This window comes from Microbacterium paludicola (genome assembly GCF_039529675.1).
Taxonomy (GTDB): Bacteria; Actinomycetota; Actinomycetes; order Actinomycetales; family Microbacteriaceae; genus Microbacterium; species Microbacterium paludicola.
This window is the reverse complement of sequence record NZ_BAAANG010000003.1, coordinates 112,163-164,580: the sequence shown is the minus strand read 5'-3', so window position 1 is coordinate 164,580 and position 52,418 is coordinate 112,163. Positions and strand designations below refer to the sequence as shown.

54 protein-coding genes and 3 riboswitches (1 of these 57 cut by a window edge) are annotated in these 52,418 nt (G+C 71.2%); of the genes, 17 read left to right on the top strand and 37 right to left on the bottom strand.

Annotation, left to right across the window (positions count from 1 at the left end; all coding sequences use genetic code 11):
• Window positions 1–71 precede the first annotated feature (71 nt).
• A complete protein-coding gene (locus ABD161_RS03565) occupies window positions 72–446 on the bottom strand; it encodes a twin-arginine translocase TatA/TatE family subunit (RefSeq protein ID WP_343999747.1) in 375 nt (124 codons plus the stop codon).
• Between the two features lie 79 nt (window positions 447–525).
• Between ABD161_RS03565 and ABD161_RS03560 the strand changes: the two genes are divergently transcribed.
• Window positions 526–1,155: an O-methyltransferase gene (locus tag ABD161_RS03560; RefSeq protein ID WP_135113331.1), complete on the top strand. Its 630-nt coding sequence runs from the start codon at window positions 526–528 to the stop codon at window positions 1,153–1,155.
• A gap of 66 nt (window positions 1,156–1,221) precedes the next feature.
• On the opposite strand, the gene ABD161_RS03555 is transcribed toward ABD161_RS03560, so the two are convergent.
• The 3 genes from ABD161_RS03555 to dapE form a co-directional block, all read right to left on the bottom strand.
• Complete coding sequence (locus ABD161_RS03555) at window positions 1,222–1,392, bottom strand: DUF3117 domain-containing protein (protein ID WP_135113329.1); 171 nt, start codon at window positions 1,390–1,392, stop codon at window positions 1,222–1,224.
• A 122-nt stretch (window positions 1,393–1,514) separates the two neighbouring features.
• The gene (locus ABD161_RS03550) at window positions 1,515–2,729 is read right to left on the bottom strand and encodes a hypothetical protein (protein WP_343999743.1); all 1,215 of its coding nucleotides are present in this window, start codon (window positions 2,727–2,729) and stop codon (window positions 1,515–1,517) included.
• Window positions 2,711–3,784, bottom strand: a complete 1,074-nt coding sequence (gene dapE / locus ABD161_RS03545) for a succinyl-diaminopimelate desuccinylase (RefSeq protein WP_343999741.1) — start codon at window positions 3,782–3,784, stop codon at window positions 2,711–2,713. Before dapE ends, ABD161_RS03550 begins: the two co-directional genes overlap by 19 nt.
• A 107-nt stretch (window positions 3,785–3,891) precedes the next feature.
• Here dapE and dapD point away from each other — a divergent pair, with 107 nt between their 5' ends.
• Window positions 3,892–4,836 carry a 2,3,4,5-tetrahydropyridine-2,6-dicarboxylate N-succinyltransferase gene (gene dapD / locus ABD161_RS03540; protein ID WP_343999739.1) on the top strand — a complete coding sequence of 315 codons (945 nt, stop codon included), beginning with the start codon at window positions 3,892–3,894 and terminating at the stop codon, window positions 4,834–4,836.
• 622 nt (window positions 4,837–5,458) lie between these two features.
• Here dapD and ABD161_RS03535 read toward each other — a convergent pair.
• The 6 genes from ABD161_RS03535 to ABD161_RS03510 all read right to left on the bottom strand — a co-directional run bounded on the left by ABD161_RS03535 (window position 5,459) and on the right by ABD161_RS03510 (window position 9,943).
• Window positions 5,459–6,757 carry a citrate synthase gene (locus ABD161_RS03535; protein ID WP_343999737.1) on the bottom strand — a complete coding sequence of 433 codons (1,299 nt, stop codon included), beginning with the start codon at window positions 6,755–6,757 and terminating at the stop codon, window positions 5,459–5,461.
• Between the two features lie 217 nt (window positions 6,758–6,974).
• Window positions 6,975–8,084: a succinyldiaminopimelate transaminase gene (gene dapC / locus ABD161_RS03530; protein WP_343999734.1), complete on the bottom strand. Its 1,110-nt coding sequence runs from the start codon at window positions 8,082–8,084 to the stop codon at window positions 6,975–6,977.
• Window positions 8,085–8,094: 10 nt separating this feature from the next.
• Window positions 8,095–8,421 carry a ferredoxin gene (gene fdxA, locus ABD161_RS03525; RefSeq protein WP_135113317.1) on the bottom strand — a complete coding sequence of 109 codons (327 nt, stop codon included), beginning with the start codon at window positions 8,419–8,421 and terminating at the stop codon, window positions 8,095–8,097.
• The gene (locus ABD161_RS03520) at window positions 8,418–8,864 is read right to left on the bottom strand and encodes a histidinol dehydrogenase (protein ID WP_343999731.1); all 447 of its coding nucleotides are present in this window, start codon (window positions 8,862–8,864) and stop codon (window positions 8,418–8,420) included. Before ABD161_RS03520 ends, fdxA begins: the two co-directional genes overlap by 4 nt.
• Window positions 8,865–8,873: 9 nt before the next feature.
• A complete protein-coding gene (locus tag ABD161_RS03515) occupies window positions 8,874–9,188 on the bottom strand; it encodes an AzlD domain-containing protein (protein ID WP_343999729.1) in 315 nt (104 codons plus the stop codon).
• Window positions 9,185–9,943, bottom strand: coding sequence for an AzlC family ABC transporter permease (locus ABD161_RS03510; RefSeq protein ID WP_344000100.1), 759 nt, complete (start codon window positions 9,941–9,943; stop codon window positions 9,185–9,187). The genes ABD161_RS03515 and ABD161_RS03510 overlap by 4 nt, the downstream gene beginning before the upstream one ends.
• A gap of 60 nt (window positions 9,944–10,003) precedes the next feature.
• Between ABD161_RS03510 and ABD161_RS03505 the strand changes: the two genes are divergently transcribed.
• Window positions 10,004–10,552 (top strand): helix-turn-helix domain-containing protein, encoded by a 549-nt coding sequence (locus tag ABD161_RS03505; RefSeq protein WP_343999727.1) that lies wholly within the window; start codon window positions 10,004–10,006, stop codon window positions 10,550–10,552.
• On the opposite strand, the gene ABD161_RS03500 is transcribed toward ABD161_RS03505, so the two are convergent.
• The 7 genes from ABD161_RS03500 to ABD161_RS03470 form a co-directional block, all read right to left on the bottom strand.
• On the bottom strand, window positions 10,549–11,016 hold the full coding sequence (locus ABD161_RS03500; RefSeq protein WP_343999726.1) for an NUDIX hydrolase: 468 nt from the start codon (window positions 11,014–11,016) through the stop codon (window positions 10,549–10,551). The genes ABD161_RS03505 and ABD161_RS03500 overlap by 4 nt on opposite strands.
• Before the next feature lie 80 nt (window positions 11,017–11,096).
• Complete coding sequence (gene typA / locus ABD161_RS03495; protein WP_343999723.1) at window positions 11,097–13,010, bottom strand: translational GTPase TypA; 1,914 nt, start codon at window positions 13,008–13,010, stop codon at window positions 11,097–11,099.
• Between the two features lie 133 nt (window positions 13,011–13,143).
• Window positions 13,144–13,695: a hypothetical protein gene (locus ABD161_RS03490; protein ID WP_343999721.1), complete on the bottom strand. Its 552-nt coding sequence runs from the start codon at window positions 13,693–13,695 to the stop codon at window positions 13,144–13,146.
• 2 nt (window positions 13,696–13,697) lie between these two features.
• Window positions 13,698–15,410 (bottom strand): ABC transporter ATP-binding protein, encoded by a 1,713-nt coding sequence (locus ABD161_RS03485; RefSeq protein ID WP_425560781.1) that lies wholly within the window; start codon window positions 15,408–15,410, stop codon window positions 13,698–13,700.
• Window positions 15,411–15,427: 17 nt separating this feature from the next.
• The gene (locus ABD161_RS03480) at window positions 15,428–16,363 is read right to left on the bottom strand and encodes an ABC transporter permease (protein WP_343999717.1); all 936 of its coding nucleotides are present in this window, start codon (window positions 16,361–16,363) and stop codon (window positions 15,428–15,430) included.
• Window positions 16,353–17,282 (bottom strand): ABC transporter permease, encoded by a 930-nt coding sequence (locus ABD161_RS03475; RefSeq protein ID WP_343999714.1) that lies wholly within the window; start codon window positions 17,280–17,282, stop codon window positions 16,353–16,355. The genes ABD161_RS03480 and ABD161_RS03475 overlap by 11 nt, the downstream gene beginning before the upstream one ends.
• Window positions 17,283–17,483: 201 nt before the next feature.
• Window positions 17,484–19,133, bottom strand: coding sequence for a peptide ABC transporter substrate-binding protein (locus ABD161_RS03470; protein ID WP_343999712.1), 1,650 nt, complete (start codon window positions 19,131–19,133; stop codon window positions 17,484–17,486).
• A 212-nt stretch (window positions 19,134–19,345) separates the two neighbouring features.
• Between ABD161_RS03470 and ABD161_RS03465 the strand changes: the two genes are divergently transcribed.
• Window positions 19,346–20,131, top strand: a complete 786-nt coding sequence (locus ABD161_RS03465) for a CPBP family intramembrane glutamic endopeptidase (RefSeq protein WP_343999710.1) — start codon at window positions 19,346–19,348, stop codon at window positions 20,129–20,131.
• A 91-nt stretch (window positions 20,132–20,222) separates the two neighbouring features.
• Window positions 20,223–20,843: a hypothetical protein gene (locus tag ABD161_RS03460; protein ID WP_343999708.1), complete on the top strand. Its 621-nt coding sequence runs from the start codon at window positions 20,223–20,225 to the stop codon at window positions 20,841–20,843.
• A gap of 15 nt (window positions 20,844–20,858) precedes the next feature.
• On the opposite strand, the gene ABD161_RS03455 is transcribed toward ABD161_RS03460, so the two are convergent.
• The 9 genes from ABD161_RS03455 to ABD161_RS03415 form a co-directional block, all read right to left on the bottom strand.
• The gene (locus ABD161_RS03455; protein ID WP_343999706.1) at window positions 20,859–21,443 is read right to left on the bottom strand and encodes a GNAT family N-acetyltransferase; all 585 of its coding nucleotides are present in this window, start codon (window positions 21,441–21,443) and stop codon (window positions 20,859–20,861) included.
• Window positions 21,444–21,736: 293 nt separating this feature from the next.
• Entirely contained in the window at window positions 21,737–24,544 is a 2,808-nt protein-coding gene (gene gcvP, locus ABD161_RS03450; protein ID WP_425560780.1) for an aminomethyl-transferring glycine dehydrogenase, read from the bottom strand.
• A gap of 53 nt (window positions 24,545–24,597) precedes the next feature.
• Window positions 24,598–24,975 (bottom strand): glycine cleavage system protein GcvH, encoded by a 378-nt coding sequence (gene gcvH, locus ABD161_RS03445; RefSeq protein WP_343999702.1) that lies wholly within the window; start codon window positions 24,973–24,975, stop codon window positions 24,598–24,600.
• Window positions 24,972–26,105, bottom strand: coding sequence for a glycine cleavage system aminomethyltransferase GcvT (gcvT, locus tag ABD161_RS03440; RefSeq protein ID WP_343999700.1), 1,134 nt, complete (start codon window positions 26,103–26,105; stop codon window positions 24,972–24,974). The genes gcvH and gcvT overlap by 4 nt, the downstream gene beginning before the upstream one ends.
• A 40-nt stretch (window positions 26,106–26,145) precedes the next feature.
• Window positions 26,146–26,245: riboswitch (glycine riboswitch) on the bottom strand.
• A riboswitch (glycine riboswitch) is annotated at window positions 26,246–26,361 on the bottom strand.
• A 98-nt stretch (window positions 26,362–26,459) separates the two neighbouring features.
• Window positions 26,460–27,917: a bifunctional hydroxymethylpyrimidine kinase/phosphomethylpyrimidine kinase gene (thiD, locus tag ABD161_RS03435; RefSeq protein WP_343999698.1), complete on the bottom strand. Its 1,458-nt coding sequence runs from the start codon at window positions 27,915–27,917 to the stop codon at window positions 26,460–26,462.
• Window positions 27,914–28,576 (bottom strand): thiamine phosphate synthase, encoded by a 663-nt coding sequence (gene thiE / locus ABD161_RS03430; protein ID WP_343999696.1) that lies wholly within the window; start codon window positions 28,574–28,576, stop codon window positions 27,914–27,916. Before thiE ends, thiD begins: the two co-directional genes overlap by 4 nt.
• A complete protein-coding gene (gene thiM / locus ABD161_RS03425) occupies window positions 28,573–29,451 on the bottom strand; it encodes a hydroxyethylthiazole kinase (protein WP_344000098.1) in 879 nt (292 codons plus the stop codon). Before thiM ends, thiE begins: the two co-directional genes overlap by 4 nt.
• Window positions 29,443–29,539: riboswitch (TPP riboswitch) on the bottom strand. It overlaps the preceding gene by 9 nt.
• Window positions 29,540–29,586: 47 nt before the next feature.
• Window positions 29,587–30,051 (bottom strand): MarR family winged helix-turn-helix transcriptional regulator, encoded by a 465-nt coding sequence (locus ABD161_RS03420; RefSeq protein ID WP_343999694.1) that lies wholly within the window; start codon window positions 30,049–30,051, stop codon window positions 29,587–29,589.
• A 1-nt stretch (window position 30,052) separates the two neighbouring features.
• A complete protein-coding gene (locus ABD161_RS03415; protein ID WP_343999692.1) occupies window positions 30,053–31,834 on the bottom strand; it encodes an MDR family MFS transporter in 1,782 nt (593 codons plus the stop codon).
• Window positions 31,835–31,939: 105 nt separating this feature from the next.
• Between ABD161_RS03415 and ABD161_RS03410 the strand changes: the two genes are divergently transcribed.
• The 6 genes from ABD161_RS03410 to ABD161_RS03385 all read left to right on the top strand — a co-directional run bounded on the left by ABD161_RS03410 (window position 31,940) and on the right by ABD161_RS03385 (window position 38,724).
• On the top strand, window positions 31,940–32,608 hold the full coding sequence (locus ABD161_RS03410) for an NUDIX hydrolase (protein WP_344000096.1): 669 nt from the start codon (window positions 31,940–31,942) through the stop codon (window positions 32,606–32,608).
• A gap of 338 nt (window positions 32,609–32,946) precedes the next feature.
• Window positions 32,947–34,281, top strand: coding sequence for a quinolinate synthase NadA (gene nadA, locus ABD161_RS03405; protein ID WP_343999690.1), 1,335 nt, complete (start codon window positions 32,947–32,949; stop codon window positions 34,279–34,281).
• Window position 34,282: 1 nt separating this feature from the next.
• Window positions 34,283–35,815: an L-aspartate oxidase gene (gene nadB, locus ABD161_RS03400; protein WP_343999688.1), complete on the top strand. Its 1,533-nt coding sequence runs from the start codon at window positions 34,283–34,285 to the stop codon at window positions 35,813–35,815.
• A complete protein-coding gene (gene nadC, locus ABD161_RS03395) occupies window positions 35,809–36,669 on the top strand; it encodes a carboxylating nicotinate-nucleotide diphosphorylase (protein ID WP_343999686.1) in 861 nt (286 codons plus the stop codon). The genes nadB and nadC overlap by 7 nt, the downstream gene beginning before the upstream one ends.
• Before the next feature lie 2 nt (window positions 36,670–36,671).
• On the top strand, window positions 36,672–37,802 hold the full coding sequence (locus ABD161_RS03390; protein WP_344000094.1) for a cysteine desulfurase family protein: 1,131 nt from the start codon (window positions 36,672–36,674) through the stop codon (window positions 37,800–37,802).
• 28 nt (window positions 37,803–37,830) lie between these two features.
• Window positions 37,831–38,724, top strand: coding sequence for a glycosyltransferase family 2 protein (locus ABD161_RS03385; protein WP_343999684.1), 894 nt, complete (start codon window positions 37,831–37,833; stop codon window positions 38,722–38,724).
• 21 nt (window positions 38,725–38,745) lie between these two features.
• Here the strand turns inward: ABD161_RS03385 and ABD161_RS03380 are convergent, their stop codons facing one another.
• Complete coding sequence (locus ABD161_RS03380) at window positions 38,746–39,153, bottom strand: barstar family protein (protein ID WP_343999682.1); 408 nt, start codon at window positions 39,151–39,153, stop codon at window positions 38,746–38,748.
• The gene (locus ABD161_RS03375) at window positions 39,150–41,165 is read right to left on the bottom strand and encodes an ABC transporter ATP-binding protein (RefSeq protein WP_344000092.1); all 2,016 of its coding nucleotides are present in this window, start codon (window positions 41,163–41,165) and stop codon (window positions 39,150–39,152) included. The genes ABD161_RS03380 and ABD161_RS03375 overlap by 4 nt, the downstream gene beginning before the upstream one ends.
• Window positions 41,166–41,423: 258 nt before the next feature.
• Here ABD161_RS03375 and ABD161_RS03370 point away from each other — a divergent pair, with 258 nt between their 5' ends.
• Complete coding sequence (locus ABD161_RS03370) at window positions 41,424–42,929, top strand: DHA2 family efflux MFS transporter permease subunit (RefSeq protein ID WP_343999680.1); 1,506 nt, start codon at window positions 41,424–41,426, stop codon at window positions 42,927–42,929.
• Window positions 42,930–43,009: 80 nt separating this feature from the next.
• Here the strand turns inward: ABD161_RS03370 and ABD161_RS03365 are convergent, their stop codons facing one another.
• Window positions 43,010–43,156, bottom strand: coding sequence for a hypothetical protein (locus ABD161_RS03365; protein WP_343999678.1), 147 nt, complete (start codon window positions 43,154–43,156; stop codon window positions 43,010–43,012).
• A gap of 88 nt (window positions 43,157–43,244) precedes the next feature.
• Between ABD161_RS03365 and ABD161_RS03360 the strand changes: the two genes are divergently transcribed.
• Entirely contained in the window at window positions 43,245–43,946 is a 702-nt protein-coding gene (locus ABD161_RS03360; protein ID WP_343999675.1) for an SGNH/GDSL hydrolase family protein, read from the top strand.
• Between the two features lie 4 nt (window positions 43,947–43,950).
• On the opposite strand, the gene ABD161_RS03355 is transcribed toward ABD161_RS03360, so the two are convergent.
• Window positions 43,951–44,949 (bottom strand): magnesium and cobalt transport protein CorA, encoded by a 999-nt coding sequence (locus ABD161_RS03355; RefSeq protein WP_135113690.1) that lies wholly within the window; start codon window positions 44,947–44,949, stop codon window positions 43,951–43,953.
• Window positions 44,950–45,115: 166 nt separating this feature from the next.
• On the opposite strand from ABD161_RS03355, the gene ABD161_RS03350 reads away from it, so the two are divergent.
• Window positions 45,116–45,664, top strand: coding sequence for a type 1 glutamine amidotransferase domain-containing protein (locus ABD161_RS03350; RefSeq protein ID WP_343999673.1), 549 nt, complete (start codon window positions 45,116–45,118; stop codon window positions 45,662–45,664).
• A gap of 24 nt (window positions 45,665–45,688) precedes the next feature.
• On the opposite strand, the gene ABD161_RS03345 is transcribed toward ABD161_RS03350, so the two are convergent.
• Window positions 45,689–46,207: a GNAT family N-acetyltransferase gene (locus ABD161_RS03345; RefSeq protein ID WP_343999671.1), complete on the bottom strand. Its 519-nt coding sequence runs from the start codon at window positions 46,205–46,207 to the stop codon at window positions 45,689–45,691.
• Between the two features lie 55 nt (window positions 46,208–46,262).
• On the opposite strand from ABD161_RS03345, the gene ABD161_RS03340 reads away from it, so the two are divergent.
• Window positions 46,263–46,622 (top strand): nuclear transport factor 2 family protein, encoded by a 360-nt coding sequence (locus ABD161_RS03340; protein ID WP_343999669.1) that lies wholly within the window; start codon window positions 46,263–46,265, stop codon window positions 46,620–46,622.
• Window positions 46,623–46,629: 7 nt separating this feature from the next.
• On the opposite strand, the gene ABD161_RS03335 is transcribed toward ABD161_RS03340, so the two are convergent.
• Genes ABD161_RS03335 through ABD161_RS03325 form a run of 3 tightly spaced genes read right to left on the bottom strand, consistent with a single transcriptional unit; the run spans window position 46,630 to window position 48,727 of the window.
• Entirely contained in the window at window positions 46,630–47,058 is a 429-nt protein-coding gene (locus ABD161_RS03335) for a cupin domain-containing protein (RefSeq protein ID WP_343999666.1), read from the bottom strand.
• A 28-nt stretch (window positions 47,059–47,086) separates the two neighbouring features.
• The gene (locus tag ABD161_RS03330) at window positions 47,087–48,460 is read right to left on the bottom strand and encodes an HNH endonuclease signature motif containing protein (protein WP_343999664.1); all 1,374 of its coding nucleotides are present in this window, start codon (window positions 48,458–48,460) and stop codon (window positions 47,087–47,089) included.
• A 60-nt stretch (window positions 48,461–48,520) separates the two neighbouring features.
• Complete coding sequence (locus tag ABD161_RS03325; RefSeq protein WP_343999662.1) at window positions 48,521–48,727, bottom strand: hypothetical protein; 207 nt, start codon at window positions 48,725–48,727, stop codon at window positions 48,521–48,523.
• A gap of 51 nt (window positions 48,728–48,778) precedes the next feature.
• Between ABD161_RS03325 and ABD161_RS03320 the strand changes: the two genes are divergently transcribed.
• Complete coding sequence (locus tag ABD161_RS03320) at window positions 48,779–50,695, top strand: penicillin-binding transpeptidase domain-containing protein (protein ID WP_343999660.1); 1,917 nt, start codon at window positions 48,779–48,781, stop codon at window positions 50,693–50,695.
• Between the two features lie 4 nt (window positions 50,696–50,699).
• A complete protein-coding gene (locus ABD161_RS03315) occupies window positions 50,700–50,993 on the top strand; it encodes a DUF1905 domain-containing protein (RefSeq protein WP_343999658.1) in 294 nt (97 codons plus the stop codon).
• Between the two features lie 15 nt (window positions 50,994–51,008).
• Here the strand turns inward: ABD161_RS03315 and ABD161_RS03310 are convergent, their stop codons facing one another.
• From ABD161_RS03310 to ABD161_RS03300, 3 genes are all read right to left on the bottom strand, one after another.
• A complete protein-coding gene (locus ABD161_RS03310; RefSeq protein WP_343999656.1) occupies window positions 51,009–51,341 on the bottom strand; it encodes a hypothetical protein in 333 nt (110 codons plus the stop codon).
• Between the two features lie 65 nt (window positions 51,342–51,406).
• Window positions 51,407–52,195 carry a GNAT family N-acetyltransferase gene (locus tag ABD161_RS03305; RefSeq protein ID WP_343999655.1) on the bottom strand — a complete coding sequence of 263 codons (789 nt, stop codon included), beginning with the start codon at window positions 52,193–52,195 and terminating at the stop codon, window positions 51,407–51,409.
• A gap of 22 nt (window positions 52,196–52,217) precedes the next feature.
• A protein-coding gene (locus tag ABD161_RS03300; RefSeq protein WP_343999653.1) for a LysR family transcriptional regulator crosses the window boundary here: on the bottom strand, window positions 52,218–52,418 show its 3' portion. Its footprint extends 660 nt past the window's final position; only the last 201 of its 861 coding nucleotides appear in the window; its start codon lies beyond the right edge, outside the window — the gene reads right to left on this strand; it ends in the stop codon at window positions 52,218–52,220.

The following is a 52,418-nucleotide window of genomic DNA, read 5'->3' as shown; positions in this document are numbered from 1 at the left end:
AGCGACAGCGCGAGAACGGCGAGCGGCGCCGCGAAGCGGTGCCGGAGCCGGTCGAGAGGCGTGAGAAAGAACTACGTGGCTTCAGCGTCGAAGGGCGGGGGCGTCTCGGCCGTGAACGTGTGCCGGATCATCGGGCCCGAGGGGCGCGGCGGCGCGATGACCGTCGGATTCGGGGCGGGCGCCGGGGTCTCGTCCTCGAGCAGCGCCTCGCGGATGATGCGCCGCGGGTCGTACTGCCGGGGGTCGAGCTTGCGCCAGTCGACCTCGTCGAACTCGGGACCCATCTCCTCGCGCACGCGGGACTGGGCACCCTGCGCGAAGTCCCGTGCGCGCCTCACGAGTCGCGCGAGCATCTCGGCGTAACGAGGCAGTCGCTCGGGCCCGATGAGGAAGGCGGCGACCGCGGCGATCACCAGAACCTTCTCGAAGGTGAGCCCGAGATTCATGGCTTACAGCCTACCGGCCGTGCCTGCGCGGTCCGTCCGGCCGGGAACCGTACGCTGGAGGGGAATCCATGGAGGTGTCATGAGCGAGCACGACGCGATCGCGCGTTTCGCGCGGGAGACGGTGGTGGAGCCGGAGCACATCTCGCGGGCCCGCCAGCATGCTCTCGAACTCGGCGCGGCGCCCATCAGCGCCGGTGTCGGCGCGCAGTGCGCCCTGATCGCCGCCGCCACCGGAGCGCGCTCGATCATCGAGATCGGCACGGGTGCGGGCGTCTCGGGCCTCTGGCTGCTGCACGGCGCACCGAAGGCTGTGCTCACCACGATCGACCACGAGCCCGAGCACCTCGCCGTCGCGCGTCAGGCGTTCACGCAGTCGCGCATCCCGGCGGCGCGCGTGCGCCTGATCACGGGCAGGGCCGCCGACGTGCTCCCTCGCATGAACGAGGCGTCATATGACATCGTCCTCGTCGATGCCGACCCCGAGAACGTCATCGACTACGTCGAGCACGGCCTGCGACTGGCGCGCGCGGGCGGCACGGTCCTCGTGCCGCGGGTGCTCAACGGCAGGGTCGCGGATCCGGTCGCCCGCGATGCCGTGACGACGGCGTACCGCACGCTCCTGCAGGAGACGCAGGCATCTCCGGCGGTCATCCCCGCGATCTCGACGATCGGCGAGGGCCTGCTGCAGCTCACCACCGTCGCGGAGTAGTTCTCCCCGACACAGAGAAGAGGTCCGGATCCCGTGGGATCCGGACCTCTTTCGAGTTCGTATGGCTCAGGCGCCGACGACCTCGCCGAGGACGCCGTGCAGCTCCTTGGCCTCGTCGTCGTTCACCGAGACGACCAGACGGCCGCCGCCCTCGAGCGGCACGCGCACGATGATGAGGCGCCCCTCCTTCACGGCCTCCATCGGTCCGTCACCGGTTCTGGGCTTCATGGCTGCCATCGTGGCTTCCTTTCGTCGAGGTCTCCCTCAGTGAGTTTACCGGTCGCGCCGACGCTGGCCCACTTCCGAGACATTCCGCGACGCGATATTCCAGCAGATCAGTCGGCAATCGGCGGTGGGGATCACGGCACCTGCCAGTAGGTATTCCCACTGCCGTACATGGTGGCGATCCACCACCACTGCCCGGCCAGGCACAGGACGAGCGCGAGCCCCCTGCCGACCCGCGAGCGCGGCGCGGCTCCCCACAGCGGGGACAGCGGCACCAGCAGCCGGAACGTGCTCGACTGCGGGAAGAACACCGCCAGCAGGTAGAGGATGTAGCTCGCCGACCACAGCCGCACCTCCGGGCCGAGCCGGCGCACGGGTGCCGAGAACAAGGCGGCCGCCGCACCGAGGACGAGCACGACGAGCGCCACGATGCCGAGCCATTCGGGCAGCCCCCACAGCGAGAACCAGAACGGCGCCGCCCTGATCCATCCCTCGAAGGGGACGAACGCCTCGATGCCCGGGATCCAGCCCCGGCGCCAGGCGAGCTCCGTCTCGAGGTAGGCATCGGGGACGCCGGTCGCGAGCGCCGCGAAGAGCTGCCACGAGAAGCCGACGGCCACTGCCAGGGCGCCGAGCACCACGATGTGGATCACCTCGCGGGCGGGAAGCGGATCGTCTCGTCGACGGAACCAGCGGAAGATGCCGTAGAGGCCCAGCAGCAGGGCGAACGCCAGCACGCCGGGGCGCGTGTACCCCATCAGCGGGATCAGCAGGTACAGCCACCACCACCGGCGCGCGCTCAGGGCGAGCAGCGCGCACATCAGGAACGCGAGGAAGAGCGCCTCGGCGTAGCCGACCTGGAACAGCGCCGCCAGCGGCGCGTTGGCGAACAGGACGACGGCCCAGGTCGCGGCGCCCTCGCCGATCCGGCGACGCAGCAGCGCGTGAAGCGCGAGGCACGCGACGTATCCACCGAGGAGCGAGACGATCAGCGCGCCGACGCCCCACGTGCCGAAGCCGAGGATGTTCGCGAGGTGCGCGTAGACGGGCATAAACGCCCAGGCGTTCTCCGTCGCGGTGCCGGCCTCATCCCGCGGCAGCTCGCTCGGGTACCCAGAGAACGCGACGGTCCAGTACCACTGCGCATCCCAGCCGAGCACGTAGTCGGCGAGGTCGGGGTCGGCGCCGAAGCGGGAGTCGACCGGGGAGTTCGCGGTGACGGCGAGCATGATCGCCGTGGTGGCGAGCCGGGCGACGACGTAGACGACAAGGATGCGCAGGGCGACGGGCCAGGAGCGCCACACGGTGCTGGCGCCCTCCGCCTGCTGTGTCAGAGCGTCGTGAGCCACGCCCGGAGCCCTCGCTCGACCTCCTCGATCTGCGAGACGGCAACCCGCTCCTCGTCGTGATGGGCGAGAAGAGGGTCGCCGGGTCCGTAGTTCACCGCCGGCACGCCGAGCTTCGAGAACCGCGCGACATCCGTCCAGCCGTACTTGGGCTTCGGGGTGCCGCCGACGGCGCGCACGAAGTCCTGGGCCAGCGGGGCATCGAGGCCGGGCCTCGCGCCCCCGGAGAGGTCGGTGATCTCGACCTCGAAGCCGGAGAACAGCGCGCGCACATGCGCGACGGCGTCGTCCTCCGAGCGGCTCGGCGCGAAGCGGAAGTTGACCTCGACCTCGCACAGGTCGGGGATGACGTTGCCCGCCACGCCGCCCGTGATCGCCACCGCGTTGAGGCCCTCGCGGTACTCGAGGCCGTCGACCGCGATGGTGCGCGGGCGGTACTCGGCGAGCCGGGCCAGGATCGGCGCCGCCGCGTGGATCGCGTTCTCGCCGATCCATGCGCGGGCGCTGTGGGAGCGCACCCCATGGGTGCGCACCATCGCGCGGAGCGTGCCGTTGCAGCCGCCCTCGACGACGCCCGCCGTGGGCTCCCCGAGGATGGCGAAGTCGCCCGCGAACAGGTCGGGGCGGGTCGCCGCGAGGCGCGTGAGCCCGCTCAGCTCGGCCGCGACCTCCTCGTGGTCGTACCAGATCCAGGTGATGTCGACCGCGGGGTTCGTGAGCTCGGCCGCGAGCTTCAGCTGCACCGCAACGCCGGCCTTCATGTCGACCGTGCCGCGACCCCAGATGAACGCCTCGCCGTCGATCTCGATGTCGCGCGTCGGCACGTTGGCGTTGATGGGCACCGTGTCGATGTGGCCGGCGATCACCACGCGCTGCGCACGACCGAGGTTCGTGCGGGCGACGAGGGTGTCGCCGTCCCGGTGCAGCTCGAGGTGGGCGAGCGGCGCGATCGCCGCCTCGACCGCGTCCGCCAGCGTCCGCTCGTCGTCCGACACGCTCGGGATGTCGCAGATCGCGCGCGTGATGTCCGGCGAGGAGGCGGTCAGATCGAGGGGCATGCCTCAACCCTATTTCGTTCGCGCCGCCTCGCCCGAGCCGGGGCGATCCCGAGCGATCGTGACGTCACCCGAGCGCGCGAGCGGCGGGCCCTCCCTAGAATCGAGACATGGATGCTGAGCGCTGGGTGTCAGGAGTCGGACTCGCCACGGTCGCCGCGGAGGGAACCGTGCTCGACACCTGGTTCCCGTCGCCGCGCGCGGGCCGCGGCGGCGACCTGAGCGATGACGTCGAGCGCCTCGACCGGCTCGCGGCGCCCGACGACCGCCGCAACGTGACGGTCGAGGTGGTGACCCTCGAGATCGACCTCGACGTCGCCCCCGCGTCAACGCCGGACGCGTACCTTCGGCTCCACGCGCTGTCGCACCGCCTGGTGCGGCCCAACGAGCTGAACCTCGACGGGATCTTCGCGCACCTGCCGACCGTCGCCTGGACCAACGCGGGCCCGATGCACCCCGACGACGCGGTGCGCCTGCGCCCCTACCTTCAGCGCGACGGCGTGCAGGTCGTCTCGCTCGACAAGTTCCCGCGCCTCACCGACTACGTCGCCCCCGAGGGAGTGCGCATCGCCGACGCGTCGCGCGTCCGGCTCGGCGCCTACCTCTCCCCCGGCACGGTCGTCATGCACGAGGGCTTCGTCAACTTCAACGCCGGCACGCTCGGCTCGTCGATGATCGAGGGACGCATCTCGCAGGGCGTCGTCATCGGCGACGGCTCCGACATCGGCGGCGGATCGTCGATCATGGGAACCCTCTCGGGCGGCGGCAAGCACCGCGTGTCGTTCGGCGAGCGCTCGCTGCTCGGCGCCAACGCGGGCGTCGGCATCTCGATCGGCGACGACTGCGTCGTCGAGGCGGGCCTCTACATCACGGCCGGCACGAAGATCCTCCTCGTCGACGAGCCCCCGCTGGAGGACGGGTCCATCCGCGTCGCCAAGGGCGCGCAGCTGTCGGGATCGAGCGGCCTGCTCTACATCCGCAACTCGCTCACCGGCGCCATCGAGGCCCGCCGCCGCTCCGGCGTCGGCGTGACGCTGAACCCGGCGCTGCATTGACTTGTTTGGCCGCGCGCTGATCGATCGCTCGGCCGGCCGCTTCGCGGCGGCACTCGCGCTCGATGTGACGTCGCTTCGCTCCGTCCGGGCGCGCTGGTTGGCCGCATCCGCGGCACGCTCCCTTCGGTCGCACGTGGGGCGCTCCAGTAGGTGCTTGCTGCCCCTGTTGCTGGTTGAGCGAGCGAAGCGAGTCGAAACCGCCCGGACCCAGCCAGGGCCGAAGCCGCGGGCCAGCTCTATCGTTTCGACTCCCTCGCTGGCGCTCGGTCGCTCAACGACCGGAGGGGGTCGATGCGGGTGCTCCCCCATTGCTGGTTGAGCGAGCGAAGCGAGTCGAAACCGCCCGGACCCAGCCAGGGCCGAAGCCGCGGGCCGGCTCTACCGTTTCGACCCTCGCTGGCGCTCGGTCGCTCAACGACCGGAGGGGGTCGATGCGGGTGCTCCCCCATTGCTGGTTGAGCGAGCGGAGCGAGTCGAAACCGCCCGGCCCCAGCCAGGGCCGAAGCCGCGGGTGGGCTCTACCGTTTCGACTCCCTCGCTGGCGCTCGGTCGCTCAACGACCGGAAGGGGCGCAGAAGAACGGCCGCAGCCCCGAGGGGTTGCGGCCGTTCTCATCACCGTTTCAGGCGCCGGGGTAGGAGCGCTCCGGCGAGCCCGTGTAGAGCTGCTGCGGGCGACCGATCTTGGTCTTCGGGTCCTGGTGAAGCTCACGCCAGTGCGCGAGCCAGCCGGGGAGACGGCCGATCGCGAAGAGCACGGTGAACATCCGCGTCGGGAAGCCCATCGCCTTGTAGATGACGCCCGTGTAGAAGTCGACGTTCGGGTAGAGGCGACGCTCCTTGAAGTAGTCGTCCTCCAGTGCGATCGCCTCGAGCTCCTTGGCGAGGTCGAGCAGCGGGTCGTGAACGCCGAGCTGCTCGAGCACCTCGTCGGCCGACTGCTTCACGATCGTGGCGCGCGGGTCGTAGTTCTTGTAGACGCGGTGCCCGAAGCCCATGAGCTTCACGCCGTCTTCCTTGTTCTTGACCTTCTCGACGAAGCGCTTGACGCCGCCGCCCGACTCCTGGATCTGCGCGAGCATCGTCAGCACGGCCTCGTTGGCGCCGCCGTGCAGCGGGCCGGAGAGGGCGTGGATGCCGGCCGAGATCGACGCGAACTGGTCGGCGCCGGTCGAGCCGACGAGACGCACGGTCGAGGTCGAGGCGTTCTGCTCGTGGTCCTCGTGAAGGATGAGCAGGCGCTCGAGCGCGCGGGACATGACCGGGTCGACCTGGTAGTCCTCGCTGCGGACGCCGAAGTTCAGCTTCAGGAAGTTGTCGACGAAGCTCAGCGAGTTGTCCGGGTAGAGGAACGCCTGACCGACGCTCTTCTTGTGGGCATACGCGGCGATGACCGGCAGCTTCGCGAGCAGGCGGATCATGTTGAGCTCGACGTGCTCGGGGTTGTTCGGGTCGGACTCGTTCTCGTAGTAGGTCGAGAGAGCCGAGACGCCCGAGGAGAGCACCGCCATCGGGTGCGCGGTGTGCGGCAGCGCCGTGAAGAACCGGTCCTTCAGGTCCTCGTGGAGCAGCGTGTGGTGGCGGATCTTGTCGTCGAACTCCGCCAGCTGGTCGGCGGTCGGAAGCTCGCCGTAGATCAGCAGCCAGGCGACCTCGAGGTAGCTCGAGTGCGTGGCGAGGTGGTCGATCGGGTAGCCGCGGTAGCGGAGGATGCCCTTGTCGCCGTCGATGTAGGTGATGTCCGACTGCGTCGCCGCGGTGTTCACGAACCCGTAGTCGAGGGTGGTGAAGCCGGTCTGACGGGTCAGGGTGGAGACGTCGATGCTCGACGCCCCGTTCGTCGCCGGCAGCACCGGGAACTCGGCGGTCTTGTCACCGATGGTCAGGGTGGCCTTGTCGGGCAGCTGTCCCGCGTCGCTCACGGCGCCTCCTTGCGATATGCAGTCGCGAATCGTGTCGCTGTCAAGGGAGTCTCGGCTCGCCGCCGTCGTTCACGACAGCGCGCCTGGTCGGCCCCCGGTCTGCGGGATGGCCTCGTACAGCCTATCCGCCGCGAACCACACCTGTGACACCCGCCGAACTCCGGGCGTATCCGTTGACAGATCCGACGAAATCCGGCGCTCGGTGGCCGAGAAACGGTCAGCCGGCGGCTCGAAGACGCGCGGCGGCCGCGGCGATCCGCTCGTCGCTCGCCGTGAGCGACAGGCGCACATGCTGCGGGAAGAACGGCCCGTAGAAGACCCCGGGGCCTGCCAGGATGCCGAGGTCGGCGAGGCGTCCCATCGACTCCCAGGCGTCGCGTCCCTCGGTCGCCCAGAGGTACAGGCCCGCCTCACTGCGGTCGATCGTGAAGCCCACGGCCTCCAGCGCCGGCCGCAGGATGTCGCGCCGCGCGCGGTAGCGCTCCTTCTGCTCCGCGACGTGCGCGTCATCGCCGAGCGCCACGGCCATCGCGTGCTGCACGGGGCCGGGAGGCATGAGCCCGAGGTGCTTGCGGGCCGTGAGCAGGTCGCCGACGATGCGCGCGCATCCGGCGACGAACGCCGCGCGGTAGCCCGCGAGGTTGGACTGCTTGCTCAGGGAGTACACGCTCAGCACGTTCGCGCGGCTGTCGCCGATGACACGCGGATCCAGGATGCTCGGCACCGGCTCGGCGTCCCAGGGCGCGTCCCAGCCGAGTTCGGCGTAGCACTCGTCGCCGGCGATCACCGCGCCGAGCTCGCGTGCCCGCGCCACGGCGCGACGCAGCTCGTCGACGCTCCAGACGCGGCCGTCGGGGTTGCCGGGCGAGTTGATCCAGATGAGCTTTGTGCCCTCGGGCCACTCGTCGGGCTCATCCGACGCGAGAGGCGTCGCGCCGGCGACCCTGGCGCCCACCTCGTAGGTCGGGTACGCCGCGCGGGGGTGCACGACGATGTCGCCCTCGCCGAGGCCGAGCAGCGTCGGCAGCAGCGCCACCAGCTCCTTCGAGCCGATGGTCGGCAGCACGTTGCGCGGCTCGAGGCCCGGGACGCCCCGGCGTCGGTCGAACCAGGCGGCGATCGCCTCGCGCAGTTGCGGCGTGCCGACGGTCTGCGGGTAGGCGTGTGCGTCGGTCGCCTCGGCGAGGGCGCGGCGCACGACGTCGGGGGTGGGATCGACCGGCGAGCCGATCGACAGGTCGCAGATCCCGTCGGCGTGCGCGCGGGCGCGCTCGGCGTAGGGGGCGACGGCGTCCCAGGGGTAGTCGGCGAGGTCCTTGACGCTCACGACGCCGCGCTCAGTGGGCGTCGGCCTGCGGGGGCAGGGCGGCGATGATCGGGTGGTCCTTAGGGATCACACCGACCTTCGCGGCACCGCCCGGGGAGCCGATCTCGTCGAAGAACTCGACGTTCGCCTTGTAGTAGTCCTGCCACTCGTCGGGGAGGTCGTCCTCGTAGTAGATCGCCTCGACCGGGCACACCGGCTCGCACGCGCCGCAGTCGACGCACTCGTCCGGGTGGATGTAGAGGCTTCGCTCACCCTCGTAGATGCAGTCGACCGGACACTCGTCGATGCACGCGCGATCCTTGACATCCACACACGGCAACGCGATCACATAAGTCACGGATCGATTCTACGCGCCCGCGGGGACCCGGCCTCGGCACCACCGGTCGCCTCACCCGTCGGCGCCATCCGGAGACGCGACATGTCGGGCCACGCGCCGACGAGCAGCACCACGCCGGTCAGCGCGTACGTCCACACGATCCCGATCGGGAAGGCGCCCTCGGCGGGCTCCGGGACCACGACGGATCCGCCCGGTCCCCTTCCCGAGTAGACGAGCAGCATCGCGAGCATTCCGAGCCCGGCGATCCACGTGATCCAGCGGTCCTCCAGCAGCAGGCGAAGGCCGATCAGCAGCGCAGCGCAGCCGAGCAGCGCCAGGATGAGCCCGACCGGGATCACGCCCAGGACGTACGCGTGCGCGATCGTCCCCGCCACCCCGAAGATCCCGCCCGTGACGAGGGCGAGGACGGCGAGGGCGAGGCGATTCAGCCGGGGACGGCGCATCGTTCCAGGCTACGCGGCCCAGCCGACAAGACGCAGGAGGGCCGCGACCAGCGCCGCGGCGACGACCACGACGAGGAACGGGGCGCGCAGCCAGAGCAGGATGCCCGCGACGAGGACGGCGGGCACGCGCGCGTCGACGACGACGGCCATCCCCGAGCCGAGGGTCTGCACGGCCACGAGCGAGGCGAGCAGCGCGACGGTCAGGAGGTCGGTGATGCGCGCCGGCCGCTCGCGCTCGAGCCAGTCGGTCGGCACGAGGTATCCCGCGAGCTTCAGGACGACGCAGGCGATCGCGGCGATCAGGATGGCGGTCCACATCGTCATCGCCTCTCCTCCCCCGCCGGGCCGCCGCTCACGCCTCGGGCGCCGAGCCAGTTGAACCAGCCGACGACGAGCGCGACCAGCGCGGCGATCATCACGGGCAGGCCGGGCATGAGCCAGGGCGTCAGCGACGCCGCGACGATCGCGGCGGCGACCCCGACGGCGACCGCCTGCCGCGACCGAAGGCGGGGCCACAGCAGGGCCAGGAACGCGGCGGCCGCGGCGGCGTCGAGCCCGTAGGCGCGGACGTCGCCGAGCACGTCGCCGAGGAGCGCACCAGCGAGCGTGGTCACGTTCCAGCCGAGGTAGATGCCGATGCCGGTCACCCAGAACCCGATGCGGCGGGCGCGGGGCTCGGTGTGCGCGAGTGCGACGGCGGTGGACTCGTCGATCGTGAACTGCGCCGCGGCGATCCGGTGCCACCATGACAGGCCGACGATCGGATTCATCCGCACGGCGTACGCGACGTTGCGGAGGCCCAGCAGCACGGCCGAGCCGATCGCGGCGGGCGCGGCGGCAAGGCCGCCGGAGGCGATCACGCCCACGAACGCGAACTGCGATCCGCCGGTGAACATCAGCAGGCTCAGCACGCACGTCTGCCAGACGTCGAGCCCGGCGAGGACCGACAGCGCGCCGAAAGAGACGCCGTAGGCGCCGGTCGCGACGGCGACGGCGATGCCTTGGCGCCAGGCACCCCGCTCCTCGGGGGTGGCGACCCGCCGAGCAGGTCGCGTTCGCTGAACTGAACGCACATCCATCATTCTGAACACCACCTCCATGTCCGTCAAACCGAACGGGCGTTTGGCATGATGAACGGCATGGAGGATCTCCGACCGCGAATCGCCCGCACGCTGCGCCGCGAGCGCGAGGCCGCCGGGCTGTCCGTCTCCGAGCTCGCCCGTCGCGCCGGCATCTCGAAGGCGACGGTGTCGCAGCTCGAGAACGGCGCGGGGAACCCCAGCGTCGAGACGCTCTGGGCGCTCGGCGTCGCGCTCGGCGTGCCGTTCGCGGTGCTCGTCGACCAGCAGGCGAGCGCGCCGACGCTGATCCGCGCGTCGGACCACTCGGGTGTCCCCTCGGCGGCCGCGCCCTACAGTGCGACGCTGCTCTCGGCCTCGCCTCCCGGCGCGCGACGCGACGTGTACCTGATCCACGCCGATCCCGGCGAGCCGCGGCGCTCCGACCCGCACCATCAGGGAACGACCGAGCACGTCATCCTGGTCTCCGGCCGCGCGGCCATCGGTCCCGCGGACGCCCCCATAGAGCTCGGCCCCGGCGATTACCTCGCGTATGCCGGCGACGTCCCCCACGTCTTCGACGCCCTCGCGCCGGGCACGAGCGCCGTGCTCATCTCCGAGCTGCGCTAGCGCTCGAAGCGGGCCGCGCCCGGGTTCGCGGCGGCGAGCAGGATGCGCTCGCGCATCTCGGCGCGAACGTCGGCGAGGTCGTCCAGCCTCCGCCACAGCGCCTCGGAGTTCTCGCCGTCCGCGGGGTGAGGCTCGCCCGAGACGTACCGGCAGCGGAACACGATGTCCAGGTACTGCGCCTGGTCGCCGTTGTCGTACTCCATCGGCGGCAGGGTGTGCACCCACACCAGCGACTCCGCCTCGGCGACGATGCCGGCCTCCTCGAGCACCTCGCGCTCGGCGGCGACCGCCGGCTCCTCGCCCGGGTCGATGATCCCCGTCACCGGCGTGAGATGCCCGTTGTCCGCGCGGCGGACGAGCAGCACCTCGTCACCGCGCAGCACCACCGCGGTCACCCCGCTCAGCCACAGCGGATCCGTCCCGATCTTCTCGCGCAGGGACAGGACGAAGTCGGGAGTCGGCATATCCCGATCCTACGGACGCCGGAAACGCCGGAGACGCCGAACGGCCGGACGGAGAACCGTCCGGCCGTTCGCGATGCGGGTCAGGCGTTGGCGTCCTGGCGCTTCAGGCGCGAGGCCGCGCGGCCGCGCTCGGTCGCGTCGAGGACGACCTTGCGGATGCGCACTGCCTCCGGCGTGACCTCGACGCACTCGTCCTCGCGGGCGAACTCGAGCGACTCCTCCAGCGAGAGCAGGCGCGGCGGCGTCATCGACTCGAAGGAGTCGGCCGTCGCGGAGCGCATGTTGGTGAGCTTCTTCTCCTTGGTGATGTTCACGTCCATGTCGTCGGCGCGCGAGTTCTCGCCCACGACCATTCCCTCATAGACCTCTTCGGTCGGGCGGACGAAGAACGACATGCGCTCCTGCAGGCCGATGATCGCGAAGGGCGTCACGACACCGGCGCGGTCGGCGACGATCGAGCCGTTCTGGCGCGCGACGATCTGACCCGCCCAGTCGTCGTAGCCGTGCGAGATGGCGTTGGCGATGCCGGTGCCGCGGGTGATCGAGAGGAACTCGGTGCGGAAGCCGATGAGACCGCGCGACGGAACGATGAACTCCATGCGGATCCAGCCGGTGCCGTGGTTGACCATGTTGTCCATGCGGCCCTTGCGGTTCGCCATGAGCTGGGTCACGGCGCCGAGGTGCTCCTCGGGGACGTCGATCGTCAGGTGCTCGAAGGGCTCCTGGACCTTGCCGTTCTCGCCCTTGCGGGTGACCACCTGGGGCTTGCCGACGGTGAGCTCGAAGCCCTCGCGGCGCATGTTCTCGACCAGGATGGCGAGCTGCAGCTCGCCGCGGCCCTGCACCTCCCAGGCGTCGGGGCGGCCGATGTCCTTCACGCGGATGGACACGTTTCCGATGAGCTCGCGGTCGAGGCGCTCCTTGACCATGCGGGCGGTGAGCTTGTGGCCCTTGACCTTGCCGACGAGCGGCGAGGTGTTCGTGCCGATCGTCATCGAGATCGACGGCTCGTCGACCTCGATGCGCGGCAGCGGGCGCACGTCGTTGGGGTCGGCGATGGTCTCGCCGATCATGATGTCCTCGAATCCCGCGATCACGGCGATGTCGCCGGGGCCGGCCTTCTCGGCCGGGTAGCGGTCGAGCGCCTTGGTCATCAGCAGCTCGGTGATGCGGGCGTTCTGCACGGTGCCGTCGGCGCGCACCCAGGCGACGGTCTGGCCCTTCTTCAGCTCGCCGTTGAAGACGCGCAGCAGCGCGAGGCGGCCGAGGAACGACGACGAGTCGAGGTTCGTGACCCAGGCCTGCAGGGGCGCCTCGTCGTCGTACGACGGGGCCGGCACGTGCTGGAGGATCGCCTCGAACAGCGGCTCGAGGTCGTCGTTGTCGGGAAGCGAGCCGTCCGCCGGGCGGTTGCGGGAGGCAGCGCCCGCACGACCCGAGGCGTAGACGACCGGCACGTCGAGCAGCGCGTCGACGTCGAGGTCGGGCACGTCGTCCTGCAGGTCGCTCGCGAGGCCGAGCAGCAGGTCGTGGGCCTCCTCCTCGACGGCGGCGATGCGCGCGTCGGGGCGGTCGGTCTTGTTCACGAGCAGGATCACGGGAAGCTTCGCCTCGAGCGCCTTGCGCAGCACGAAACGGGTCTGCGGCAGCGGGCCCTCCGACGCGTCGACGAGCAGCACGACGCCGTCGACCATCGACAGGCCGCGCTCGACCTCGCCGCCGAAGTCGGCGTGGCCCGGGGTGTCGATCACGTTGATGGTGATCGGGGTGTCGGTGTGCGTGCCCTTGTACGTGATCGCCGTGTTCTTGGCGAGGATCGTGATGCCCTTCTCACGCTCGAGGTCGTTCGAGTCCATCGCCCGGTCCTCGACGTGCGCGTGGTCTCCGAACGATCCGGTCTGGCGCAGCATGGCGTCGACAAGGGTCGTCTTGCCGTGGTCGACGTGCGCGACGATCGCGACGTTGCGGAGGTCGGAACGGAGGGCGCGCGCCATGGATGATCCTTAGCTGGAGAGGAAGTGTGTGGCTCAGAAATGAGGATGGCCCGGAACCGAGCACCTCAATAGTACCGCGCGACGGCATCCGGGCCCTGAACGGACGCCGGTGAGAGGACGAGCGAGGCTGCGATCAGCCGGCGATGAGCATCGCGGCGACGCACGCCACGACGATCGCGGCCCCGACGGCGATCGTCCGCAGGTCCCAGGTCACCGTGGGACGCGCGCCGGGCTGACGGCCCGCCGATGCGTGGAGGCCGCGGATCACGTCGAGCGTGACGGCGGTGTCGTCGGTGCGCTTCGCGCCCACTCCGCGCCAGCGGCGGGAGAACGACCACGCCTCCACGATCCCCTTGCGCCCGCCGACCCCGGTCGCGGCCGCGTCGGCGGTGAGGTGAAGCTCGAGCTGCCAGCGCATCACCACGTCGTCGACCGTCGACCAGGGAAGGTCGATCGTGCGCAGGATGTTGTGCACCCGGATCCGCTCCTCGTCCACCGCGATGTGCGGCGCGTAGAGGAACGCGTAGACGGCCCACACCGGGATGAGCAGCCACGGCGCGATCAGCAGCGCCTGCAGCCAGCTCCCCCGCACGACCACGTCGCCGAGCAGGAACAGCACGACCGCCGCCACGGCCACGAGCCAGACGAGGCCCGTGGCCGAGCGGAGGATGCGGGTGCCGGTCACGCTCAGCGACCGGCGAGGTCGACCGAGGCGCCGGGGATCGCGTCGAGCAGGCGCTGCGTGTACGCCTCCTTGGGCGATGCGAAGATCTCGTCGACCGTTCCCTGCTCGACGACGCGCCCCTGCTCCATGACGCAGACGAGGTCGGCCGCGACGCGCACGACAGCGAGGTCGTGCGTGATGAACAGGTACGTCAGCCCCAGTTCGGCCTGCAGCTCCGCGAGGAGCTTCAGGATCTGGTCCTGCACGAGCACGTCGAGCGCCGAGACGGCCTCGTCGAGCACAACGATCGAGGGCTTGAGCGCGAGGGCGCGCGCGATGGCGATGCGCTGACGCTGGCCGCCCGAGAGCTCGTTCGGGTAGCGCCACGCGAGCTCACGCGGGAGCGACACCTGCTCGAGCAGCTCGAAGACGCGCGCCTGGCGCGACTTCTCGTCGCCGACGCCGTGCACCTTGAGGGGCTCGGCGATCAGGTGGCCGATGCTGCGGAGCGGATCGAGGGAGCCGTACGGGTCCTGGAACACCGGCTGCATGCGGCTGCGGAGCGCGAAGACGTCCTTCGCCCCCATCGAGGTGGTGTCCTTGCCGTCGAACAGGATCTCGCCGCTCGTGACCGACTCGAGCTGGAGCACCATCTTCGCGACCGTCGACTTGCCCGATCCCGACTCGCCGACGAGGGCGAGGGTCTTGCCGCGCGGGATCTGGAACGAGACGCCGTCGACCGCGCGGAAGGGCTCGCTGCGGAAGCCGCCCTTGCGGATCCGGTAGTCCTTCACGAGGTCGCGCACCTCGACGACGGGGTGCGCGTCGCTGACCTCCTCGAGCGTCTCCACGCCGCGCTCCTGGACGTCGGCCTGGATGCGTTGCGAGGCGAGGCTCGGCGCGGCCGCCACGAGGCGCTGCGTGTAGGGGTGCTGCGGGTTCTCGAGGATGATCCGGCTCGGGCCGGCCTCGACGATCTCGCCCTGGTTCATCACGATGATCCGGTCGGCGCGGTCTGCCGCGAGTCCGAGGTCGTGCGTGATGAACAGCACCGCGGTGCCCTTCTCGCGCGTGAGCGAGGCGAGGTGGTCGAGGATCACACGCTGGACGGTGACGTCCAGGGCGCTGGTCGGCTCGTCCGCGATCAGCAGCTTCGGGTCGGCAGCGAGGCCGATGCCGATGAGCGCGCGCTGACGCATGCCGCCCGAGAACTGGTGCGGGAACTGGTGCAGGCGCCGCTCGGCGTCGGCGAGGCCCGCCTGCTTCAGCACCTCGACCGCGCGGGCGCGGACCTCCTTGCGGCCGGTGGCCAGCCCGTTCGCCCGGACCGCCTCCTCCACCTGGAAGCCGATCGACCACACCGGGTTGAGGTTCGACATCGGGTCCTGCGGCACGTAGCCGATCTCGCGGCCGCGGATCGACTCCATCTCGCGACGGCTCGCCGTGGTCAGCTCGACGCCGTCGAGCATGATGCTGCCGCCGGTCACCTTTCCGGTGCCGGGAAGCAGGTCGATGACCGCGGCGGCCGTCGTCGACTTGCCGGAGCCCGACTCGCCGACGATCGCGACCGTCTCGCCCGGGTGGATCTCCAGGTCGACGCCGTGCAGGACCTCGCGGGCCTTCTTTCCGGTGCCGAACGAGACCTTCAGGTCCCGGATCTTCAGAAGCGGCTCGGACACGGTGCCTCCCGACACGGGGTTCTCCTTGGTGGCCGCGCGCACGCCGGCACGCGTCATCGGGACATCGGATGCGCTCATCGCTGGGCCCTCGCCTTCGGGTCGAGGGCGTCGCGCATCAGCTCACCGAGGGTGACGAACGCGAGCACCGTGACGGTCAGCGCGAGCGACGGCCAGAACAGCGCCATCGGAGAGGTGCGGATCGAGCTCTGCGCGTTCGCGATGTCGGCACCCCACGAGACGCCGCCGAGGCCGACGCCCAGGAACGACAGGGTCGCCTCCGCCACGATCGCCTGGCCCAGGCCGACGGTCGCCACGACGATGATCGGCGCGAGGGCGTTCGGCATGACGTGGACGAGCAGCGTCTTGAAACGCGTCAGGCCGAGCGAGATGGACGCCATCACGAAGTCCGACTGCTTCACGCGCAGCACCTCGGCGCGCATCAAGCGCGCGGTGGACGCCCACGAGAAGCCGCCGATCGCGAACGCGAGGACGAGCTCGCTGCGGTGCTCCTTCAGCACCGTCATGACGACGATCGCCGCGACGATGTAGGGGATCGTGAAGAAGATGTCGCCGACGCGCGACAGCAGCGAGTCGAGGAAGCCGCCGTAGAAGCCGGCGAGGGCGCCCATGATCACGCCGATGACGGTGCCGATGATGGTCGCCATCACACCGACCGCGATCGACACGCTGGCGCCGTGCACGAGGCGCGACCACACGTCGCAGCCCTGGAAGGTGTAGCCGAGCGGGTGCCCGGCGCTCGGGCCGCCGTTGCTGTTGCTCAGGTCGCAGGCCTGCGGTCCCGAGGGCGGGAACGCGGTGAACATGCTCGGCAGGGTCGCCACGATGATGACCAGGACGCACACGACGACCGAGAGCCAGAACAGCGGGCGGTGGCGCAGGTCGCGCCACGCATCGAGCCAGAGGTTGCTCTTCTTGTCGCTGAGCCGGACGGCGTCGACGACGACGTCCGCCTTGACGGGGGCGACGTAGTGGGTGCTGTTACTTGACATAGCGGATCCTCGGGTCGAGCAGGCCGTAGAGAAGATCGACGAGCAGGTTGACGAGCACGTACACGACCACGAACACGGTGACGAACGACACCACGGTCGGGGTCTCGTGCTTCGTGACGGCCATAAAGAGCTGGTTGCCGACGCCGGGGACGTTGAAGATTCCCTCGGTCACGGTCGCGCCGACCATCAGGATGCCGAAGTTCGTCGCGGTGTCGGTGACCATCGGGATGAGCGAGTTGCGCAGCACGTGCACGGGGATGACCCGGCGGCGGGGCAGGCCCTTGGAGTACGCGGTGCGCACCCAGTCCTGACCGAGCGACTCGATCATCGACGAGCGCGTGAGGCGCATGCTCGCCGCGTAGACGCTGAAGCCCAGCACGAGGGCCGGCAACCAGAGGTCGCCCCACCCGTTCTGCGCGCCCACCGTCGGGCGGAACCAGTCGAGCCGGACGGCGAGGAAGTACTGCGCCAGGAAGGCGAGCACGAAGATCGGCACGGCGATGAAGATCAGCGCGATGACGAGCTGGAAGTGGTCGTACCACGTGCCCTTGAGGAGCGCCGACGTCGCGCCGATCACGATCGAGAGCACGAAGGCGATCAGGATGGCCAGCGTCGCGAGGCGCAGCGTCACCGGGAACGTGCGACCGAGGATCTCGATCACGCTCTGACCGGAGAAGGTCGTGCCGAAGTCGAGGCGCAGGATGCCCATCAGGTAATGGAAGTACTGCACGATCAGCGGCTGGTCGAGCATGTACCGCGCGCGGATCTGCTCGAGCACCGCGGGCGGCGGCTGCTTGTCGCCGAACAGGGCGGCGACCGGGTCGCCGGGCATGCCGAAGACCATGAAGTAGATCAGCGCGGTGGCGCCGATGAAAACGGGGATCAGCTGCAGGATCCGTCTGAGGATGTAGGTGGCCATCCTCCCCCTCCTTCCGGGGAAAGCTCAGCGCGTCGTTCGGGTTGGTCGACGCACGGAAAAGGGGCCCGGCATCCGGGCGCCCTCAGCGGCCAATCCTCTGCCCGCGATCCTGGGAACGCGGTGTGAAAGGCCGACCGCACATGGGGCGAGGCGGTGACGCGAACGCCACCGCCTCGCGGGTGGGATTGCTCCCGGCCTGTCTTACTCGGCCTTGGTGATCTCGTGGAAGAGCGGCACCGAGTTCCAGCCGAACTCGACGTTCTCGACGCCCTCAGCCCAGCCGCCGTTGACGTTCGAGTACCACAGCGGGATGGCGGGCAGGTCGGTGAACAGCACCGTCTGCGCCTCCTGGAACTTGGCGTTGGCGACCTCGGGGTCCGTGGCGCTGATGCCTTCGGAGATCAGCGAGTCGAACTCCTCGCTCGAGTACTTGCCGTCGTTCGAGCCGGCGCCCGTGGCGTACAGCGGGCCGAGGAAGTTGTACAGACCCGGGTAGTCGGCCTGCCAACCGGCGCGGAAGGCGCCGACCTGCTCGTTGTCACGAGCGTCGAGGTACGAGGCGAAGTCCGGGAACGGCTCGCCCGCGGCCTCGATGCCCAGCGTGTTCGAGATCGACTGCGCGACCGCGTCGACCCAGGTCTGGTGACCGCCGTCGGCGTTGTACGCGATGGTGAACTCGCCCTCGTAGGGCTTGATGGCGTCGGCCTGGGCCCACAGCTCCTTGGCGAGTTCCGGGTCGTACTCGAGGACCTCGCTGCCGGGGACCTCGTCGCTCCAGCCGTCGATGACGGGCGAGGTGTAGTCGGTCGCGGGCGTGCGGGTGCCCTTGAAGACGACCTCGGTGATCTGCGCGCGGTCGATCGAGTGCGAGATCGCCGCACGACGCAGACGACCCTCCTCGTCGGTGGCGAAGCCGGGCAGCCACTCGGGGATGGTCATCGACTGGAAGATCGCGGCCGGCTGGTTGACCGAGCGGTCACCCAGGTCGGACTCGTAGGTCTCCAGGCTCGCGTCCGGGATGCCGTCGATCACGTCGACGTTGCCCGAGAGCAGGTCGGCGTACGCCGCGTCCTGCGTGGCGTAGAAGACGATGTCGAGGCCGCCGTTCTGCGGCTCGCGCGGACCGTCGTAGTCGGGGTTGACCGCCAGGTCGATGCGGACGTCGTGCTGCCACGCGCCCTCGCCGTCGAGCATGTAGGGGCCGTTGCCGATCGGGTTCTGACCGAACGCCTCCATGTCCTCGAACGCGACGTCCGGGAGCGGGAAGAAGGCCGAGTAGCCGAGACGCTGTGCGAAGTCGGAGGCCGGCTTGTTCAGCGTGATCGTGAAGGTGTAGTCGTCGACCTGCTTGAGGCCGGACATGTCGCCCTCGGCGCCGTACACGTCACCCTCGGCGACGAAGCCCTCGATGTCCTCGAAGAAGTAGCCCGCGTTGTGCGCGCTCTCCGCCTGGGCGGCGAAGTTCCACGCCTTGATGAAGTTGTCGGCCGTGACCTCTTCACCGTTGGTGAACTTCAGGCCCTCGCGGATCTTGACGGTCAGCTGCGTCGGGGAATCGGGAGTGATCTCCTCGGCGACGTCGTTGACGACCGAGCCGTCGGCCTCGTACGTGATCAGGCCGGCGAAGATCGAGTCGAGGATCTTACCACCGCCGACCTCGTTGGTCATGGCGGGCAGCAGCGGGTTCTGCGGCTCGTTGCCGTTGGTCGTGATGACGGCGGTCGACGAGCCCTCGGCCGGGCTCTCGGAGCCGGCGGGCTCGCCGTTGCCGCCAGTCGCGCAGCCGGCGAGAAGCAGGCTGCTCGCACCGAGCAGCGTGATGCCCGCCAGGGCCATCTTGTTGCGCTTCAAAGGTTCCTCCTGGGGAAGGTGTGGGTAGTGCTCGGCGCCGAAGCGACGCGTGAGCGATAGCGAAGACTCTAAGCGGCTTGACGGACTGACCCAAATGTTGCGCACAACCGTTACATAGCCTTTACCGCGGCGTGCCTTCACTGGGCAATCTGACCGGTCTCGAGCACGAGCGTACGGAATATCCCGATCCGCCCCTGTGGCAGGCTTGCCGGGTGAGTGCCGTCGAACCGTTCCCGCCCGCCTCTCCGCCTCACACACGCGCCCGGCTGCGGGTCGAACTCGTGCTCGTCCTGGCGATCACCGTCGGCCAGTCGGCGCTGTACGCGGTGCTCTCGCTCGTGCGCCGCCTGCTCGACCCGCTGCCCCTGTCGGAGCAGACGGCGAAGCTCAACACGCCGTTCGACGCGGCCGCCGCGTGGGACATCCTGTATCGGCTCCTCGACGTGCTGTTCGACCTCGCGCTCGTCGGGCTCGTCCTCTACCTGCTGTGGGAGCCCGGGCGCAGCGCGCTGCGCCGCCTCGGCCTCGACTTCTCGCGCTTCGGCGGCGACGCGCTGCGGGGGCTCGCGCTCGTCGCGGCGATCGGCGTCCCGGGGCTCGCGCTCTACGCGGCCGGGCGGGCGCTCGGCGTGACGGTCGCCGTCGAGGCGTCTCCCGCGGGCCTCGACTGGTGGACCGTGCCGCTCCTCGTGCTGTCGGCCCTGCGTGCCGGCCTCATCGAGGAGGTCATCGTGATCGGCTACCTCGGCGACCGCCTTTCGCGCCTCGGCTGGGGAAGCTGGCGGATCATCGTCGCCGCGGCGCTGCTGCGTGGCGCGTACCACGCGTACCAGGGGTTCGGAGCGATCGTCGGCAACATCGCGATGGGCCTCGTCTTCGGCTGGTGCTATCGGCGCTGGGGCCGGCTCATGCCGCTTGTCGTCGCGCACACGGTGATCGACATGATCGCGTTCGTCGGGTATCCGCTCGCGGCGGCGGCGTTCCCCGATCTGTTCTGATCCGTCGTCCACAGGCCGCGAGAGTGGTCATTTGAGCCCTTCCTCCCGCGTGGCGCGTGCGTTTCCCGCCGCCGTGCGCGAATCTGACCTCATGTTCCTGCTTGCTCGTCGCTCCGGACACGCGTTCGGACTCCTGGTGGCCGAGGAAGCCCGCCAGAACGGCTGGCTCCCGAGGCTCGAGCGCGCCGTCGGCAAGGGTGCCGCGGTCGCCGTGCGCCCCGGCGTGTATCTCTCGGCGCGGCGGTGGCGCACGCTCTCGCGCACCGACCGCACGCTCGCGCGGATCTACGCCGTCTCGCTGACCCAGCCCGACCTCGTGTTCGCCGCGCACTCGGCCGCCGCCCTGTACCGTCTGCCGCTCCCGGAGGACGACCTCGAGGACGTCCACGTGCTCGAGGCGCCGGAGGGCGTGCCCGGGCTCGTCGCGCATCCGGATTCCGCGGCGAGCGAGGTCGTCACGGTGTTCGGGCTGCCGGCCACGTCGCCGGTGCAGACGGTGCTCGACATGGCTGTGCTGCTCGAATACGACGATGCGCTGGCGCTGCTGCGCGCGGCGATCCACCTCCCGTCGGCGCTTCACGACGAGCCGGCCCTGTGCACGAAGGCCGAGCTGCTCGAGGCCGCCGAGGCGGAGGCCGCGCGCACGGGCGACGGTGCCCTCGTCGAGCTCGCCCGGGCGATCGGGCCCGAGCGCCTCTCTGCCGCCGCCTGACGCGGATCCGCTCGCTCAGCGCCCTGCGAGGCGGTGGAGCAGGCCTGCGCGCACGGCGGGCCACTCGGTGTTCAGGATGGAGAACACCACGGTGTCGCGGACGATGCCGTCGGGCATGATCGTGTGGCTGCGCAGCACGCCGTCCTGCTTCGCCCCGAGCCGCGCGATCGCGGCGCGCGACTGGTGGTTGTGCCAGTGGGTGCGCAGCTCGACGCCGAGGCAGTCGAGCGCCTCGAACGCCCGCTCGAGCAGCAGCAGCTTCGCGGCGGGGTTGATCCCCGTCCCCTGCGCGGCCCGCCCGAGCCAGGTCGATCCGATCTCGAGGCGCCGGTGCGCCGGCTCGAGCTGCAGGTAGGTCGTCATGCCGACGGCGCGCCCCGTGCGGGCGTCGACCACGGCCCAGGGCGCCACCCGGCCCGCTTCGTGCTCCCCGAGCCGACGGTCGATCTCGGCTTCCATCGTCTCGGGCGACGGGATGCGCGTGTACCAGGTGCCGCCGAGGTCGCCGACGGCCTCCGCGAGGTCGTCGCGGTGGTCCTGCGACAGCGGCTCCAGCCGCACGATGTGGTTCTCGAGGACGGGGGTCGCGCTGTAGGTCACTGGCTCAATCTATCGGCGGGGTTCTGGCCGTTTCGACTCGCTTCGCTCGCTCAACGACCGGAGGGGAACAGGTCCACTCCGGTCGAACGCTGCTCGACCCCGGCCGACGACCGGTACACCCCATGTGGGAGCGAAGCGACCGTGGAGCGGAGCGACTGCCGACCACCTCGTGAACCGGACGTCCGTCGTCGGATGGAGCGCAGCGACAGCCCGTGAACGAGAGCGCCCGCGCGGAGCGTGGGCGCGAGCGTTCGCGCACGTTCAATGCACTACCCGCGAAGCGGCAGTAAGAACTACGCGAACGCCTCGATCGGCGGGCAGGCGCAGACGAGGTTGCGGTCGCCGTAGGCCTGGTCGACGCGGCGCACCGGCGGCCAGTACTTTCCGGCGACTGAGCCGGTCGGGTAGACGGCGAGCTCGCGCGGGTACGGGTGCGCCCAGTCGGTGGCGATCGCGGCCGCCGCGGTGTGCGGGGCGTTGACGAGCGGGTTGTCGTCCGCGGGCCACTCCCCCGCCGCCACGCGCTCGGCCTCGTCGTGGATCGCGATCATCGCGTCGACGAACCGGTCGAGCTCGGCGAGATCCTCCGACTCGGTCGGCTCCACCATGAGCGTTCCCGCCACGGGGAACGACATCGTCGGCGCGTGGAAGCCGTAGTCGATCAGGCGCTTCGCGACGTCGTCGACCGTGATGCCCGTCCGCTCGCGCAGCGGACGCAGATCCAGGATGCACTCGTGTGCGACGAGACCGTCCTCTCCCGCGTACAGCACCGGGTAGTGGTCCTTCAGCCGCGCGGCCACGTAGTTGGCGGCAAGCACGGCGGCGCTCGTCGCCTCGGTCAGCCCCTCGCGCCCCATCATCCGGATGTACGACCAGGTGATGGGCAGGATGCCGGCCGACCCGTAGGGCGCAGCCGAGACCGGGCCGATGCCGGTCGTGTGGCGCTCATCCTGCGCGAACGCGTGCGAGGGCAGGAAGGGCGCGAGGTGCGCCTTCGCCGCGACGGGGCCGACGCCGGGGCCGCCGCCGCCGTGCGGGATCGCGAACGTCTTGTGCAGGTTGAGGTGCGAGACGTCGCCGCCGAGGTCGCCGAAGCGCGCGTGCCCGACGAGGGCGTTGAGGTTCGCCCCGTCGATGTACACCTGCCCGCCCGCCTTGTGGACGGCCGCGGTGATGTCCCTCACGTCGTGCTCGTAGACGCCGTGCGTCGACGGGTACGTGATCATGAGCGCCGCGAGGGTGTCTGCGTGCGCCGCGATCTTCGTGCGCAGGTCGGCGAGGTCCACGTCGCCGCCCTCGCCGGTCGCGACGACGACGACCTTCATCCCCGCGAGCACCGCGGAGGCGGCGTTCGTGCCGTGCGCGGATGACGGGATGAGGCACACGTCGCGCTGGACGTCGCCGCGCGAGCGGTGGTATCCGCGGATCGCAAGGAGCCCGGCGAGTTCGCCCTGCGATCCGGCGTTCGGCTGCAGGGAGACGGCGTCGTACCCGGTGACGTCGGCGAGCCACTGCTCGAGCTGGCCGATCATCTCCAGGTAGCCGGGAACGTCCTCGCGCGGGGCGAACGGGTGGATGCGGCCGAACTCCGGCCACGTGATCGAGGCCATCGCGGTGGCGGCGTTGAGCTTCATCGTGCACGAGCCCAGCGGGATCATCCCGCGGTCGAGCGCGTAGTCCTTGTCGGCGAGCGACTTCAGGTAGCGCATCATCGCGGTCTCGCTGCGGTGAGTGTGGAACACGGGGTGCGTGAGGTACTCGTCGTCGCGGGCGAGGCCCTCCGGCAGCCCGCGGACGTCCAGCGCGGCGTCGAACTGCTCGGGGGCGGTGCCGCCGAATGCCGCGATGACGAGCTTCAGGTCGTCCGTCGTCGTCGCCTCGCCGATCGAGACGCCGACGGTGTCGGCATCCGCGCGGTGGAGCAGCACGCCGAGCTCGTGAGCCTTCGCCACCACGGCGTCGGCGCGACCCGCGACGCGCACCGAGAGGGTGTCGAAGAAGGCGTCGTGCCGGATCTCCGCGTCCGTCTCGGCGAGCGCGTCGCGCAGCAGTGCCGTCTTGGTGGCGATCTCGGTGGCGATCGTCCGCAGCCCCTCGGGCCCGTGGTAGACCGCGTACATCGAGGCCATGACGGCAAGCAGCACCTGAGCGGTGCAGATGTTCGACGTCGCCTTCTCGCGGCGGATGTGCTGCTCGCGGGTCTGCAGAGCGAGGCGGTAGGCGGGCTTGCCCTCGGCGTCGACCGAGACGCCCACGAGGCGTCCGGGCAGCTGGCGCTCGAGGCCCGTGCGCACGGCCATGTAGCCGGCGTGCGGGCCGCCGAAGCCGAGCGGCACGCCGAAGCGCTGCGTCGATCCGACGACGACATCCGCGCCGAGCGATCCGGGCGACGCGATGAGCGTCAGCGCCATGAGGTCGGCCGCGACGACGACCTGGCCGCCGGCGACGTGGACGGCGTCGATGACACCGGACGGATCCCAGATGCGCCCGGATGCCCCGGGGTACTGGATGAGCGCGCCGAAGATCCCCTCGGGCAGTGCCGCGCCCCCGGCGAGGTCGAGTTCGACGAGCTCGATCCCGAGCGCCTCGGCCCGCACGGCGAGCACTGCCTTCGTCTGCGGCAGCGTGTCGGCGTCGACGACGAACACGTCGCCGCCCCCGCGCACGGCGCGGCGCGCGACGAGCATCCCCTCGACCGCCGCGGTCGCCTCGTCGAGCATGGAGGCGTTCGCGACGGGCAGGCCCGTGAGGTCGCCCACCATCGTCTGGAAGTTCAGGAGGGCCTCGAGGCGGCCCTGCGAGATCTCGGGCTGGTAGGGCGTGTACGCCGTGTACCAGGACGGGTTCTCCAGCACGTTCCGCTGGATCACCGAGGGTGTCAGCGTGTCGCTGTAGCCGAGTCCGATCATCGGCGACAGCACGCGGTTCTTCGCCGCGAGCACGCGCAGCTCGGCGAGGGCCTCGGCCTCGGAGACGCCCTCCTGCGGCAGCAGACCCGCACCCTTCGGCGATCCGGTGCGGATGACGGCGGGCACCGCGACATCCATGAACCGTTCCACGGCACGGCGCCCGGCGGCGGGCACGCCGATGGCCGCGGCCATCGTGTCGTGATCGGCGGCGGAGGTGCCGATGTGCCGGGCGGCGTAGTCGAGGCTCACGCGTCGCCGCCCGTCAGGCCGACGTACGCGTCGCGGTCGAGCAGGCCCGCGGGCTCGCCCGTGATGCGGATGCGGATCAGCCAGGCGGCGAACGCGTCGGAGTTCACGACGGCGGGATCCGCATCCACGTCGCCGTTGACCTCGATCACCTCGCCGTCGACGGGCGCGTAGAGCTCGGAGACCGACTTGGTCGACTCGATCTCGCCGAACACCTGGCCGGCGGTGATGGCGGTGCCGACGGCGGGGAGGTCGACGTACACGACGTCGCCCAGCTGGTCGGCCGCGTAGTCGGTGACGCCCACGGTGGCGACGTCGCCGTCCAGCGCGATCCACTCGTGCTCGGGGGTGTACTTGAGGGCGGTGAGATCGGTCATGAGTTCCTCCGGTAGAAGGGCAGGGCGGTGACGGACGCCGGGATGCGCGTGCCGCGGATGTCGATTGTCAGGTCGGGGGCGTCCTTCGCGGACGGATCCACGAAGGCCATGGCGATGGGGTGCCCGAGGGTCGGGCTGAGCGCGCCGCTCGTGATCTCGCCGACGAGCTCGTCGCCCCGGTAGACGCCGTAGCCGGCGCGTCCGGCACGGCGTCCCTCGGCGGCGAGGCCGATGAGCACCCGGGCGTCGGGGCGCGGCGTGTGCTCGCCGATGAAGCCGGTCTTCCCCGCGGGGATCACGCGGCCGAGGCCTGCCTGGGCGGGAACGATGTCGCGCGAGAGCTCGTGGCCGTACAGCGGCATCCCCGCCTCGAGGCGCAGCGTGTCGCGCGCGGCCAGCCCCGCGGGCACGAGGCCCTCGGGCTCGCCCGCGGCGAGCACGGCGCGCCACAGTGACACGGCCGCCGAGACGGGGACGAGCAGCTCGAAGCCGTCCTCGCCGGTATATCCCGTGCGGGCGATCAGCAGCGGCTCCCCCGCGAACACGGCCGAACCCCAGGCGTAGTTGCGGATCTCGCCGAGTTCGGGAGTCAGCTCGGCGATGCCCTCCGTCGCGGCGAGGATGCGCTCGGCCGCCGGGCCCTGCACGGCGATCAGCGCGTAGTCGTCGCTCTCGTCCGCCACCGTGGCGTCGAATCCGGCGACGCGGTCGGTCAGCGCGCGGGCGACCGTCTCGCGGTTCCCCGCGTTCGCGATGACGAGGAACTCATCATCCTGCAGCCGGTAGATGATCAGGTCGTCGAGGATGCCGCCGTCCTCGGCGAGGATCATCGTGTACTTGGCCTTGCCGACGGGAACGGCCGAGATCGCACCGGCCAGGGCATGGTCGAGGAAGGCGCCGGCGCCGGATCCCTCGACGAGGATCTCGCCCATGTGCGAGATGTCGAACAGGCCGGCGGCCGTGCGCACGGCGTGGTGCTCGGCGAGGTCGGAGGTGTACCGCACCGGCATCAGCCAGCCGCCGAAATCGGTGAACGAGGCGCCGAGCTCCTCGTGCTCACCGCGCAGCGGGGTATCGCGCGGATCCTGCGGCTGCGGATCCGGTGCCTGAGGGCTGTCGAAGGCGTCCATGAGTTCTCCTGTGCCCCGGATCTCGGATGAGACCCGGGAGAACTCCCCCTCTGTCATGGACCTGAGAGTTTCGGCGACCGCCTCGAGGACGTTCGTCTTTCACCGTCGGCGGGAGCGTGGGCTCCGCTTTTCAGAGTGGCCCGAGCCGCACGGTACGTGCACCTGAGAGATTGGCGGGGAGGCTTGCTCCTTCGGTGTCGCGGTCGCGTCCGGATGCTTCGATCCTGACGCCCGACGACTCTCCCGCGCGGTTCATGGGGCCGTATTCGGTTGTGCCGCGCCAGAGGATGCGCGCAGTGCTGGGGTCAGCATATCGCGCGGTGTCGCGCCGCACCGGCTTCCGGCGCGCCGCGACTATCGGCGGGCCGGCGCGCGCTGGGCGAAGAACGCCAGCTCGTGGCGGCACGACTCCTCGAACGCCGCGCGCATCCGCTGCAGCTTGTGCTCCGGCGCCCGGCGCGCCGCGTCCTGCACCCACGCGATCGCCCGAAGGGTGGCCTCGGCGAACGCGGGCGCGCCGTACATCCCCAACCAGTCGGCGTAGGGGTGGTCCGGATGGTGCGCCGCCGCGAGCCGCTCGCCGACGTCCTGGTAGAGCCAGTAGCAGGGAAGCACGGCCGCGATCAGCACGGCGTGGTCGCCGGAGTCGGCGGCCGCTCGCAGGTGCGCGAGGTAGGCCTCGGTCTCCTCCGAGGACTCGGCCGGGGCATCCGCGTCGTGGGAGGTGTGGAGGGTCAGCTCCGACTCGAGGCAGGCGCGGGCCGCGTCGCGCCAGAACGTCCGCTCGTCCTCGGTCGGCGCGGTCTCGCCCGCACGGCTCAGCACCTCGGCGTACTCCCTCAGGTAGATCGCGTCCTGCGTCAGGTAGTGGGTGAACGCGTCGCGCGGCAGAGTGCCGTCGGCGAGCTGCCGCACGAACCACACGTCGTCGATGCGGCCGCGCAGGTCGGCGCACTCCCGCCACCAGGTGTCGAGCTCGGCCGCGGCGCGCGGCAGCGGATCGGCCCGCCACAGCGCGTGCGCGTGGTGCAGGGGCCCGTGCCCACCCGGGCGGCCGACGTCGAGGTCGCCCGCCGCCGCGATCGCCCCGCGCAGCCAGCCGCGGGCTGCCGCCACCGCGGCGACCCAGTCGCGCTCCCGCGCGTACAGCGTCGCGACGGCGGACGAGAACGAGCAGCCGGTGCCATGGGTGCTCGTCGTGGCGATCCGCCGCCCCGCGAACTCGGCGAGCGTCCCCTCCGGTCCGACGAGCGCGTCCGGGGTCTCGTCGCCCGGCAGGTGCCCGCCCTTCACGAGGACGCGCAGTCCGTTGCGCCGCGCGAGGCGCGCCGCCTGCGCGAGCGCGTCGGGCCAGGTCGCCGCCGCCGGCTCGCCCACCAGCACGGCGAGCTCCGGCAGGTTCGGGGTGACGACGTCGGCGCGGTCGAGCAGTCCCCTGAGCGCGGCTTCGGCGGACGCATCGATCAGGCGGTCGCCGGACGTGGCGACCATCACGGGATCCAGCACCACCGCCGGCCTCGCCGGCAGCCCGTCGATCCATACGGCGACGGCCTCGATGACCTCGGCCGAGGCCAGCATCCCGATCTTGACGGCGTCGATGCGCACGTCGGCCGCGAGGGTGTCGAGCTGCGCGCGCAGGAACGTCCCCGGCGGCACGTGCACGGCAGTGACGCCCTGCGTGCTCTGCGCGGTGAGCGCCGTGATGGCGGCCATCCCGTAGCCCCCGCACGCGACGATCGACTTCAGGTCGGCCTGGATGCCGGCCCCGCCCGACGGATCGGACCCCGCGATGGTGAGGATGTTCGGGATCATGCGGCGACCTCCGCCCACTCGGCGCGCAGCGCGGCGGCCGCGGCGCGCGGGTGGGGCGCCGCGCAGATCGCGCGCACCACGGCGAGCCCGGCGGCCCCCGCACGCCGCGCGGCGACCGCGTCGCCGGGACCGACGCCCCCGATGGCGACACAGGGAAGCCCGGCCGCCAGCGCCGCGAAGGCGGCGAACCCGTCCCAGCCGAGCGGCTCCGGGTGGTCCTTCTTGGTGGGCGTCGCGCGGACCGCGCCGACGCCGAGGTAGTCGACGGTTCCGGCGGGCAGCCGCCGCAGCGCCTCGAGCTCGGCCGGCAGGCTCGCGCTCAGGCCGATGACCGCGTCCTCGCCGAGCATGTCCCGCGCGCGATCCACCGGCAGGTCGCTCTGGCCGAGGTGGACGCCGTCGACCACGAAGCCCGCGTCCCGCGCGGCGAGCGCCACGTCGAGGCGGTCGTTGACGAGCAGCGTCGCGCGTCCGGCGATCCGCTCGGCGCACCGCTCCACCACGCGCAGCAGCTCGGCCGCGCCGAGCTCCTTTCCGCGCACCTGCACCACCCCGACGCCCGCCGAGACGGCGGCGTCGACGACGTCGGCGACGGGCCGGCCGGTGATGCTGGCGACGTCGGCGACGAGGTAGGTGGACAGGTCGAGGGCGGCCCTCATCGGGCCGCGGCGGCGGCGCCGCCGATCGGCTCGATGCGCAGCTCGCGCGCGCTGAGCGCCGCCGGCTCGACCGCGGCGAGCGCGTCGAGGAACGCGACGGCGAAGCCGCCGGGTCCTCCCCACTCGGCCGCGGCGGTCTCGGAGGCTGCCGCGTGAAGCGCGTGCGCGGCGACCGCGCCGTGGAGGGCGGGCAGCCCCTCGGCGAGGGCAGCCGCGACGCACGCCGCGACCGAGGCGCCCAGCGAGCAGCCGCCACCGGTCACGCGCGTCAGCAGCGCGCTGCCGCCGGGCACGCGGACGGTCCGCTCACCGTCGGTGATCAGATCCACCGGGCCGGAGACCGCCACCACCGCGCCGGTCTCGCCGGCGAGCCGCACGGCGACATCCCGGGTGTGCTCGACGTCATCCGCCGCGTCGACGCCGCGCCCGCCGGCTCCCTCTCCCGCGAGCGCGAGGATCTCGGAGGCGTTCCCGCGGATCACCGCGGGCCGGTGCGCCAGCAGCTCGCGCGCGAACCTGGTGCGGAGCGTGAGAGCCCCGACGCCGACGGGGTCGAGCACCCACGGTGTCCCGGCGTCGCGGGCGGCCTCGACGGCCTCGCTCATCGCCTGGCGCTGCTCGCTCGTCGGCGTGCCGAGGTTGACGAGCAGGGCCGACGCGAAGCGCGCGCATTCGCCCGCCTCGCCCGGCACGTCCGCCATGACCGGCGAGGCTCCGGCGGCGAGCAGCACGTTGGCCGTGAAGTTCACCACCACCGAGTTCGTGATGCACTGCACGAGCGGAACGGCCTCGCGCAGCCGGGCGAGGATCTCCCCCGCGTCGATGTGGGCCTCGTGATCGAGTCCCTGGTCCTCCAGTAAACGCGCGCGATTCATCGGCGACATCCCTCCGCTCGTGCTAACGAGATCAGGTGAATACGGGTGTGATCTCAGTCCCGGTATCGGGACACCCCGTGTCACTGCCGCCGAGCCTAGCGTCTCGGAGGGGGATGCAGCCCGCGGCGGGGCGGCTCAGTCGAGCCGGTGCAGGGCGCTCTGCGCGAGGCGCCCGAGCAGCTCGGTGAGCTTCTCGACGTCCGCCTCGTCCCACTCGCCGAACACCGCACGGTACTGGGCGCGCGACGCCCTGCGCATCGCCTGGTGCCGCGCGATCGCTTCGGGAGTGGGAGTCACCTCGAACACGCGCGCGTCGGCATCCGAGCGGCGGACGCTGACCAGGCCCCACTCCTTCAGATCGCGCAGCTGCCGCGAGACGACCGACTTGTCCATCTGCGTCTCGGCGACGATGTCCGACACCGTCACGGCGGGCCCGTCGGGGCGCTGCGCACCGGTCAGCACGACCCGCAGCACGCCCCACCCGGCGGGCCGGAGGTCGGGGTGGATGGCCGCCGCGATGGCGACCATCCGCGCCTTGACAATCGGCCCGATCGTCGCGAACGCGGCCTCGAGGCCGTCGATCGCGGAGGACTCGGTCATCTCACTCACCGTACCGGGATCCGCGCCGGCGGCCATCCGTCTCGGGAAGGGTGATCTGCCCCGTCTCGACGAGCTCGCGGAAGCCGGCACCGCCCTTCTCGGCGGGCTCCAGCGCCGACAGCTCGGCGCCGAGCTCCTCCTCGATCTGCTGCGCCGCGGTCTTGCGCGACAGCGGCTTGTTCGGCAGGAAGATCGCGCAGATCAGGGAGACGATCGCGAGCGGCACGACGAGCAGGAACAGGAAGGCGATCGAGTCGCCGTAGCTGCTCTCGACGACCATCCGGACGGGCTCGCAGAGCTGATCGATCGCCGGCACCGCGCCGCTACCGAGCCGCTCGACGCTGTCGGCGCAGTCGGGGTTCTCGACGAGCACGGTGGGCAGGTTGAGCGCCGGGTCGAGCTTCGCCATGAGCTCGCTCAGCCCGGCCTTGATCTTGTCTCCCACCTGGGTGCCGAGCACGGATCCGAGGACGGAGACCCCCACGGTGCCGCCGAGGCTGCGGAAGAACGTCACCGCGCCGCTTCCCGCTCCCAGCTGCGTCGCCGGCAGCGAGTTCTGCGTGACGAGCACGAGGTTCTGCATAAGCACGCCCGAGCCGAGACCGAGCAGCAGCATGTTCAGCCAGACGAACCAGATCGACGTGTCGTAGTGGATCGTCGACATCAGCGCGAGACCGGCGGTGAGCGCGACGGCGCCGCCGATCACGTACGGCTTCCACATGCCGGTGCGGGAGATCAGCTGGCCGACGACGATGGAACCGACCATCGATCCGATCACCATCGGGATCGTCGCGAGGCCCGAGTCGGTCGGCGTCAGACCGCGCGCGAACTGCAGGTACTGGCTCAGGAACACCGTCGTGCCGAACATCGTCACGCCGACCGCGATCGATGCGACCGAGGCGAGCGCGAAGGTCCGCTGGGCGAACAGGCGCACCGGGATGATGGGCTCCTCGACGAGGAACTCGTTGACGACCGCGCCGATCGTGAGTAGCGCGCCGAGGGCGACGAGCACGATGCTCTGGGTCGAGTCCCATGCGAACCCGCCCGCCTCGGGGGTCTTGCCGCCCAGGCTGATCCAGACGAGCAGGATGCTGATGCCGGAGACGATCAGGCCCGCGCCGAGGTAGTCGATCTTCATCTTGCGGCGGATGTTCGACACGTGAAGGGTCGACTGGATCATGACGAACGCGATGACCGCGATCGGCACGCACACGAAGAAGCACCACTCCCAGCCCCAGCTGTCGGCGATCACGCCGCCGAGGAGGGGGCCGCCGATCTGGCCGACGGCCATGACGGCGCCCATGATGCCCATGTACTTGCCGCGCTCGCGCGGGCTGATGATGTCGGCGATCACGACCTGGCCGAGGGCCATCAGGCCGCCGGTGCCGATCGCCTGGACGAAGCGCCAGCCGATGAGCCACTGCGCGGCGCCCTCGTGCGAGGGGCCGCCGATCTGGCTCGCGAAGCCCGCCGCGACGGTCGCGAGTGTGAAGACCACCAGCGCGAGCTGCAGCAGCATCTTGCGGTTGAAGATGTCGGCGAGCTTTCCCCAGATCGGCGTCGTCACGGTCATCGACAGGAACGCGGCGACGAGCACCCAGGTGTACTCGGTGTTCGTGCCGCCGAGGTCGGACATGATCCGCGGCATGGGCGTCGCGACGACCGTCGAGGACACGAGCACGACGAACATCGCCGCCATCAGGCCGGAGATCGCCTGGAGCACCTGCGCCGGGCGCATCGCGGGGGTCGAGGTCGTTTCTGGGCGCCCGGTATCAGTTGACATGCGTCAACTACATCGCAGATGGTTGACATCAGTCAAGTTGTTTCGGATGCGGGTGCCCGGGCAGCCGGCGCCGACCGAAGTAGTCTCGGGGACGTGAGCGAGACGATGGGACCTGCGGGGGACGAGATCCGCGTCGCGGTGTCGACCGTGATCTTCTCGCTGCGACAGGATCCGGATTCGGATCGGCTGATGATCCCGCTCGTGAGGCGCACCCGCGAGCCGTACGAGGGGATGTGGGCCCTGCCCGGCGGGTGGCTCGACGTCGCGGAGGGAGTGCACGAGGCCGCCGCGCGCACGCTCGCGGAGACCACCGCACTGACCCCGAGCTACCTCGAGCAGCTGTACACGTTCGGCGAGGTCGACCGCTCCCCCACGCGCGTCGTGTCGGTCGTGTACTGGGCGCTGCTGCGCTCCGACCTCGTGGACGCGCAGCGATCCGTCGCCGGCGCCCCCGAGAACGTCGAGTGGTTCGACGTCGACGCGCTTCCGACGCTCGCGTTCGATCACAACCACATCGCCGAGTACGCGCTGTGGCGCCTGCGCAACAAGGTGGGCTACAGCCGCATCGCCGCCGGCCTGCTGCCCGACGAGTTCACCCTCAGCGAGCTGCGGGAGGTGTACGAGTCGGTGCTCGGCCGACGCCTCGATCCCTCCAACTTCCGCCGGCTGCTCGAGGGGTCGGAGGCACTCGTCCCGACCGAGTCGTTCCGCACGGGCAAGCACCGCCCCGCCCGGCTCTACCGCTACAACGCCGAGGCGGACGAGGCCCTCTAGCCCCGGCTCACGCCCGCGATCGCGAGTCCCGGCGCGAAGCGTCGGGCGAACGATCGCGCACGCAGCGACTGCCGCCGGCGCCCGGCCCCTGTGCGAACGAAGTGAGCGTGGAGCGCAGCGACTGCCAGCCATCTCGACAACGCGACGCCCGGCGTGGGATGGAGCGCAGCGACAGCCCGCGATCGCGAGTCCCGGCGCGAAGCGTCGGGCGAACGATCGCGCACGCACGCTGCACTACCCCGCGAAGCGGACGGAAATCAACTGGAAGTTCTGGTCAGAGTGACTTAATGTAGGTCCGACAGTAAGTGTCGAACCGACCAGAAGGCGACGGTGCGCTCGTGACCGCTTCTCCCGTGCAGCTGCTCCCCCGTCCCGTCGACCCGTCGGTCGACCACGGGATCCAGGCGATCGTGGCGGGCGCGGCGTCCGGCAGCACCTGCTCCACCGACCTCGCGGCGTCGCCCTGGACGTTCGACGCGACCCCCGGCTACGGCCCCGGCGCCTCGATGGGCGACGTGCTGCCGACCGGATCCCCCGTGCAGGGCGCCCTTCCCGCGGCGTATCGCGAGGCGCCCGAGGAGGAGCTTCACGAGCGGATCCGCGCCGCGAAGGCGGCGCTCGGCGACCGCGTCGTCATCCTCGGGCACTTCTACCAGCGCGACGAGGTCGTCCGGCACGCAGATTACGTGGGCGACTCCTTCCGGCTCGCCAAGGCCGCGCAGGCACACCCCGCCGCCGAGGCGATCGTGTTCTGCGGCGTGCACTTCATGGCCGAGACCGCCGACCTGCTGTCGCGGCCCGAGCAGGCGGTCATCCTGCCGAACCTCGCCGCCGGATGCTCGATGGCCGACATGGCCGACATCGACCAGGTCGAGGAGTGCTGGGAGCAGCTGGAGGACGTCTACGGCCCCCTCGACGAGCAGGATGCAGACGGCCTGGTGCCGGTGATCCCCGTGACGTACATGAACTCGTCCGCCGCGATCAAGGGCTTCGTCGGGCGGCACGGCGGCATCGTGTGCACCTCGTCGAACGCGCGCACGGTGCTCGAGTGGGCGTTCGCGCGCGGCCGCCGCGTGCTGTTCTTCCCCGACCAGCACCTCGGCCGCAACACCGCCAAGGCGATGGGCGTGCCGCTCGAGGCGATGCCGATGTGGAACCCGCACCGTCCGCTCGGCGGGTCGTCCGAGCAGGGCCTGCGCGACGCGCGCGTCATCCTGTGGCACGGGTTCTGCTCGGTGCACCGCCGCTTCACCGTCGACCAGATCGACAAGGCGCGCGCGGAGCACCCCGGCGTGCGCGTGATCGTTCACCCCGAGTGCCCGATGCCGGTCGTCGATGCGGCCGACGAGGCGGGCTCGACGGATGTCATCCGCCGCGCGATCGAGGAGGCGACCGAGCCCACCACCTTCGCGATCGGCACCGAGATCAACCTCGTCCAGCGCCTCGTCGCGCAGCACCCGCAGCACACGATCTTCTGCCTCGACCCGGTTGTGTGCCCCTGTTCGACGATGTACCGCATCCACCCCGGCTACCTCGCGTGGACGCTCGAGGAGCTCGTCGCGGGCCGCGTCGTGAACCGGATCACCGTTCCGGGTTCGGTCGCCGACCCCGCCCGCGTCGCGCTCGACCGGATGCTCGCCTGCGTGCCGCAGGCGCCGGCCCGGAAGGCCTGACGTGACGACCGCGATCGTCGTGGGCAGCGGCATCGCCGGCCTGACGTTCGCCCTTCACGCCACCCGCCGCGGTGTGGCGGTGACGCTGGTGACGAAGGGCGCGGCGGATCACGGCGCGACCCGGTTCGCGCAGGGCGGCATCGCCGGGGTGGTCTTCCCCGAGGACCGCATCGAGGACCACATCCAGGACACGCTCACCGCGGGCGCGGGCCTGTGCGACGAGGACGCGGTGCGGGTGCTGGTGACGGAGGGGCCGACGCGGATCCGCGAGCTCGTCGCGTGGGGCGTCGCGTTCGACCGCGACCCCGCCGGGCGGCTGCTGCGTGGCCTCGAGGCGGCGCACTCGTTCCCGCGCATCCTGCATGCGGGCGGGGATGCGACGGGGCTCGCGATCGAGATGGCCCTGCTGCGCGCGGCGCGCGAGGCGGGCATCCGGATCGTCGAGCACGCGTTCCTCGCCGACCTGGTCGTGCACGACGGCGCCGTGGGCGGAGTCCGGGTGCTGGTCGACGGGCGAGCGACGGTGCTCACCGCCGACGCGGTCGTGCTCGCGACCGGCGGTGCCGGACAGCTGTATGCGCGCACGACGAATCCCGCCGTCGCGACGGGCGACGGCATCGCCGCGGCGATGCGGGCGGGGGCCGAGGTGCGCGACCTGGAGTTCGTGCAGTTCCACCCCACGGTGCTCGCGGTGGGCGCGCCGTTCCTCGTGTCCGAGGCGGTGCGGGGCGAGGGGGCGCACCTCGTCGACGACGACGGCCGGCGGTTCGCGTTCGACGCGCATCCGGATGGCGAGCTCGCACCGCGGGACGTCGTCGCGCGGGCGATCGCCCGCACGATGACGCGGCAGGGCGGCCGGCCGGTGCGGCTCGACGCGCGGCACGTCCGGGATCTTCCGGGGCGCTTCCCGTCGATCGACGCCGCCGTGCGCGCACGCGGCCTCGACTGGTCGGCCGCGCCCATCCCGGTGACGCCGGCCGCGCACTACCTGATGGGCGGCGTCGCGACCGACCTCGACGGGCGCACCACGCTCCCCGGTCTCTACGCGATCGGCGAGACCGCCCGCACCGGCGTCCACGGTGCAAACCGGCTTGCCTCGAACTCGCTGCTCGAGGGAGCCGTGTTCGGCGCGCGGGCCGCGGCGGCGGTCGCGGACCCGTCGGGCGCGCCGCGTTTCGACTCGCTTCGCTCGCTCAACGAGCACGAGAGCCGCTTCCGCGATGGAGCGGGCGCACCGCCGTTCACCCGCGCCGCCCTGCAGCGGCTGATGTGGCACCACGCCGGCCTCGTGCGCGACGCCGACGGTCTCTCGCTCGCGGCCGAGACGATCGCCGCGTGGCGCGCCGAGGCCACCGCCCCGGCGACGGTCGCCGAGCACGAGGACGCGAACCTGCTGCTCGTCGCGCAGGGCGTGGTGTCGGCGGCCCTCGCGCGCCGCGAGTCGGCGGGCGCGCACTTCCGATCCGATTCTCCCCGCGCGGACGCGACCACCGAGCGATCCGCGTCCCTCGTCCCGGTAGGAGCCGCATGCTGACCCCGCAGATCATCGACCGCGCCGTTCGTGCGGCTCTCGACGAGGACGCGCCGTGGGGTGACCTGACCAGCCGGGCGTTTCTGCCGCCGGAGGCGACCGCGCGCGCCGAGCTCGTCGCCCGCGAGCCCGGCGTCTTCAGCGGCGGTGAGGTGTTCGCCGCCGCCTTCCGGCTGACGGATCCGGGCGTCGCGATCGACGTGCGGGCCCCCGACGGCACCGCGTTCGAGGCGGGCGCGGTCCTCGCCGCCGTCGAGGGTCCGGCGCAGGCGGTACTCACCGGCGAGCGCGTCGGCCTGAACTTCGCCCAGCGCATGTCGGGCATCGCCACCCTCACCTCGCGCTACGTCGCCGAGGTCGCGCACACCCCCGCGCGCATCGTCGACACCCGCAAGACCACGCCGGGGCTCCGCGCGTTCGAGCGGCATGCGGTGCGCAGCGGCGGCGGGTTCAACCACCGCTTCTCGCTCTCGGACGCCGTGATGGCGAAGGACAACCACCTCGCGGTGCTCACGGCCGGGTCGGTCGACGACGCCGCCCTCACCGCCGCGCTGCGCGCCGGGATGGCGCAGCTGCCGCACACCACCCACGTCGAGGTGGAGGTCGACCGGATCGCGCAGATCGAGCCCGTGCTCGCCGCGGGCGTGCACACGATCATGCTCGACAACTTCTCGCTCGACGACCTGCGTCGGGGCGTCGAATTGATCGCCGGCCGCGCGATCGTGGAGGCCTCGGGCGGTGTGACCCTCGACACCGTGCGGGCGATCGCCGAGACCGGCGTGGACGTGATCTCGGTGGGCGCGCTCACGCACTCCGCCCCGGCGCTCGATCTCGGGCTCGACATCCGCATCGGATGACGATGCTGTACCTCGACAACGCCGCCACCACTCCCGTGCGCCCGGAGGTGCTCGAGGCGATGGCGCCGTACCTGACCGGCGAGTTCGGCAACCCGTCGAGCCACCACACCTACGGCGAACGGGCCGCCGGCGCTCTGGAGGATGCGCGCGCCCGCATCGCCGCCCTGCTCGGGATGCGCCGCGGCGACATCGTCTTCACCTCGGGCGGTACGGAGGCGAACAACCTCGCCCTCAAGGGGATCGCCGTCGCGGCGCTGCTCGACCGCGGTGCGCGGCACATCGTCACGACGCCGATGGAGCACGAGTCGGTCCTGCGCTCGGCCGAGTATCTCGAGCGCGTGCATGGCTTCGACGTGACGCGGCTGCCGGTCGACGGATCCGGGATCGTGGATCCGGATGACGTCGCCTCGGCCATCCGCGCCGACACCGCCCTCGTATCCATCGCCTACGCGAACAACGAGGTCGGCACCGTCCAGGACATCCCGGCGTTGCGTGCCGCAGCCGGGCGGGTCCCCTTCCACACCGACGCGGTGCAGGCCGCGGGCTGGCTGCCGTTGTCGGGCCTCGGCGCCGACGCGCTGACGGTCGCGGGCCACAAGCTCGGTGCTCCGAAGGGCACCGGCCTGCTCGCCGTGCGCGGCCGCGTGCCGCTCGAGCCTCTGCTTCACGGCGGCGGGCAGGAGCGCGGTCGCCGCAGCGGCACCGAGTCGGTCGCCGGCGCGGTCGCCCTCGCCACGGCGCTCGAGCTCGCGGAGGCCGAGCGGGAGTCGAACGCGCCCCGGGTCGCCGCGTTGCGGGACGAACTCATCGCGGGCGTGCTCGCCGCGGTACCGGCCGCCAGGCTCACGGGCCATCCGTCGCGGCGACTTCCCGGCACCGCCAGCTTCACGTTCGCGGGGACGAGCGGCGAGGCAGTGCTGCTCGAGCTCGAGCGGCGCGGCGTGGTCTCGTCCAGCGGCTCGGCGTGCGCGGCCGGCAGCTCCGACCCGTCGCACGTCCTGCTCGCCCTGGGCATCGACGCCGAGGTCGCGCAGACCGCGGTGCGCATCACGCTCGCGCACGGCCACGCGACGCCCCTCGGCCCCGTGGTCGAGGCGATCGCGGCGTCCGTGGCTGCCGTCCACGGATCCTGACCCCTCCGGGCGGCCATAGGATCTCGGCGTGCCCGCATCCCCGCTCGTGACCGTCATCGTCCCCGGGTGGAACGTGGCCCCCTATGCCGCCGAGGCGCTCGCCTCGCTGCGCGCGCAGACGCTCGACGCGTGGCGTGCCGTCCTCGTCGACGACGGTTCCGCCGATGGGACGGGCGAGGTGTTCGCCCGGTTCGCCGCGCAGGATGACCGCTTCACGCACGTGACGCATCCGTCGCAGCGCGGCCTCGGTGCCGCGCGCAACACGGGCCTCGAGCTCGTCGACACCCCTTACCTGGGGTTCTTCGACTCGGACGACGTGATGCTTCCGCGCGCCCTCGAACGGCTTGTCGGCTCGCTCGAAAGCACCGGCAGCGACATCGCGGTCGGCCAGTACACGCGTCTGCGTCCCGTCGACGGTGGGTACGCGCCCTCCCCCGTGCAGCCCTGGGTCGAGGCGTCCACCGCCCCGGCGCGTCGCGGCGTCACCCTCCCCGAGCACCCCGAGGTCACCGCCAACATCGTCGCGTGGTCGAAGGTCAGCCGCAGCGACCTCTGGCGGGATCACCACGTGAAGTTCCCGCAGGGCCTGTACGAGGATCAGGCGGTCACAGCCCTCCTTTACGCCAGGGCGCGCGCGATCGACACCGTCGCCGAGCCCGTTGTGCACTGGCGCGTCCGCGCGGAGGGAACGTCGATCACGCAGCACGAGGCCGACCCGGTCGTGCTCGCCGCCTGCCTCGCCGCGCTGCACGACGGGCTCGACATCCTGCGCCGCGAGGCGCCGGAGGTCGCCGCCCGCGCGCGCATCGGCCAGATCCTGCGCATGGACATCCCCCGGCTGCGGGCGCTCGACCTCGATACCGCGTCCCGCACCGCGGTGGACGACTTCGCCGCCGAGCTCACGGAGTGCCTCGACGACTGAGCCGCCGGGCCGGCACGCGCCTCAGCGCCGGTCGAGCGCGATGTTCGGGTGCGACTCGATGACCTCGATCACGCGGTCGAGGTAGGTCATTCCCGTCCCTGCGTCGAGCGCGGCGAGGTCGGCGACGAGGAGGTCCTGGGCGTAGCGCTCGTCGCCCAGCCGGCGGCGCAGCCATTCCCGGGTCGTCTCGACGCCGAGGGCCGCGGCGCTCGCGGCGAAGTCGTGCCAGACGAGCGTCACGGCCTCGTCGCCCTCGATCGTGCCGAAGCCGCCGTAGAGCACGTCGTTCAGCGCGTCCAGGCTCTCGCCCAGCCGCCAGTCGACTCCCCGCATGAGCGCCCGGTCGAGCTCGACGTAGAGGGTCGGGATGTCGCGGATCCGGTCGCCCGCGATCTCGATGACCCGCGACGTCCCGCGGTCGTCGCTCATGCTTCCGGCACTCCGGAGACAGCGGGTGGCAGCACGACGACCGGCGCGAACGCGGCGGGCCGGTCGTCGGCCGGGGGCCTGTCGGCCCGGCGGGTGCGAAGCTCGGGGTCCTCGTCGTCGTGCGCCTCGGCTTGGAGCACCCGGCTGGCGGCGAGCTGCTCCTCCGCGAGCTCGGCGTAGAGGCCGCCCATCGCGACGAGGGCGGCGTGCGTGCCCGACTCCACGATCCGGCCCGCGTCCACGACGTGGATGACGTCCGCGTCGATCACGGTCGACAGCCGGTGTGCGATCGACAGGGTCGTCCGTCCCGCGGCGGCGGTCTCCAGCGCCTCCTGCACGATCCGCTCGGACACGGTGTCGAGCGCGCTCGTCGCCTCGTCGAGCAGCAGGACCGGCGGATCCTTCAGCAGCACGCGGGCGATCGCGATCCGCTGCTTCTCGCCACCCGAGAGGCGGTAGCCGCGCTCGCCGACGACGGTGTCGTAGCCGTCCTCGAAGCCCGCGATGATGTGGTGGATGTTCGCCTTGCGGCACGCCTCCTCGATCTCGGCGTCCGTCGCATCCGGCTTCGCGTAGCGGAGGTTCTCGCCGATCGTCGCGTGGAACAGGTACGTCTCCTGCGACACGATGCCGATGTGGTCGATGATCGACTCCTGCGTGAGGCGGCGCACGTCCTCCCCCGAGAACAGCACCTCGCCCGCGGACGCCTCGTACATGCGCGGCGTGAGGTACAGGATGGTCGTCTTGCCCGCGCCGGAGGGCCCGACGAACGCCACCTGCTGCCCCGGCTCCGCCACGAACGAGACCCCGTGCAGCGTGGGCCGCGAATCGGGCGCCGCGTCGGGGTACCGGAACGACACGTCGCGGAACTCGATGCGCCCCACCGGGCCGGGCGCATCCGTCACCGAGACAGCATCGGGCGCATCCGTGATCGCCGGCTTCAGGTCGAGGTACTCGAAGATGCGGGCGAACAGCGCAGCCGACGTCTGCACGTCGAGCGCGACGCGCATCAGGCCGATCAGGGGCTGCAGCAGCCGCGCCTGGACCGTGGTGAAGGCGACGACCGTTCCCGCAGTGATGATGCCGGGATCGCCGGCGAGCAGGAATCCGGCGACGAGATAGATCACCGCGGGGACGCTCGCCATCAGCACGTGCACGATGGCGAAGAAGCCCTGGCCGCTCATCGTCTGGCGCACCTGCAGCGAGATCTGGTTGGCGTTCTCCTGCGCATACCGCGCCGACTCGGTGCGCTGACGGTTGAACGACTTCGACAGCAGGATGCCCGACACGCTCAGGGTCTCCTGCGTGATGGCCGTCAGCTCCGACAGCGACTGCTGCGTCTCGGCGGCGATCCGCGCACGGATCTGCCCGACGCGGCGCTGCACGAGCACCAGGATCGGCATGAGCACCACCGCGATCAGGGTCAGGCGCCAGTCGATCAGGATCATCGCGACGAGCGACGCGACGACGGTGACGGTGTTGCCCAGGATGCTCGCGACCGTGTTCGTCAGCACCCCCGAGACGCCGCCGACGTCGTTCTGCAGGCGCGACTGGATGACGCCGGTCTTCGTGCGCGTGAAGAAGCCGAGCTCCATCGCCTGGAGGTGCTCGAACATCCGCACGCGCAGGTCGCCCGTGACCCGGTTGCCGACGTTCGAGGTGAACCAGGCCTGCGCGACGCCGACGAGGGCGCTCACGATGTAGAGGCCGACGATCAGCAGCACGAGGCGCACGAGCAGGTCGAGCTGCACGGCGCCGACGACGCCCGCCCGCTCGTCGACCGGGAACAGCGCGTCGTCGAAGATGCGCTGGATGACGAGGGGCGGAATCGCGCCGAGCGCGGCCGCGATGACGACGAGCAGCCCGGTGATGGCGATCCGTCCTCGGTAGGGGCGGAACAGCGCGACCACGCGGCGACTGAGGTCGGGGATGCGGGGAGCCTCGGCGTTCTGACGGCGCAGCGCCGCCTCGTCGACCGCGCGACCGCCGCCCCCTCTGCCGTGACCCGCCATGCTCACTTCGACTCGCCCCGTTCGCTTCGTGCACCGCTCGCGGCAAGCCTACGACGGGCCTATGACACGCCGTCCGCCTCGGCGACGGCAGGGTGAACCCGGAATGAATCTCCGCTCACCGGGAATAGCGTGTCGGAAGGCGAGGTTAGGCTGAATCATCGGCTCGCATTCTGCGCCCTCCCGCCGGCCCACCCACTTCGCACGGCATCCTTCCGGTGCCGCACCGGGTGCTTCGCCCTTCCCGTCTCGAGGAAAACGATGACAGCCACCGACACCACCCCGCACACCGGGTCCGTCCCCACCCCGCCGGCTGCGCCCGATGTCGATCCCGCGGGCATGCGCGTCGTCTGGCTGCTGCTGATCGCGGCCTTCGTCGCGATCCTCAACGAGACGACGATGAGCATCGCGATCCCGCACCTCAACGTCGACCTGGGCGTCCCGCCCGAGCTCGGCCAGTGGCTGACGAGCGCGTTCATGCTCACCATGGCGGTCGTCATCCCGACCACCGGGTTCCTGCTTCAGCGGCTGACGACGCGTCAGGCGTTCCTGCTCGCCATGTCGCTGTTCTCCGCCGGCACGCTTCTCGCGCTCGTCGCTCCCGGCTTCTGGGTGCTGCTGCTCGGCCGCGTCATCCAGGCCGCCGGCACGGCGATCGTCATGCCGCTGCTGATGACGACCGTCATGCGCGTCGTCCCCGCCCACGCCCGCGGGCGCATCATGGGCCGCGTCGGCATCGTCATCTCGCTCGCGCCTGCCATCGGCCCCACGCTCGCCGGCGTGCTGCTCGACATCGCCAACTGGCGCTGGATCTTCGGCGTCGTGCTGCCCATCGCGATCGTCGCGCTCGTCATCGGCGCGAAGCTCCTGACCAACCTCGGCGAGACGACGCGCGCGCCGCTCGACGTCCTGTCGGTCGTGCTGTCGGCACTCGCCTTCGGCGGCATCGTCTTCGGCCTGAGCCAGGCCGGCGGCGGCTCGCACGGCGCCGAGGCCACCGCGGCGATGCCCGCCGGGGTCGCGTTCGCCATCATCGGCGGGGCGGTGGTGATGCTCGGCCTGTTCGTCTGGCGGCAGATCGCCCTCCAGCGGGTGGATGACGCGCTGCTCGACCTGCGGGTCTTCGCGTCGCGCAACTTCACGTTCGCGATCGTCGTGATGGGCATCCTGTCGCTGGCGATGTTCGGCACGTTCACGGCCCTGCCGCTGTACATGCAGGATGTCGCGCAGCTGACCGCGACCGAGGCGGGCCTCGTCGTCCTGCCCGGTGCGATCATGATGGGTCTGCTCGGCCCGGTCATCGGCCGGATCTACGACGCGCGCGGCGCGCGCATCCTGCTGATCCCCGGCACGATCCTCGTCGCCGGCGTGATGATCTTCTACTCCATGCTCACCGAGTTCACCCCGGTGTGGGCGCTCGTCGTGGCCCAGATCACGATGTCGATCGGCATGGCGATGTCGTTCACGCCGCTGTTCTCGGCCTCGCTCGGCTCGCTGCAGCCGCGCCTGTACTCGCACGGCTCGGCGGTGCTCAACACGCTGCAGCAGGTCGCGGGTGCGGCCGGTGTCGCGGTGCTCATCACGACGATGGCCTCGGTCAGCGCCTCGCGCCAGGCCGCCGGTGTCGCCGAGCTCGCCGCCGGAGCAGCGGGCGCGCGTGCCGCGTTCCTGTTCTCGGCCATCGTCGCGGTCATCGCGGTCGCGGCGGCGTTCTTCGTGCGCAAGCCGGAGGAGCAGCCGGGCCAGGAGTTCCACGGCGGCCACTGACCTCGGATACGACGGAAGGCCGTCACGACATCATCGTCGTGACGGCCTTCTCGTGTGTGCGGGCGCTTGAGCCCGTCGCGTCAGCTGTCGGTGGATCCGGGCAGGATGCAGACCCCGTCGATGCAGACGGCGGCGTCCTGGGTGCCGAGCGGCATCAGCGCGATCGGCGCCGCGGTGTCGGCGGCCTCTGTCGGGTGCGCCTGCTGCGGAGGGGTCTGCGAACTCACGCGGGCAATGGTACGCCCGCTCCGGGCCGGAGGGGGCCGTCCCACCGGACTCAGGGCACGGGCAGGTCGCGCGGGACAGGATGGAGGAATGCGCACCCGCAGGATCGTCATCGCCTCGCTCGCGGCCGCCGTGCTCGCCGCGGCGGGCGCGGTCGCCGCGGTGTCGCTCACCCGCGCGGGCGCCGAGCCGCCGGGGTGCGATGACATCCGCGCGTACCAGGAGCGCTACGGCGAGATCGAGACGCTCGGCGACGGCCCCCGCGAGGTCGCCGTCCTCGGCGACTCGTACTCGGCGGGCGACGCGCTGAGCGATCGCGGGCAGCGCTGGACGGACGTGCTGCCCTCGCTCGACCCGGAACTCACGGTGCGGCTCGACGCCGTCCCCTTCACGGGCTTCGTCAACCGCGGCGCCTGCGGGCCGAACGCCTTCACCGACCGGATCGACCGGATCGTCGCCGAGGCCGGCGACGCGCTCGTCATCCAGGGCGGGCTCAACGACGTGTTCGCCGAGCCCGCGAGCGTCGCCGCATCCGTCCGCGACGTCCTCGACGCCGCTGGGGAAATCGAGCACGTGGTCGTCATCGGCCCGACCGACGCGCCGGCGCGCGAGGGCGAGGCAGTGGTCGACGCGGTACTCGAGCGCGAGGCGGCGGCCCGAGGAATGACGTATGTGTCGGCGCTCGAGTGGGAGCTGCCGTTCGGGCCCGACCGCCTGCATCTCACCGCCGACGGGCACCGCGCCTATGCCGAGAAGGTGCTCGATGCGCTCACGGAGGCCGGGGTCGGCTGAGCCGCTACATCCAGCGGCGCCACTTGAAGATCCCGTACAGGCCGACGGCGGTGAGCGCCATCAGGGCGAGGGCCATCGGGTAGCCCCACATCCAGTGCAGCTCGGGCATGTTGTGGAAGTTCATGCCGTAGATGCCGGCGACGAGGCTCGGGCCGAACAGCACGGCGGCCCATCCGGAGATCGTCTTCACCTGCTCGTTCTGTGCCAGCGCGGTCTCGGTCTGGCGCTGGGTGACGAGCGTCGAGTTCACCGTGAGCGCGTTGTCGAGGATCGCGCGGAACGCGGTGAGGCGCTCGGTGATGCGGATCGAGTGGTCGAGCACGTCGCGCAGCGAGCGCTGCAGCTCGATGTCGACCCCGTAGCGATCCGCGCCGCGCAGCAGGCCCTCGAGCATCGTGGTCAGCGGCACGGCGGCGCGCTGGAAGCCGAGGACCTCGCGCGAGAGCAGGTAGATGCGCTGGGAGAGCTCGGCGCCCTCCGTGCCGAACAGGGCGTCCTCGATCTCGTCGATGTCGTTCTGCAGGCCGGCGACGACCGGCTCGTACTCGTCGACGACCTCATCCATCACCGCATAGAGCACTGCCTCGGGGCCGAAGCCGAGCAGCTCCTGCTGGCCCTCCATCCGACGACGAACGCGGGCGAGGTCCGGCGACTCGGCGTGGCGGATGGTGACGACGAAGTCGGGGCCGACGAACACGTGCAGCTCACCGAACTCGACCGTCTCCTCGGTCTCGAGGTAGCGGGCGGGAAGCAGCACGGCGAACAGCGTGTCGCCGTAGCGCTCGAGCTTCGCGCGCTGGTGTCCCTGCAGGGCGTCCTCGACGGCGAGGGGGTGAAGCGAGAACTCGCTCGCGACCTTCTCGATCTCGTCGCGCGTGGGTCGGAAGAGCCCGATCCACGCCATCCCTCCCTGCGCCCGCATGTACTCGAAGGTCTCCTCGAGGCTCGCGGGGTTCTCGATGCGGCGGCCGCCGACGTACACGGCGTTGTCGATGATGGGCACCCGCCCATTGTCGTCGCGGGCGGCCCTCGACACCGGCAGGCGCGTCCGCGAGCCCCGGTGCGTCGGCCGGTAGCGACGGTCGCCGTGGAGCGCAACCCCGCTGACGCCGGCGGACCGCTTTCGTATCGTCGCTGGCGACCCCAGACGAACGACAGAAGGAGGCATCATGGCGGAACTCACCGGAAAGCGTGTCGCGTTCCTGCTCACGGACGGCTTCGAGGACAGCGAGCTCACCAGCCCGTGGCAGGCGGTGACGGAGGCGGGAGCCGAGGCGGTGCTCGTCTCGCCCGCCGAGGGCGAGATCACGGGGAAGAACGGCCACACGCAGGCGGTCGACCTCGCCGCGTCGTCGGCGTCCAGCGGCGACTTCGACGGGCTCGTGCTTCCCGGCGGTGTGGTGAACGCCGACCACCTGCGCATGGATCAGCCGTCCGTCGAGCTCGCGAGGTCGTTCTTCGCCGAGCACAAGCCGGTGTCGGTGATCTGCCACGGCGCCTGGATCCTGATCGAGGCGGATGTCGTGCGCGACCGTCGGCTGACGAGCTATCCGAGCCTCAAGACGGATCTGCGAAACGCCGGGGCCGACTGGGTCGACGAGGAGGTCGTCGTCGACGCGGGGCTCGTGTCGAGCCGCACGCCCGACGATCTGCCGGCGTTCAACGCCAAGACGGTCGAGGAGCTGGCCGAGGGCGAGCACGCGGGCCAGCACGCCTGATCCGCGCCCGGGCCGCGGACGGTCTCAGTCGAGGGCGATCCAGTACCGGCGCAGCAGCTGATCGCCGTTGCGCCGGAGGTCCTCGAGGACGCCGCCGTTCTTCTCGATCACGCGCGCGGACGCGGGGTTGTCGTCGTGGCAGACGACCAGGATGCGGTCGTACCCGCGTCCGCGTGCGAGGTCGACGGTGCGGGCAAGTGACCACGTCGCCAGCCCGCGGCCGCGTGCGGAGGGGCGGATGCCGTAGCCGACGTGGCCGCCGAAGTTGCGGAGGAAGTCGGTCAGCTCGTGGCGGAAGGAGACGGACCCGAGGTACTCGTCTCCCTCGACGATCCAGCGGTAGGTGTCGGTCACGAGCCCCGGGCGGCGGGGCGTGGTCTCGGCCGCGACCAGCGACTCGACGAACTCGGCGAAGCCGTCCGGGGTGAGCACGTCGTCGTCGTCGTGGATGCCCGCGCCGTCCTGCACCGCGCCCTCCCACTCGGCGTGGGACTCGAGGAAGGAGCGGTGGAACCGGGTGTCGGGTGTGACGAGTTCAGCCATTCCCCGATGATGCCAGCCCGTTGCGCGGCGACGCGGACGCGGCTAGACACGGCCTATGACTCGAGCACAGGACTGGCTGGACGGGTACCTCCGCGCGTGGAAGTCGTACGCGGAGGAGGACGTCCGCACGATCTTCACCGACGACGCCGAGTACTGGTTCCGGCCGAACGATCCGGAGCCGACGCGCGGCATCGACGCGATCGTCGCGATGTGGGACTCCGACCGGGGCGACGACCCCGAGTTCGACTTCGAAGTGCTGATCGAGGACGATCGGCTCGCGATCATCAAGGGCCACGTGAACTACCCCGAGGGCAAGCACTACTCGAACATCTGGGAGGTCTGGTTCGCGCCCGACGGCCGCGCCCAGAAGTTCGTCGAGTGGTGGATGCTCCCCCGCAAGCGCGCGGCCGGCTGATCCCCGCTCACCACGGCGAGGGGCGATCCGGATCCCGCGTCGCGTCGTCGGGCAGGTGCGGCAGCTGCTCGCCGCCCGCGCGGATGCAGAACCAGCGCATCGGCTCGGGGCTGTCGGGCAGCGCACGCCAGGTGCGCCAGACGCCCTGCCCGACCCGGATGGCGGACCCGGGACCGACGTCGACGACGTCGTCGTCGAGACCCATCTGGCCGCGACCGGTGAGGAAGACGTAGAGCTCCTCGACCTTCGCGTGGGAGTGCCAGTAGCCGGCCTCTTCGCCCGGCTCGAACACGTTGGCGGTCATGCCGATGTACTGCATCGTCAGCTCGTGGTCGACGACGCGCCGCCCTTCGCGTGACGTCTCCGGCCGGAACCCGCCGTAGTGCTCGCGCCAGTCGTCGAACCCGCCAAGCTGCGTGACCTCGTAGTCGCTCATGTCCGCCAGGCTAGCGATCGGGGCCCGCTCAGAAGGGGGCGTCATCCGCGGCCGGCTCGGGAGGTGGATCCGGATCGGCCGCCTCGAGTTCGGCGACGAAGCGGACCACGGATGCTGGATGGTCGGTGATGACCCGTCCGGTCGGCGTCGTCGCCTCGATGACTCCGCCGCCGAGATGGCGGAAGCGCCAGGCAGAGTTGTGCTTGAGCACGTGATGGGCGCGGCACAGGTGGCTCGTGTTCTCGACCGAGGTCGGGCCGCCATCGGAGTACGGGATCGTGTGATCGACGTCGCAGCGCCGGATCGGCTGCCGGCACCCGGGGAACCGGCAGTGCTCGTCCCGCGCAACGAGGAAACGCTTCTGAGCCGCCGTGGGCGTGTAGGCGTCGGCCACGGCGAGGCAGCCCGTGTCGGGGTCGATGAACAGGCGGGTCCAGGTGTGCGCACCGGCGGCGAGCCGTCGTGCGACATCCGCCGAGATCGGACCGTGCCCGGCGAGGAACGCCGCATCATCGCCGATGCCCGTGATCGTGTCGGCCGGGATCGTGATCTGGACCGTCGCCTTGATCGACGCGAGGGCGTTTCCTCCAGTGGCGTCGGACACCTCCGCCGTCGGGTGGCCGGTCAGCAGGAGGTCGGTGGCGACGTCCGCCCGGATCTGCGCCAGTGTCCGCTCGTCCTTCGGCTCCGGCTCGAGCTCGTCGACGAGCGACCCGAAGGCCGACGGCTGCGGCGAGCGCGCCGCCCGTTGGATCGACGCCGCCATCTGGCCGATGCGGTCCTGGGCGCCGTGCACCAGGGCCGACTCGGCGACGAGGTGGAGCTCGCTCATCCCGTCGCCGAGCTCATCCACCCACGTGCGCCGCTGCGCACGCGCGGCCCGGTGCCGTTCGACGAACGACGTCGGCTCGATCCGCTCGGCGACCGCCTGCGCGATCGGGCGCAACAGTGCGGAGGTGGTCTCCGCGGCGCGCGGCAGCACGACGCTCTCGTAGCGCCGGCGGTCTGCCACCCCGGTCAGCCTGATCCCCTCCGCGACGACGACCGCGGCGTGGGCGCGCGTGATCACTCCGTCGCAGAGGGCCGTGTACGTCGCGGGGAACTGCTCGATCAGCACGGCCGACTCATCCATCCGGCTGCGGACGGTGCCCTCGGAGATGTGGGTCGCGGTCGCGATGTCCGCGGCGATCGCGCGAATCGGCAGCTGGTATCGGGACGGCGCGTCCATCTCGGCCATGACCTCGAGCGCGAGCGCCTGCGCCGACCCGAGCAATGATGCCTTGATCGCCTCGAGCCCGGCGATCATCCGCTCGACGCTGATGACCCCCTCGACGATCGCGCACGCCGCGTCGCGCTGGGCGGGATCGAGTTCCCACCTGTCTCCGAACGACTGCCTGGCCATGGATCCATCATCCCACGAGCCTCGGACATTCGTTCGAATGTCGGCGGTCCGGTGGATAAGTCAGCCGAGAGCCCGCAGCCGGTTGATCTCCGCGGCGAGAGCCGCGCGCAGCGCGTCGTCCCTCGGGCCCAGCGCCGTCGCCGGATCGGTCCAGCGCTCGCGGGGATACAGCCAGACGGGGTGCCCGACGATCTCCAGCGGCTCCCAGTCGTACCGCGGCCAGATGTGCGCATGAAGGAAGGCATCGGTGTTGCCGAGGATCTCCACGTTGACGCTAGCGATCGACCCCGTGTCCGACGCCCGTGCCAGGATGACCAGGTGCGCACGCCTCACTCGACCCGACGTCCGCTCTCGCTCCCCCGCCTCGGCGCCGGCATCGCCGTCGCGGCGCTGCTGCTGCCGCTGTCCGCGTGCACCGATGCGAGCGAGGAGGCGACCCGCGCCCTTGCCGACGACCTGGCGGCCGCCCTGTCCGGCCACACCCTCGACGGCGTCGCACTGACGGACCCAGCGGCCGCGGCAGCCTTCGAGGAGCAGGTGGAGCCGCTCGCCGACTACGCGGTGAAGGTCTCGGCCGGCGAGGTCGAGCGCGAGGGCGGCACCGGCTCCGTCGTGCTCCACTGGTCCTGGGACGTCGAGGGGCACGAATGGGCCTACGACACCACCGCGGCACTGGTCGAGGGCGACGAGCAGACGTGGGCGGTCGACTGGTCGCCGGCCACCTTCGTCCCCGACCTCACGGCGGACGAGCGGATCCAGATCCAGCGCGAGTACGGCCCGCGCGCGGACGTCCTCGACACGGCGGGAAACCCCATCGTGACGATGCGCCCGGTGGGGCGGTACGGGCTCGACAAGGCGAACACCCCGCCGGATCAGGTGGGCACTTCGGCGGAGCGGATCGCCCAGGCCCTCGGGCTGGATCCCGCCGGCTTCCGCGCGACCGCCGAGGCGGCGGGGCCCGAGGCGTTCGTCGAGGCGCTCACGGTGCGCGAGGGCGAGGAGGACCTTCACGTGGCTCCCGAGTTCGCGTCGATCCCCGGCGCCCTGCGGGTGCCGGATGAGCTCGCGCTCGCCCCGTCGCGCACGTTCGCCCGGGAGATCCTCGGCTACGTCGGCGAGGCCACCGCGGAGGTGGTCGAGGCATCCGAGGGAGCGATTCGCCCGGGTGATCGCGTGGGCCTCGCGGGCCTGCTCGCCACGTACGACAGCACGCTGCGCGGCACGCCGACCCTGCGGATCGAGGCCGTCGGCGCCGACGAGGAGCGCCGCGACCTCGCCGAGTTCACCGGCGAGCCCGGCAAGCCCGTCACCCTCACGCTCGACCAGGCGATGCAGACCGAGGCGGAGCGCATCCTGTCGCCCCTCGCCGGCGAGGAGGCGCCCGCGAGCGCGCTGGTCGCGATCCGGCCCTCGACGGGCGAGATCCTGGCGGCGGCGAACGGTCCGGGCAACGCCGGCATGAACGTCGCGACCGCGGGGCAGTATGCGCCGGGCTCCACGTTCAAGCTCGTGACGTCGCTCGCCCTGCTACGGGCCGGGGTGACGCTCGAGGACACCCTCAGCTGCACCGAGACGCTCGACGTCGACGGCTACACCTTCCATAACTTCGGCGACTACCCGGCGAGCGCCCTCGGCGACGTCAGCTTCCGCACCGCCCTCGCCAACTCGTGCAACACCGCTCTCATCGGCGCGCGCGACCGGATCGAGGACGACGCGCTCGTGTCGGCGGCCGAGGCGCTGGGCCTCGGCGAGGCCCCCGACCTCGGCTACCCCGCCGCCCTCGGAACCGTGCCCGCGCCCGCCGGCGAGACCGAGAAGGCCGCCGACCTCATCGGCCAGGGCAAGATCCAGGCGACGCCGCTGGGAATGGCCACGGTCGCCGCCTCGATCCAGGCGGGCCAGACGGTCGTGCCGCACCTGATCGCCGACCGCACCGGCGAAGCCGAACCCGCGCAGCCCCTGACTGCGGACGAGGCGACCTCGCTGCGCGAGCTGATGCGCGCGGTCGTCACGGATGGATCCGCCACCTTCCTCGGCGCGATCCCCGGCGAACCCGTCGGCGCGAAGACAGGCACCGCCGAGTACGGCGAGCCCACCGCCGACGGCGAGTACCCCAAGCACAGCTGGATGATCGGGACGCACGGCGACCTCGCCGTCGCCGTCTTCGTCGAGACGGGTGAGTCGGGCGCCAAGACCGCGGGACCGCTGCTGCAGGCGTTCTTCGAGAGGTACTGACCGGATGGCATGGGAGTTCGAGGCCGAACTGATCGAGTGGCGCGGCCCGGCGCCGTTCGTCTTCGCTCCCCTGCCGCCCGAGCTGTTCGCCGAGGTCAAGGACGCCGCGCGCGGGCTGATGTACTGGGGCCAGATCCCGGTCATCGCGCGGATCGGCTCCACCGAGTTCGACACGGCGATGTGGCCGAAGGACGGGCGCTTCCTGCTGCCGATCAAGGTCGCGGTGCAGCGCTCCGAGCGCATCGACGTCGGCGATGTCGTGACCGCCGTCGTGCGGCTGCCGGACGAGCGCGGCTGATCCCGACGCCGGTCCTCAGCCGGTGCCGCCGCCGGTGCCGAAGACCGGGTAGGCGACGAGCAGGGCGACGACGACCGCCGCGCTCGCAGCGAGCATCACCGCCTCGCTCGGCGCGATCCTGCCGCGACGAGCTGTCGCCCGAACCGCCCGCGCGATGACGAACGCGCCGACGATCAGGGCCCACGCGAGCAGCAGCCATCCGAGGATCATCAGCATCGTGGGCAGCGAATCCGAGTCGGGGATTCCTCGCCAGATCGCGTCTCCGACCATCAGTGTGACCGCGGCGCACCCGGCGAGCGCGAGCACCACCGCGGCGGCGATCGGGCGGGCCTCGCGCGTCGTCTCCATGAGGCGAACGCTATCGATGGATCCGCCTCCGGATCAATGCCGAATCGATGGACGCGGCCCGACGATCACCGCCGCCAGACGTAGGGCGTCGTTGTCGAGACCTTCACGAGGCCGGACCGCTCGAGGATCGGACGCGAGAACTCCGTGGAGTCGCTGTGCATGAACCGCTTCCCGAGTGCCAGCGCGGACCGTGCACGGGCCGAGGTCAGGGCGCGGTAAATGCCCTTGCCGCGCCACTTCTCGAGTGTGGCGCCGCCCCAGATGCCTGCGAAATCGGTGCCCGCGACGGGCTCAAGGCGACCGGCGCTGACGATCTCGCCGTCATGCTCCGCGACCCAGAGCTCCATGCCGTCGCCGCGCGCGAGCCGAGACAGGATCGCGTCCGCATACTCGACGGAGACCTGCCCACCGAACACGCGATCCTGCATCGCGCACATGGCGCGCACGTCTCGCTCATCCTCCACCTTGCGCACGGTGACACCATCCGGAAGCGGGATGTCGGCGACGAGCGACGCCGCCTCGCCGATCATGACCGACTCCGGGTCCTCCGGCTCGAACCCCCGCGCGATGAGCGCGTCGTGCAGCCCCGGAGCGCGGTCGTGGCCGCGGGTCTTCCATTCGACCTTGACGACGGCGCCGTCGGCTTCGTAGTGCGCGAGAGCCTCCGCGACGAGCCGCTCGATCTCGCCCGCGTCCGCACCTCCGAGGTCCTGGTAGGTGATGAAGCCACGACCTCCCGAGAAGGTGACGAGCCGGAGAGGCCCGAGCGTCGTCACGGAGAGCGCGCTCGGAGTCTCGGCATCTGTGCGGAGCTGTTCGTCGTAGGCGCGTCGCAGCGCAGTGGTGTCCATCATCGTCACGCTACTGCCGCCGCGGTCAGATGCCGCCGAGGAACGCGAGCGCGGCGGGCGAGGGATTGAACGCGCTCCAGGCGAGGCATTCGACGCGCGTCGGACCGTCGACGACGGCGACCGTGCGGAGGTCGCGGCCGTCCGCGACCACTCCCGGCGGAAGGAGCGCGATGCCGAGACCGTGCTGCACGAGGTCGAGCATCAGGTCGATGTCCATCAGCTCGAA

Bases quoted from the DNA above. Each gene is read 5' to 3' on its own strand.
- ABD161_RS03340 (WP_343999669.1), top strand. From the start codon at position 46,263: ATGACTCGAGCACAGGACTGGCTGGACGGGTACCTCCGCGCGTGGAAG.
- ABD161_RS03565 (WP_343999747.1), bottom strand. From the start codon at position 446: ATGAATCTCGGGCTCACCTTCGAGAAGGTTCTGGTGATCGCCGCGGTC.
- ABD161_RS03350 (WP_343999673.1), top strand. From the start codon at position 45,116: ATGGCGGAACTCACCGGAAAGCGTGTCGCGTTCCTGCTCACGGACGGC.
- ABD161_RS03310 (WP_343999656.1), bottom strand. From the start codon at position 51,341: ATGGAGACGACGCGCGAGGCCCGCCCGATCGCCGCCGCGGTGGTGCTC.
- gcvP (WP_425560780.1), bottom strand. From the start codon at position 24,544: ATGGCCGCGGCCATCGGCGTGCCCGCCGCCGGGCGCCGTGCCGTGGAA.
- ABD161_RS03460 (WP_343999708.1), top strand. From the start codon at position 20,223: ATGTTCCTGCTTGCTCGTCGCTCCGGACACGCGTTCGGACTCCTGGTG.
- ABD161_RS03335 (WP_343999666.1), bottom strand. From the start codon at position 47,058: ATGAGCGACTACGAGGTCACGCAGCTTGGCGGGTTCGACGACTGGCGC.
- gcvH (WP_343999702.1), bottom strand. From the start codon at position 24,975: ATGACCGATCTCACCGCCCTCAAGTACACCCCCGAGCACGAGTGGATC.
- ABD161_RS03345 (WP_343999671.1), bottom strand. From the start codon at position 46,207: ATGGCTGAACTCGTCACACCCGACACCCGGTTCCACCGCTCCTTCCTC.
- ABD161_RS03515 (WP_343999729.1), bottom strand. From the start codon at position 9,188: ATGACGATGTGGACCGCCATCCTGATCGCCGCGATCGCCTGCGTCGTC.
- dapD (WP_343999739.1), top strand. From the start codon at position 3,892: ATGGATGCTGAGCGCTGGGTGTCAGGAGTCGGACTCGCCACGGTCGCC.
- ABD161_RS03555 (WP_135113329.1), bottom strand. From the start codon at position 1,392: ATGGCAGCCATGAAGCCCAGAACCGGTGACGGACCGATGGAGGCCGTG.
- nadC (WP_343999686.1), top strand. From the start codon at position 35,809: ATGCTGACCCCGCAGATCATCGACCGCGCCGTTCGTGCGGCTCTCGAC.
- typA (WP_343999723.1), bottom strand. From the start codon at position 13,010: ATGGCGCGCGCCCTCCGTTCCGACCTCCGCAACGTCGCGATCGTCGCG.
- ABD161_RS03415 (WP_343999692.1), bottom strand. From the start codon at position 31,834: ATGTCAACTGATACCGGGCGCCCAGAAACGACCTCGACCCCCGCGATG.
- ABD161_RS03475 (WP_343999714.1), bottom strand. From the start codon at position 17,282: ATGGCCACCTACATCCTCAGACGGATCCTGCAGCTGATCCCCGTTTTC.
- thiM (WP_344000098.1), bottom strand. From the start codon at position 29,451: ATGAATCGCGCGCGTTTACTGGAGGACCAGGGACTCGATCACGAGGCC.
- ABD161_RS03510 (WP_344000100.1), bottom strand. From the start codon at position 9,943: ATGGATGTGCGTTCAGTTCAGCGAACGCGACCTGCTCGGCGGGTCGCC.
- ABD161_RS03315 (WP_343999658.1), top strand. From the start codon at position 50,700: ATGGCATGGGAGTTCGAGGCCGAACTGATCGAGTGGCGCGGCCCGGCG.
- ABD161_RS03305 (WP_343999655.1), bottom strand. From the start codon at position 52,195: ATGATGGACACCACTGCGCTGCGACGCGCCTACGACGAACAGCTCCGC.
- dapE (WP_343999741.1), bottom strand. From the start codon at position 3,784: ATGCCCCTCGATCTGACCGCCTCCTCGCCGGACATCACGCGCGCGATC.
- ABD161_RS03330 (WP_343999664.1), bottom strand. From the start codon at position 48,460: ATGGCCAGGCAGTCGTTCGGAGACAGGTGGGAACTCGATCCCGCCCAG.
- ABD161_RS03370 (WP_343999680.1), top strand. From the start codon at position 41,424: ATGACAGCCACCGACACCACCCCGCACACCGGGTCCGTCCCCACCCCG.
- ABD161_RS03485 (WP_425560781.1), bottom strand. From the start codon at position 15,410: ATGACGCGTGCCGGCGTGCGCGCGGCCACCAAGGAGAACCCCGTGTCG.
- ABD161_RS03410 (WP_344000096.1), top strand. From the start codon at position 31,940: ATGGGACCTGCGGGGGACGAGATCCGCGTCGCGGTGTCGACCGTGATC.
- gcvT (WP_343999700.1), bottom strand. From the start codon at position 26,105: ATGGACGCCTTCGACAGCCCTCAGGCACCGGATCCGCAGCCGCAGGAT.
- ABD161_RS03505 (WP_343999727.1), top strand. From the start codon at position 10,004: ATGGAGGATCTCCGACCGCGAATCGCCCGCACGCTGCGCCGCGAGCGC.
- ABD161_RS03390 (WP_344000094.1), top strand. From the start codon at position 36,672: ATGCTGTACCTCGACAACGCCGCCACCACTCCCGTGCGCCCGGAGGTG.
- ABD161_RS03360 (WP_343999675.1), top strand. From the start codon at position 43,245: ATGCGCACCCGCAGGATCGTCATCGCCTCGCTCGCGGCCGCCGTGCTC.
- thiE (WP_343999696.1), bottom strand. From the start codon at position 28,576: ATGAGGGCCGCCCTCGACCTGTCCACCTACCTCGTCGCCGACGTCGCC.
- ABD161_RS03520 (WP_343999731.1), bottom strand. From the start codon at position 8,864: ATGCGCCGTCCCCGGCTGAATCGCCTCGCCCTCGCCGTCCTCGCCCTC.
- ABD161_RS03420 (WP_343999694.1), bottom strand. From the start codon at position 30,051: ATGACCGAGTCCTCCGCGATCGACGGCCTCGAGGCCGCGTTCGCGACG.
- thiD (WP_343999698.1), bottom strand. From the start codon at position 27,917: ATGATCCCGAACATCCTCACCATCGCGGGGTCCGATCCGTCGGGCGGG.
- ABD161_RS03480 (WP_343999717.1), bottom strand. From the start codon at position 16,363: ATGTCAAGTAACAGCACCCACTACGTCGCCCCCGTCAAGGCGGACGTC.
- ABD161_RS03500 (WP_343999726.1), bottom strand. From the start codon at position 11,016: ATGCCGACTCCCGACTTCGTCCTGTCCCTGCGCGAGAAGATCGGGACG.
- ABD161_RS03375 (WP_344000092.1), bottom strand. From the start codon at position 41,165: ATGGCGGGTCACGGCAGAGGGGGCGGCGGTCGCGCGGTCGACGAGGCG.
- ABD161_RS03560 (WP_135113331.1), top strand. From the start codon at position 526: ATGAGCGAGCACGACGCGATCGCGCGTTTCGCGCGGGAGACGGTGGTG.
- ABD161_RS03380 (WP_343999682.1), bottom strand. From the start codon at position 39,153: ATGAGCGACGACCGCGGGACGTCGCGGGTCATCGAGATCGCGGGCGAC.